This is a genomic window from Rhodopseudomonas sp. BR0M22, assembly GCF_010907035.1.
In the GTDB taxonomy this organism is placed as follows: domain Bacteria; phylum Pseudomonadota; class Alphaproteobacteria; order Rhizobiales; family Xanthobacteraceae; genus Rhodopseudomonas.
Window position 1 is genome coordinate 1 of sequence record NZ_QUMK01000049.1, and the last position, 42,972, is coordinate 42,972.

Consider the following 42,972-nt stretch of genomic DNA (forward strand, 5'->3'; position numbering starts at 1 on the left):
CGTACTCAGCGATCAGAAAACGCCACTTCTGGATGTAGTTTCTTTCAATCGTCCGATCGAAGCTGTTGTCGCGCATCGAAGCCTCCCTGATGGGTGGATTCGATCACCGAATTGTTGAACATGCACAGCAATGACGCGAGAGATTCGCTGCTACGCAGCCCCCGGTAGCTGATCCGGCCGGTACAAGGTGTCGATAGTCACTGTGCCGCGGGCGCGGGAGACGCAGGCGCACATTTTGCCGCTGTCGTGCTTCTGATGCTCGCTGAAGAACACGTCGCGGTGGTCGATCTCGCCATCGACCGCAGTGACGTCGACCGCGCAGACGCCGCATTCGCCGCGTTCGCAATCGGAAATCACGTCGAAACCGGCAGCGTTCAGAGCATCCAGCATCGAGCGATCGCGCGGCACCACGATCTCGCTGCCGGTGGCGGCGATGCGGACGCGGAATTCGCTGGTCGGCAGCCGGCCGCTGGAGCCGAAGGTTTCGAAACGCAGATCGCTCGCCGGGCGTCCGGCCTGATGCCAAGCGTGCCGCGCCGCCTCCAGCATCCGCAGCGGGCCACACAGCACCGCCACCGCGCCTTCGGGAAGCGCGCGGAAGGTGGTGTCGAGGTCGAGCCGGGCGCCTTCGTCGCTGGCATGGAGCCGCAGCCGGTCGCCAAGCAGGCTGCTCAGTTCGTCGTGGAGCGCGGCATCGCTGCGGGATTTCACCGCGTAGTGCATCGTCAGCTCAGCGCCGCGGCGGGCGAGCGCAGCGGCGATCCCCAGCATCGGTGTCACGCCGATGCCGCCGGCGATCAGCGCGTAGTGCTGACGGCTCCAATCGATCTCGAACAGCGAGGTCGGATGGGTGATGTCGATCCGCTGCCCTGGCTTCAGCGCCCACATCGCTTGCGATCCGCCGCGGCTGTCAGCGGCGAGCCGCACCGCGATCCGCAGCCGTCCTTGTTCCGGCGCACCGACCAGCGAGTAGCTGCGCTTGTCGGGCTTGCCATCGATCAGCACCGCGACGTTGATATGGCTACCGGGTGCGCAGGTCGTGACCGCCGTATCCGGCTCGAGCACGATCTCACGGATCGACGGCGTCAGGTCGCGGGTCGAAACGACGGTGCTGCTGGTCCACTGTTCGGCGAAGCGCATCGCGGCCTCCTGTCGGTGGGTGGTAGAGCGATTACTTGTCGGCGGCCTGCGTCACCAGCGTCAGCGCCGGCAACAGGTCGAGATGGGTGCGGCTTCGCAGCGCTAAGCGCAGGTTACGCACCGCAAGCCGGGCGTGTTCGCGCATCACCGCTTCGGCGCGCGCGCCTTCGCGGTTCTCGATTGCGTCGATCACGGCGCGGTGGTGATCCTGTGCGATCAGCAGGATTTGGTGTGCCTCCGGCAGTCCCGATTGCGCCATCACGAAAGCGCTCGGCGAGGCGAAGGGGAGGGCCGCGACACGGTCGATCTGGCGCATCACCGGCGCCGAGCCGCACAGCTCGTTGAGCAGCGCGTGAAACCGCGCGTTCAGCGCCACATAGGCCGAGAACGCGTCGACCGAGATCGGATCCTGCCGCACCAGGTCGTCGATATCGCCGAGGCATTGCTTCAGCGGTTCGAGCTGCCGGACGCTGGCGCCGCGCTCGGCGGCGAGCCGGGCGGCGAGGCCCTCCATGGTGCCGCGCAGTTCGATCGAGTCCAGGATGTCGCGTTCGGAAAACGCTTTCACCATGAAGCCGCCGGACGGGATCGCCTGCAGCAGGCCCTCGTCCTCCAGCCGCACCAGCGCCATCCGCACCGGCGTGCGCGACACCCCGGTGATATCGACCGCCTGCAGTTCGGAGATCCGTTCGCCGGCGCGGAGCTGCCCGGACAGCACCATGTCGCGCAGCGCAAGCTGCGCGCGCACGGTCTGCGACATCGAACGGTCGGCGGCCTTGTCGTTCATCGCTTACTCCGCCGCCTGCAGTTTCGGCGCGTTCTCCTGTGCCACCATGCGGTCGATCAGCTTGCGCGACCACATCGCGCCGGCGTCGATGTTCAGGTTGTAAAACACCCGATCGGGGTTCTCGAGCATCGCGCGCTGCTGCGCTTCGAGGATGATCTCGTCCTCGCGGAAGATGCCGGAGACGCCCTCGCGGATCTCGGTGGTGAGCCGCTGGTCGCTGAGCCGATAGTTACGCACGAACGCCCAGAAGTAGTGGCAGGTGGTGTCGGTCTCCGGCGTCATGGTGTTGAGCACGAAGCCGTTGACGCCCTGCGAGCGATCACCGTGCGGCGCGCCGCTGCCGGCCGGGGCCACGCCGACGTCGATCGTCACCGTGCCCGGCGCTTCGAACCGGATGATCTGCCAGCGATCCACCAGGCCCGGCTTGCCGAGCTGCGCGGCCCAGAACGGCGGCGGTTCGATGCCGTGCATCCAGCGCGTCACGGTCACCGTGCGGTCGCCATGGGTGACATCGAACGGTGCCTCGGCCACTGCCTCGTTGCCGATCGAGGAGCCGTGCACATAGGTCTCGTGAGTGAGGTCCATCAGATTGTCGACGACGAGGCGCCAGTCGCATTTGGCGTGGATGGTCTTGCCATCGCCGGCCCAGGCCGGATCGTCGTTCCAGTGCATGTCGGGAACGAGCGAAGGATCGGCCAGCACCGGATCGCCCATCCACAGCCAGACGAAGCGATGCCGCTCGACCACCGGATAGGACCGCACGCAGGCCGACGGATTGATCGTCTCCTGCGACGGCATGTAGGTGCAGCGGCCCTGCGGATTGAACTTCAGCCCGTGATAGCCGCAGACCACGGTGTCGCCCTCGAGCCGCCCTTTGGACAGCGGCACCAGACGATGCCAGCAGGCGTCCTCCAGCGCGGCGACGCTGCCGTCCGCCTTTCGATACATCACGACATGCTTGCCGCAGATCGTGCGGGGAAACAGCGCGTGCTTGATGTCGGCGTCCCACGCCGCCGCATACCAGGCGTTGAGCGGAAAGGCGGGCATCGTGGCCTCCCTGAGCATTATTGATTGAGTTCATACTGTATACAGGAAAGGTAGGATGACAAGGATGGACTGCAAAATATTCCTCGTATTGGCGATTGATGTATACATAAAACCGGTCGAGGAGCGCTGCTCGGCTGCGCTGGCGAGGCGGTAAAGGACTGAGCCAAAACGAAAATGGCCGGGACAAGCCCGGCCATGACGCAAATTCTGATGGGTCGATCGTGAAGCTGCCTGCGGGGAAGCAATGCAGCGGGCAGAACGTCTCGGGATTCCGGGCTCGCGCTACGCGCGCCCCGGAATGACGTAACGAGTAGTACGCTAACTTTTGTCATTCCGGGATGCGCCGCGCAGCGGCGCAGGCCCGGAATCCATACTCCTTCGACTCTCGATAGCCGGGGCGTCGCGACCTCGTGCCCAACGGCCGGGGCGGTGGTTATGGATTCCGGGGTCGCGCTATGCGTGCCCCGGAATGACGAACGAGATAGGCTTTACACTTCCCGCCGGCTCAAAAACGCCAGCCGTTCGAACAGGTGGACGTCCTGCTCGTTCTTCAGCAGCGCGCCGTGCAGCGGCGGGATCAGCTTGCGCGGGTCGCGTTCCTTGAGCTGCTCCGGCGTCATTTCCTCGTTGAGCAGAAGCTTCAGCCAGTCGAGCAGTTCGGAGGTCGACGGCTTCTTCTTCAGGCCGGGCACGTCGCGCACTTCGAAGAAGATCTTCAGCGCTTCTTCGACCAGGCGCTGCTTGATGCCTGGGAAGTGGACGTCGACGATCGCCTGCATGGTGTCGGCGTCCGGGAACTTGATGTAGTGGAAGAAGCAGCGGCGCAGGAACGCGTCCGGCAGTTCCTTTTCGTTGTTCGAGGTGATCACCACGATCGGGCGCTTGGCGGCCTTGATGGTTTCGCCGGTCTCGTAGACGTGGAATTCCATCCGGTCGAGTTCGAGCAACAGATCGTTCGGGAATTCGATGTCGGCCTTGTCGATCTCGTCGATCAGCAGCACCGGGCGCTGCTCGGCGGTGAACGCTTCCCACAGCTTGCCGCGCTTGATGTAGTTCTTGATGTCCGACACGCGCGGATCGCCGAGTTGGCTGTCGCGCAGGCGGCTGACCGCGTCGTATTCGTACAAGCCCTGCTGCGCCTTGGTGGTCGACTTGATGTGCCAGGTCAGCAGCGGCGCGTTCAGCGCCCGGGACACTTCCTCCGCCAGCACGGTCTTGCCGGTGCCGGGCTCGCCCTTCACCAGGAGCGGCCGTTCGAGCACGATCGCCGCATTGACGGCGATCTTGAGGTCGTCGGTCGCTACATAATCCTTGGTGCCGGTGAACTTCATGCGTTTCAGCCTCGTCTGATCCGGCGCGCGCGCCGTTGTTGTTGTTTGTTGATTGGTGGTGGCTAGAGAACAGGGAGCGGCCGCAGGCGGCGACCGCTGTCAGGCGATGTCGGTATCAGGCTCTGCGGATCATCGCCAGCAGCACCAGCACGATCACGGCGCCGATCGCGGAATTGATGATCGCGCGGAAAATTCCGACGCCGAGATTGACGCCGAGGAACGGCAGCAGCCAGCCCGCGACCACGGCGCCGACGATGCCGATCACCACGTTGCCGATCAGTCCGAATCCGCCGCCGCGAACGATCAGCCCCGCGAGCCAGCCGGCGATCGCGCCGACCAGAAGCCAGACCAGAATGGAATCGATTCCCATTGCGCTCCTCGTCCTTGTTCGTCTCGTCGCCGGGTTTATGCCCCGACAACAGGCGCGACTTTAGCGCGCATCGCGCGGGACAGGCTATCGTTTTCGCAGGATGCGGCAAGCCGAGGTTTCGTGCGCAAATTGTAGCTTGCGATCGGCCGGCGCGAGGGGGCGATGTCAGGACGCCGATGCGGTCGATGCCGGCTCCTGCCCCGGCTGCAGCGGGCCGGCATCGGCGACGAAAGCGGCCGGCGCGGCGCCGATGCAGCGGTCGCGGCCGCGCCGCTTGGCTTCGTACAACGCGATGTCGGCGTCGCGCAGCAGCAACGCAGAATCGAATGGCGCAGTGCCACAGGCGAAGCCGATGCTGACGGTGAGGCAACCCTGCGCCGAGGCGGGGTTGCGGACCGCGAGTGCACGCACCGCGCCGCGCAGGCTCTCGGCGAAGTTCTTCGCCGCATCGGCGTCCGCGTCGGGCAGCACGATGGTGAACTCCTCGCCGCCGTAACGCGCGGCAAAGCCGTGCATGCCAGTCACCAGATTACTGAACAGATTGCCGAGCTGGCGCAGCGCATCGTCGCCGCCCTGATGGCCGAAATGATCGTTGAAGCCCTTGAAGTCGTCGACGTCGATCATCAGCACCGCCAAGCTGGCGGCGGAGCCGATCGCACGGCCGATGAAGCCGTCGAGCGACCGGCGGTTGGGCAGGCCGGTGAGGCCGTCGGTCCGTGCTAATTCCGCCAAGCGGGCATTGAGCGCCTTGACCTCCTGCTCCATCAGCTTGCGCTGCGTGACGTCGCGCAGCGTGCCGACGACGCAATTGCCCGGGCCGTCGTCGGAACGGGTGTAGGCGAAGTTCGCTTCGAGCCAGACAAGATCGCCTTCGGCGCGTCGCATCCGAAACTCGGCGCACAATCCGGTCTGCGATTTCCGCAGTCGCTCGGCGACCGCCTGAAGGGCCGGCACGTCATCGACATGCACCATCTCGGTCCAAGAGCGGCCGATCAGTTGCTCCGGTTTCAGGCCGAGCACGGCCTCGACCGACATCGACACGAACCGCATGATCCCGCGCATATCGGTCAGCACGATCACGTCGCCCATATTGGCGTCGATCAGCCGGTAGTGCGCGTCGCGTTCGCGCAGCAGGTTTTGCACCTCCTGACGGCGGCGAAGCTGCGCCGCAAGCCCTGCCGCCAACAGCACGACGCAAGCCAGCATCGCCGTCGCCACCGTGGTGTCGGATCGCACCGCCTCACGCCAGCCGGCCAGCACGGAGTCCTTCGTCCGTGCCACCGTCACCACCAACGGATAGCGGCTGGACTCTCGATACGCGAGGTATTTGGCCAGACCATCGAACGGCGAAACGGTGAGGTAGAAGCCGTCGGAACTCTGGCGCAGCGCAGTCCGGAACAGAGCCGAGTCCGACATGTCGCGGCCGCTCTGCAGCGACGGCCATTGAATCAGCAGTCGGCCGTCGTTGTGCAACAGCGCGATGCTGCCGCCGGGGCCGAGATCGATCGTCTTGTAGAAGTCGCCGAAGTAATTGCTGGCGATAGTCGCCACCACGACGCCGGCAAAACGGCCGTCCTTGGTATCGAGCCGGCGGCTGACGGCGAACACGGACACCCCTGAGGTGCGAGACTGGAGCGGGCCGGTAATCAGCAGCTTCTGGTCGGGGTGATCGCGATGATAGCCGAAATAGCTGCGGTCCGCGTTGTTGAGCTGTGGCACCGGCATGACTGAGGCGTGGGTCACGTCGCCTGCGGCATCGACGATCGCCACGTCGGAAAGTTGCGGCAGATTGTCGACCAGCGCACGCAATCGCCGATTGAAGGATTCGCCCGGGTCCGGTCGCCACTTCAGGGACGAGACGATGCCCTCGAGCGCAACGTCTGCCCCCTGGAAGGTATGGGTCGCGTGCTCGGCAAGCGACTGCGCCAAGTTCCGCGTCTCGGTTTCATTTTGCGCCAGTGCGATCCGACGGGAATCGTACCCCTTCCACACCATCAGCCCGAGCACACATGCGCCCAGCGCCGTCACGAACAACGTGACGACCAGCGTCGCGGTGGAAACGCGGCCGATCCAGCTTCTGAGCAGGGCAAGGCGAGGGAACATCGACACGGCCATTCTTCGGGCGCCTGTGATTGCACCCCGGATACTTTACCGACTGATAATTCCGCCACTCGGATTTGACCGTATCGAGGCCTCAGAAGCGAGTTTTCAACAGACACCGCAGAGGTATTCCGTCTTGACGGGGCCGCAGGGTCGGGCAATCTGTCCGTTATGTTCCTTCAATTCTTCACGTCGCTGCGCGATGCGCAGGTTCCGGTCACGCTTCGCGAATATCTGACGCTGATGGAGGCGCTCGACGCCGACCTCGCCGATCAGAGCGTGGAGAATTTTTACTACCTGTCGCGCGCCGCGCTGGTGAAAGACGAGCGCAATCTCGACAAGTTCGACCGGGTGTTCGGGTCCACCTTCAAGGGCCTGGAAAACCTGCTCGATGCGATGGAGAAGGCCGAGATCCCGGCCGAATGGCTGAAGAAACTCGCCGAGAAATATCTCACCGAGGAAGAGAAGAAGCAGATCGAGGCGATGGGCTGGGACAAGCTCATGGAAACGCTGAAGAAGCGCCTCGAGGAGCAGAAGAAGCGCCACCAGGGCGGCAACAAATGGATCGGCACCGCCGGAACCTCGCCGTTCGGCGCCGAGGGCTACAATCCGGAAGGCGTGCGGATCGGTCAGGAGAAGAGCCGGCACCAGCGCGCCGTGAAGGTTTGGGACAAGCGCGAATTCAAGGATCTCGACGGCAATGTCGAACTCGGCATCCGCAACATCAAGGTCGCGCTGCGGCGTTTGCGCAAATTCGCCCGCACCGGCGCGCCCGACGAACTCGATCTCGACACCACGATCCGCGAGACCGCCAATCACGGCTATCTCGACGTGCACATGCGGCCCGAGCGCCGCAACGCCGTGAAGGTGCTGGTGTTCTTCGATATCGGCGGCTCGATGGACAGCCACATCGCTCAAGTCGAGGAATTGTTCTCGGCGGCCAAGAGCGAATTCAAGCACATGGAATATTTTTACTTCCACAATTGCCTGTACGAAGGCGTGTGGAAGCAGAACAAGCGCCGCTTCACCGATCGTACTCCGACCTGGGACGTGCTGCACAAGTTCCCGCACGATTACAAAGTCGTGTTCGTCGGTGATGCGTCGATGAGCCCTTACGAGATCATGGTGCCGGGCGGCTCGGTCGAGCACGTCAACGAAGAGGCCGGCCACGTCTGGCTGGAGCGGGTGCTGCAGACCTATCCGCACACGGTGTGGCTGAACCCGGTGGCGCAGCGGCATTGGGACTACTCGGAGAGCACCACCATCATCCGCCGGCTGTTCTCGCAGCGGATGTATCCGATCACGATCGAAGGGCTCGAAGGCGCGATGCGCGAGCTGGTGCGGTAGGACGAGATTGCGCCGTCATTCCGGGGCGCGAGCGCCAGCTCGCGAAGCCGGAGTTTCGCGGTGCTCTGAACTTCGAGATTCCGGGTTCGCGCTGCGTGCGGCCCGGAATGACGGACTAATTCAATCGATAAGAAACGAAAACAAGGAACGACCATGTCCCAGACCATCACCCGCGGCATCAAGACGATGCTCGACGAGGCCAATGCGTCGATCGAGACGCTGACCACGGCGGACGCGATCGCGTTGCACAAGTCCGGCGCCAGCGACGTGGTGATCGTCGACATCCGCGATCCGCGCGAGATCGAGCGCGACGGCAAGATCCCGGGCTCGTTCTCCTGCACCCGCGGCATGCTGGAATTCTGGATCGATCCGCAGAGCCCTTACGCCAAGCCGATCTTTCAGGAAGACAAGAAGTTCGTCTTCTATTGCGCCGGCGGTCTGCGCTCGGCGCTCGCCGCCAAGACCGCGCAGGACATGGGCCTGAAGCCGGTCGCGCATATCGAAGGCGGTTTCGGCGCCTGGCGCGATGCCGGCGGCCCGATCGAAGCCTGGGTGCCGAAGAAGAAGTGAGCGCGGCGCATTGGGCGTCGATCTCCGCTGTCGGATCGTCACACGCGGGCTTGACCCGCGTGTCCATCTCCTTCGTAAGATGATGGATCGCCGGGTCGAGCCCGGCGGTGACACTCAGACCAAAGGCGACGGCATCCCATGACAGCTCACACTGATCCCCTGGTCTCCACCGAATGGCTCGCCGCGCGGCTCGGCGATCCGAAGGTGAAGATCATCGACGCGAGCTTCAAGATGCCGGGCGTGCTGCCGCTGCCGGCCGAGGATTATCTCGCCGCGCACATTCCCGGCGCGGTGTTCTTCGACGTCGAGGCGGTGTCGGATCACACCAGCCCGCTACCGCACATGTATCCGACTGCGGAGCAGTTCGCGCGCGACGTCGAGGCGCTCGGCATCTCGTCGGGCGACACCGTCGTTGCCTATGATGCCGGCGGCTGGGCTGCGGCGCCGCGGGCATGGTGGATGTTCCTGTCGTTCGGCCATGCCGACATCCGCATTCTCGACGGCGGATTGAAGAAGTGGATGGCCGAGGGGCGGCCGACGGAGGCCGGCAAGCCGACGATCGTGCCGGGCCGCTTCAGCGCCGAGCTCGACCCGTCGTTCATCCGCAGCCGCGATCAGCTCGTTGCCAACCTCGACAGTTCCGCCGAGCAGGTGATCGATGCCCGCGGTGCGCCGCGGTTCGACGGCAGCGTTGCCGAGCCGCGGCCCGGCCTGCGCGCCGGCCACATCCCAGGCAGCCGCAATCTGCCCTACAACGAGCTGATCGATCCCGCGACCGGTACGATGAAGCCGCTCGACGAGATGCGGCACGCGTTCGAAAAGGCTGGGCTCGACCTTGGCCGGCCTGTGGTTACGACCTGCGGCTCGGGCGTGTCGGCCGCGGTGCTCACGCTGGCCCTCTATCGGCTGGGCGTGCGCGGTTCGGCGCTGTACGACGGCTCGTGGTCGGAATGGGGGCTGCAGGACGGCCCGCCGATCGCCACCGGCGCGGCGTAACCTCGAACAACTTCGCTTACAGACCGAAGCCGGGCTGTTGCTGCTGCGGCTGTTCGGTCCGCGGCACGCGGCGACGCGCTTCCTGGCGACGCTTCTTCAGCGGGCGCCGCGCGGTCGGCTTCGGCCGCGCTACCGGCAGCGGTGTCGCATCGAGCGGCGGCAGCGGCTGCTCGCCGAGCGATCCGGTCAGATCCGCACCCGCGTCGTCCGGTGCCACGGCGGTGGGGGAGGTCGGTGCCGCCGGTTGTTCGGCGGCGGCGGTCTTGGGCCGTTCGCGCGGGTCGCGGCGCGGCGTCGGGATCGGCCCGGTCAGTGGCGCGACCTCTGGCAGCAATTCGGCTGTGGAATCGGGAACGGGAGCCGCCGCCGGCGGTGTGGCGGGGGCAGCGGCGGTGGCCGTCGGGTCGATCGCGGCGGCCTGCAGCGGCGCCGGCGCGACCGGCTTGTCATTCGCTTCCGCCTTTTGGTTGTCGTCCTGCTTCGGCACGTCGGGAGCGATCGGCGTCGTCACGGTCTGCGCGGCTGAAGCCGGCGCCGCAGCCGTCGCGGCAGCGCCGGGCACCGTGGTCGGCTGTTGCGGCGGCAGCGAAGTTGACTGCGGTGCAGGCTCTGACGTGGACGACGGCTGTTCGGTCTGTGTCTGCGGAGCCGGTGCGGGCGCCGGTGTATCCGCGGCCGGCGGCTGCAGGGCTGCGGTGTGGGCTGGATCGATCAGGGTGGGGGCTGGCTTCTGAGTTCCGTCGTCCTCATGCGCAGCCGGACGATCGGCGACAGCAGGAGCGCTCGGTTGGTGGTCCGCGCTCGCGGGGGCGGGCGACGCCGGTGGATCGACCCGAAGCATGCTCAGACTCGGCGTCGGGCCCTCGGGCGCTCGTGCCAGCAAGGTGATCGACGGTGGCCGGACCGTGTGCACGTTGACGAACTGCTCGTGCGCCGCGCGGAGCAAGGCGGCGGCGCCAAGGCCGAACACCAGCAACGAAACCGCAAGCGTAATCGCCGCGAACAGGAACCGGAAACCGGGAAGCATCTCGGATTCATTCCGTCATCACGCTCGAACGCGACGACACTTTTCGACCAACACCAACGCGGCGACCACTGCGACATCCGATTCGCGACCAGCACAAAACGAGCAGCGAATCAGAGCCAACTCAGAATAGCGCAAAACGAGTCGCATCACGCCACGTTGAAGCCGCCGATTCATTCGCGGGCCAAGTCGAGGCCGACCGCCGTGGCCAGCGTGGTACATTTGTCGCAGTCGGCCGATTTCCGGCATCGCTGGGCCGGTGAAGTGCCGAGAATGTCGATTTTCGCCTGATTTTGCCGGCACTGTCTTGAATGCGCCGTGATCCTCCGGCATCCCGGCGCCGTTAACGGTCCGGTTGCCGTTCCGATTTACAAACGGGTTATGATGAACAAGCGCTTACTGACGTTGCTGGCGTCCGCTGCCGTGGTCGCCGCGGGAACCTCCGCTGCGCTCGCGCAGAGCTATCCCTCGACTCCCGGCGCCTATGTCGGGCAGGCCGGCGAGGACCGTCCCGGGCTGCCGAATTTCGACAGCATCGACGACGAGGAAGCACCGGTCGCCCGCAATTCCGGCACGCTGCCGCCACCCGGCCCGGTGACGTCGCCGGATGACCCGCGCTACGGCCGTCCGATGGGGGCGCCGACCTATTCCAACGCTGCGCCGCAGGGGCCGGTGATGTCGCCGGACGACCCTCGCTACGGCCGCCCGATGGGCGCTCCGGCGTATTCGAACGCGGCTCCGGCCGCCGCATCGCAAGGCCCGGTGATGTCGCCGGACGATCCGCGCTACGGCCAGCCGATGGGCCAGCCTTCGGTGATCTATTCTGACCGTGGTGACGGCATGCGTCCGCCCGCGGGTGTCGGCGGAGCCCAGGCCGGTGCCGGCGGGCCGCAGCTCGGCGCCGACGGCAGGCCGCTGCAGGTCTCCGCGCTGCCGCCGGAAGACCAGCCGGAAGCCGATCAGAGCGTGCAACTGCCGCCGAACCTGCGTCGGCAGGAGGTTGATTTCAAAACCAAGGAGCCGCCGGGCACCATCGTGGTCGATACTGCGAACACGCATCTGTACTACGTGCTCGGAAACGGCCGTGCGATGCGTTACGGCGTCCGCGTCGGCCGCGACGGGTTCACTTGGAACGGCGTGCAGAAGATCACCCGCAAGGCGGAGTGGCCGGATTGGCATCCGCCGACCGAGATGATCGAGCGTCAGCCTTACCTGCCGCGCTTCATGGCCGGCGGTCCGGGCAATCCGCTCGGCGCCCGCGCGATGTATCTGGGTTCTACCGTGTATCGCATCCACGGCACCAATCAGCCGTCGACGATCGGCAAATTCGTGTCGTCGGGCTGCATCGGCATGCTGAACGAGGACGTCGAGGATCTGTTCGATCGCGTCAAGGTCGGTACCCGTGTCGTGGTGCTGCCGGGCTCGCCGGCCAGGCCGACCGCGACCGCTCAGGCGCAATCCGCCACGAACGGACAGGCAATGCCTCAGCAACTTGCTCCGTTGCCGGGCGCACAACCGACCTCGGTGCAACCGTTGCCGGCTCCGGTCACCATCCGCTGACCTGATCGGTCGCTGATACAAAGATCTGGAACGAATACGACGCCCGCCGATGCCAGCCATCGGCGGGCGTTTTGTTGGCCGGTCGAAGGGTCGTCGGCGCGACGCGATCAGCCGCGTGGCGGCGGCATGTGACCGTGCTTGGCGCGCCAAGCGGGGCCGGGGCCGCGCATGTAGTGCAGTTCGGGGCGATATGGCGAGAACGCCTGGACGAAGAACTGGCGCCAGAACAGCCGGATTTCAGCCAGCAGGCTGTCGTCGCGCGCGCCTTGCGGCTGGTGTGCTGCTTCGCTGGTGGTGGTGAGGCTCGCCATCGTTCTGCCCCGCGATCCGCGCGCTCCGGCGCAACGGCTCGTCTTCGCTGCCGTCGATGACGAGTGTTGGTCGAGGTCGTTAAAATTGTCTTCGAATCGTTCGCGCCTCGTAAACGCACGAGAACAGGCTTAATTGCCACTTAACGCCGCGGTGCCTCGGGTTGCCCTTTGCGGGCCGCGCCGTTACATCAGCGACAACCGATTTTCCCCGCACGCACCGCGTTCAAGGACCACGATGGCTCGCCAGTTCGTCTATTTCATGCAGGGTCTGACCAAGGCCTATCCGACCCGCAAGGTGCTGGATAACGTTCATCTGTCGTTCTACCCGGACGCCAAGATCGGCGTGCTCGGCGTCAACGGCGCCGGTAAATCGACCCTGCTGAAGATCATGGCGGGGATCGACAAGGAATATACCGGCGAGGCCTGGGTCGCCGAGGGCGCCCGCGTCGGCTACCTCGAACAGGAGCCGCAGCTCGATCCGGCGCTGAACGTGCGCGAGAACGTCATGCTCGGCGTCGCCAAGCAGAAGGCGATCCTCGATCGCTACAACGAGCTGGCGATGAACTACTCCGAAGAGACCGCCGACGAGATGACGGCGCTGCAGGACCAGATCGAGTCCGCAGGGCTGTGGGATCTCGACAGCAAGGTCGATCAGGCGATGGACGCGCTGCGCTGTCCGCCGGACGACGCCGACGTCACCAAGCTGTCGGGCGGCGAGCGCCGCCGCGTCGCGCTGTGCCGCCTCTTGCTAGACCAGCCCGACCTGCTGCTGCTGGACGAACCGACCAACCACCTCGACGCCGAGTCGGTGTCGTGGCTGGAAAGCCACCTGCGCAACTATCCCGGCGCGATCCTGATCGTCACCCACGATCGCTACTTCCTCGACAACGTCACGAGCTGGATTCTCGAGCTCGACCGCGGCCGCGGCATTCCCTACGAGGGCAACTACTCGTCCTGGCTGGTGCAGAAGCAGAAGCGGCTGCTGCAGGAAGGCCGCGAGGATGCGGCCCATCAGAAGACGCTCGAGCGCGAGCAGGAGTGGATCGCCTCGTCGCCCAAGGCCCGGCAGGCCAAATCCAAGGCGCGCTATCAGCGCTACGAGGAACTGCTCGCCAAGGCGAGCGAGAAGCAGACCCAGACCGCGCAGATCATCATCCCGGTGGCCGAGCGGCTCGGCAACAATGTCGTCGACTTCGACGGCCTGACCAAGGGCTTCGGCGACAAGCTGCTGATCGACAATCTGACCTTCAAGCTGCCGCCGGGCGGCATCGTCGGCGTGATCGGCCCGAACGGCGCCGGCAAGACCACGCTGTTCCGGATGATCACCGGGCAGGAGAAGCCGGACCAAGGCACCATCACGGTCGGCGAGACCGTGCATCTCGGCTATGTCGACCAGTCGCGCGACAGCCTCGATGCCAAGAAGACGGTGTGGGAGGAGATTTCCGGCGGCAACGAGCTGATCCTGCTCGGCAAGAAGGAAGTCAACTCGCGCGGCTACTGCTCGGCGTTCAACTTCAAGGGCGGCGATCAGCAGAAGAAGGTCGGCTCGCTGTCGGGCGGTGAGCGCAACCGCGTCCACCTCGCTAAGATGCTGAAGTCCGGCGCCAACGTACTGCTGCTCGACGAACCGACCAACGACCTCGACGTCGATACGCTGCGCGCGCTCGAAGAGGCGCTGGAGGATTTCGCCGGCTGCGCCGTGATCATCAGCCACGACCGCTGGTTCCTCGACCGTATCGCCACCCACATCCTGGCGTTCGAAGACGACAGCCACGTCGAGTGGTTCGAAGGCAACTTCCAGGACTACGAGAAGGACAAGATGCGCCGTCTCGGCCAGGACGCCATCATCCCGCACCGGGCCAAGTACAAGAAGCTGACGCGCTGAGGCGCGTCAGCTCAGATTGATTACAAACCCCTCGATTTTGGCTGCGGCCGTAATCGAGGGGTTTTGATTCCGGTAGGCTCTACGTTTGAATCTGAGACGTTTCTTTCGGCCTCAGAGGTTTGTCAGCAGTCTGAGGACGTTCGCGCTGTTCGTTGACCGATCGCGTTAAGCCTGTCGTGGAAGGTGACGAGCGTTGCTCCGAAGTGGCTCGCTGTCGGCAGATGGACCGCATCGGGAGCACGGGCGAGCATCCGCTCAGTCTGGCCGCCTTGGGTCTTGGTATTTTCCGCCGAAAGCTACAGCTAATCTTCAAGCGAATACTTGGCTATCCCACCTTCTCACTCAGCCACATCTTGATCAACGACTGATACGGCACGTCGCGCTTGTTGGCGGCGACTTTGATCTGCTCCAGGAGCTCCGTCGGCAGTCTGATCGAGATGGATGTCGTTGACGGTTTCAAGTTTGGGAAAGTGACGCGCTCGGCTTTGCTCCAGTCGAGATAGTCGCTCGAATCGTGGGTCTCCCAGAATAGCCGTTCCTCAGCTTCCGATTTGAAGGAGGGGATGGGCTTAAGCTTTTTCATAACTGCTCCTGTCCCTTCGGCTCATGTCGCGCGCGGAGATGATACGTATCAAGGTCTCGTCGGCTCGCAGCGTAAAGGTGACGTGCAGCAGGCGTCCTGCCGTGGTGTGACCCAGAGCATGGAGCCGGCGTTCCGAGCCGCTGTGTTTGGTGTCTTCTTGCAGCAGAAGCGGTCGATGCATGAACACGCTTTCGGCTTCCAATTGGCCGACGTCGTGTTTTTCCGCGCTCTTGCGGAGATTGCCGTCGTCCCAATCAAAGCCGACGACGCGGCTCAGGTCGATCATCTGTATATGTCACAAATATACGATCGCTGGAGGATATTGCAAAATCCTTCCCGATCAATAGCTTTCCCCTCGCAGACTCGGGGGCGCAAGGGACGCTGAATGGCCGACTGGAATGCCGAGCAATACCTGAAATTCGAAGACGAGCGGACCCGGCCGGCGCGGGATTTGCTGGCGCAGGTGCCGATAACGGCGCCGCGCAAGGTCGCCGATATCGGCTGCGGGCCGGGCAATTCGACTGCGCTCCTCGTCGAGCGCTGGCCGGAGGCCGCGGTGATCGGCGTCGACACCTCCGCCGACATGCTGCGTCAGGCGAGGGAACGCTTACCGCAGCACAAGTTCATCGAGGCCAATGTGGCGCATTGGGCGCCTCCGGCCGGTACTGACGTGCTGTTCGCCAATGCGGTGTTTCAGTGGGTGCCCGATCACCTCAAGCACCTCAAGCGGCTGGTTGCCGGACTCGAATCCGGTGGCGTGCTCGCCGTGCAGATGCCCGACAATCTCGACGAGCCGTCGCATATCCTGATGCGCGAGGTCGCGCTGCAGGAGACCTGGCGCCATCAATTGTCGAAAGCCGCCGAGCTGCGCGACACGCTGCCGAAGCCGGGTGTGTATTACGACGCGTTGCGGCCGTTGTGCAGCCGGTTGGAGATCTGGCACACCGTCTACAACCATGTCCTCGACGGCCCTGAAGCGATCGTCGAATGGGTCAAGGGCACCGGGCTGCGGCCGTTCATCGACCCGCTGGAACTGCCGGAGCGCAAGAGCTATCTGGCGGCATATACCGCGCGGATCGCTGCGGCCTATCCGGCCCAGGCCGACGGCAAGGTCCTGCTCCGGTTCCCGCGGATCTTCCTCGTCGCCGTCAAATAGCCGGCTTGGCCGCAGATCCCGTGCGGCGGTTCGGCGGCATCTGCGTCGGCCGGCTTCGTGGTTTCGGCCGCCAACTGCGGTTAAACGCCGCTCCCCGGAGTCTCGACAGAATCGAAGGAAGTTCCCAAGTGACTGTTCGCCCTTTCACGCTGTTCGGAGCTTTCCTACATGTCGATGACACCCGAGACGCCGCTTCCGCCGAAAGGACTGGGGCTGCGGCCGATCCCCATGCTGATCTTCGGTTCGCGCTGGCTGCAATTGCCGCTGTATGTCGGCCTGATCGTCGCGCAGGGCATCTACGTCGTGCTGTTCCTGAAGGAGCTGTGGCATCTGTTCCAGCATTCCTTCGACTTCAGCGAGCAGCAGATCATGCTGGCGGTGCTGGGCCTGATCGATGTGGTGATGATCTCCAACCTTCTGGTGATGGTGATCGTCGGCGGCTACGAGACCTTCGTGTCGCGGCTCAACCTGCGCGGGCACCCCGACGAGCCGGAGTGGCTCAGCCACGTCAATGCCAGCGTGCTGAAGATCAAGCTGGCGATGGCGATCATCGGCATCTCCTCGATCCATCTGCTGCGCACTTTCATCGAAGCCGGCAACCTCGGCGCGGCCGGCAAGGTGGGCGGCTACACCGAGACCGGGGTGATGTGGCAGACCATTATCCACACCGTGTTCATTCTGTCGGCGATCGGTATCGCCTACGTCGACCGGATCTCCAATCTGGCGATCGAGGAAGCGAAAGCCCACGCGGAGCATTGATCCGGCGGGCACTCGCGGCGGTCCTGCTGGGCGCGACGGTGGCGGCCGCCGTGCTGTCCGGCGCGACCGCTGCGCGCGCCGCGGACGCCGGATTCACACGCTTCATTGCGTCGCTGTGGCCGGAGGCGCAACAGGCCGGCGTCTCGCGCGCGACGTTCGACGCGGTCACCGCCGGCCTCGAACCGGACTACAAGCTGCCCGACCTGATCCTGCCCGGCCGGCCGAAGACCGGCGCGCCGCGGCAGGCCGAGTTCGTCCAGGTGCCGGCCGATTACGTCAAGGAATCGCGAATCGAAGGCCTTGCCGCGCACGGCCGCAAGCTGCTCGACAAGTATCGGTCGACCCTGAACGGAATCGAACGACGGTTCGGCGTGCCGGGGCCGGTGGTACTGGCGATCTGGGGACGCGAAACCGATTACGGCCGCTACCGGCTGCCCTACGATGCGGTGCGGGTGCTGGCGACTCAGGCCTATGTCGGGCGCCGCAAGGAGCAGTACCGCGTCGAATTGATCGAGGCGATGAAGATCATCAGCGACGGCGTGGTGACGCGGCAGGGCATGCGCTCGTCCTGGGCTGGCGCCACCGGTCTGACCCAGTTCCTGCCGTCCGAATACTACAAGCACGGTGTCGATTTCGACGGCGACGGCAAGGTCGACATCTGGCATTCGGTGCCGGATGCGCTGGCCTCCGCGGCGCAGCAGCTCGTCAACAAGGGCTGGCAGGGCGGCGTGCGCTGGGCCTACGAGGTCAAGGCGCCGGAGCGTGCCGATTGCACCCAAGGTGTGCCGGAGGTGACCAAGCCGATCGGCCAGTGGCTGCGCGAGGGGTTTACGTTGGCGCGGCCGGCCAAGCTGAGCGCCGAGGAGCTGCGACAGCCCGCTTCGCTGTTGCAGCCGGAGGGAAGCTACGGTCCGGCGTTCCTGACCACGAAGAATTACTTCGTGATCAAGGAATACAATTTCTCCGATCTGTATGTGCTGTTCGTCGGCCATCTCGCCGACCGGATGACCGATCCGCGTCCGTTCGCGACGCCATGGTCGGCCTCGACGCAGCTTCGCACCAAGGACGTCGAAGCGATGCAGCGCGGGCTGGCGCGGCTCGGCTTGTATCAGGACAAGGTCGATGGCAAGGCGGGGATGCTGACCCGCGCCGCACTCGGCGCTTATCAGAAGCGCGCCGGTCTGAGGGTCGACTGCTGGCCGAGCGAAGTCGTGTTGCGATCGATCGAAGCGGCGCGCTGAGGGGCGAACAAAAATCAGGCGCAAACAAAAACCCGGCCGATCGCTCGGCCGGGTTTGGCATTCTGGTCGGCGCACGCCGTGCGCCGCGGCCGGATCAATCGCACACGCGAACGCGGCGCGAACGCCACACGCCGGCGTAGTCGTCCCAGAATCGCTCGCGTGCCCAGTGGCACGGCGGCTCTTCGACATAGACCGGGGCGGGCTCGGCGTAGGCGGGGCGGCTGTTGGCGAGCGCGCCACCGAGCAGCGCGCCGCCGATCAGGCCACCCGCGATGCCGGCGGCAATCCGACCGCCATCGGCCTTGGCAGGCGGGGCGATGCTGACCAGCGAACCGGCAACGGTCGCGGCCGCAAGCAGGACGGTAACAGTCTTCTTCATCTGAGAGGCTCTCCTGAGATCGCGCCGCGCCTGGCGCATTATGAACGAACCGGTACTCCCCGACCGCACAGCACCAAAAAAGCACAATGCCGTCAATTGTCGCAAATCGGCTGGCGGATCAGTGGCTCCGAAAAACGGTGTTTTTCGGGCCATTACCGCCGGCTCGCGACGTCAAGCGGGCCTTTAGGCTGCCGACTTTGTCGGAATCGGACAGCGAAAGGTTCAAGCTCAGTCGCAGACACGGATTCGACGGAGTCGCCAGCCGTAGCCGTCCCAGAATCGCTGACGCTGCCAGTAGCAACCGCCGTAATATCCAGGCGACACCACATAGGCCGGGGCAGGGCGGTAGCCGTAGACGTAGCGCGGGCCGTAACCATAGCCGTATCCGCCGCCATAGTAATAGCCGGGGCTGCCGTAATAGGGCGATGCAAGCGCACCGCCGATGAGCGCGCCGCCGATCAGACCGGCCGCGATTCCCGCGCCGAAACCGTCATGCGCCTGTGCCGGCGCGGTTGATCCAACCGCCGCAACCGCCAGTGTTGCGGCTGTAGCCAACGCCATCATCGACTTTCTCATGGCATCACCTTTCGATCGATCGCCGGACCAGATGGGGCGCGGGCGCGCCCCTGCCATGGTCCATACCGCATGGTTTCATCAATCGATTGAACGAACCATGAATACCGTCGCCGCAGTGCTGCCATCGTCCGGCCGGCCGTCGGTCATGGGTCACGGCGCTGGACCCTTGGCTTCAGCGAAAGCGTTGCCGGAGAGGGCGATGCACGCGGCGAAATTCGTGCGGATCGCAGCCGGAGAGGGCCGCGCTTGACGAACATCAAGCCGCCTCTTGCAGATTGGAATAGGTTGAAGTTGCACGTTTTCCTTTTGCTTCGGCGATTGCAACTCACTATTCGAAAGCTGCGACCTGCTGGATTGAGACCGATGATTGTTTGTTCTTGCAACGTCCTCAGCGACCACGATGTCCGTGCCACCATGCACACCGAAGGCGGCCCCGCGCGCAACCCGGGCGAGGTGCATCGCTGCCTCGGCTGCAGCCGCAAGTGCGGGCGCTGCATGCACACCATCAAGAACATCATGAACGAGGCGCTGTGCGGCGCTGATCATCGGCACACCAACGCCTGATCGTTCGGTCTTTGATCATTCGATTCCTTCGCCGTGGATCGAGACGTCACCGGGATTGCATTTCACCCGCAGTGTGATCTAGAATTATTCTAATTCTAAAGCGGCCGCGCCGGCGGTTCGCCGATTGCAGGAGTGACGGAACCACCATGAAGGGCGACGCCAAGGTCATCGAATATCTCAACCGCGGTCTTCGCAGCGAGCTGACCGCAATCAACCAGTATTGGCTGCACTATCGGCTGCTCGACAATTGGGGCTTGAAGGACCTCGCCAAGATCTGGCGCAAGGAGTCCATCGAGGAGATGGTCCACGCCGACAAGTTCACCGATCGGATCCTGTTCCTGGACGGCTTCCCGAACATGCAGGTGCTCGATCCGCTGCGGATCGGCCAGAACATGAAGGAAGTTCTCGAGTCCGATCTGCAGGCCGAGCTCGACGCTCGCGCGCTGTATCAGGAAGCGGCAACCTACTGCCACAGCGTCAAGGACTACGTGTCGCGCGACCTGTTCGAAGAGCTGATGAAGGACGAGGAAGGTCACATCGACTTCCTCGAGACCCAGCTCGATCTGGTCGGCCGCATCGGCATTGAGCTGTATCAGCAGCATCACATCGGCGAGGTCGATCACTGATCGCTCGCCCGGTCGTATTTTGACCGGCAGGGCCGCCCGCGGGCGGCCCTTTCGTTACGTCGTGCGGCGCGGCTCTTGCGCCGGCGACAGCGGGCAGTCGCGATAGGCTTCTTCGATTGCCTGGTCCGAACCGTCGACCCTAAAGACGGACGTACTGGTTCCCGCATTCAGCGACCTGATCCGCACCACGAGCTGGTTCGCACCTCGCAGATCGGTGACGAACTGCTGGAGTGCCGCTGGATCTTCGATCACGATCACCCGGTAACCCAGCAACACTCGCGACTCGACCGCGTCGCGACCGGGCTTGTCGTTGACGCGATAGCCCAAACTGGTGTTGCGGTCGCTGCCGATCCGGAAGTTGAAATTGATCTTGGCGATCGGCCGGTTCTCGAAGCAGGTGAGCTGCAGGCTCGCCACCGAGAAGCGCAGCGGATCGGTACTGTTCGACGCCTGAGCCGCGATCGTCACCGCGCCCGCCACCGGCTGTCCGGTGATCAGATCGGGACGCTGATCGATCAGCCAACTGCCGGACCGCACCGTGCCGTTGCTGACGCATCCGGCTAACGCCACGGCAATCACACCCAACGCTACACGCACCACAACCTCCCCCGGCCGCAGGATTAATCTGCAACCTATGCGTGCTGAGTGCAAGATTTCGTTCGGCGTGTAGAAAGCAACGGCCCGGCTTCGGGGGAAGCCGGGCCGTTGCGCGTCTTGATCGACAGGTGAGGCAGATTACGCCGCACGCACCGAGCTGAGGAACCGGGCCACCTCGGTCTTGAGCTGCGCGCTGTCGGTGGAGAGCGACTGCGCGGCTGCCAGCACCTGAGACGACGACATCCCGGTCTCCGCCGCGCCACGCTCGACGTCGGCGATGTTGGCGCTGACCTGCATGGTGCCCTGCGCTGCCTGCTGGACGTTACGCGAGATCTCCTGAGTGGCCGAGCCCTGCTGCTCGACCGCCGAGGCGATGGCCGACGAGATCTCCGACATCTGGCCGATGGTGGTGCCGATCTCCTTGATGGCCGAAACCGATTCCTCGGTCGCCGCCTGCATGCCGGAAATCTGCTGGCTGATTTCGTCGGTGGCCTTGGCGGTCTGCTCGGCGAGCGCCTTCACCTCGGCCGCGACCACGGCGAAGCCACGGCCGGCCTCGCCGGCGCGCGCCGCCTCGATCGTGGCGTTGAGCGCCAGAAGGTTGGTCTGGCCGGCGATGGTGTTGATCAGGTCGACGACGTCGCCGATCCGCTGCGCCGCGGTGGCGAGTTGATTGATGCGGTCGTTGGTCTTGTTGGCCTGCTGCACCGCAGAACTTGCGATCCGCGACGAGTCCTGTACCTGGCGGCTGATCTCGTGGATCGAGGACGCCATCTCTTCGGTGGCCGACGCCACCGACTGGACGTTGCTGGTGGCGACTTCGGACGCTCCGGCGACTGCCGCAGTGAGCTTCTCGGCATCCTCGGCGGTGTGCGCCAGCTTGCTGGCGGAGGCTTCGAGTTCGCTGGAGGCGCTCGACACCGCTTCGACGATGCGGCCGACCGCGCCCTCGAAGGCGTCGGCGAGCTTCTGCATCTCCTGCTTGCGCTGCCGTGCCGCGACTTCGTCCTGATGCGCCTTCTGCTCGGCCTCTTCGCGGGCGCGATGATCGGCGTTCTCGCGGATCACCACCACGGTCTTGGCGATGTCGCCGATCTCGTCGCCGCGGGCCGCGCCGGGGATTTCGACGTCGAGCTGGCCGCCCGCCATCTTACCGAGGGCACCGTTCAGCCGCATCAGCGGCCGGGAGATACCGAAGAAGGTGAATACCATCGAGATCACCAGCGAGATCATCACCACCATCCCGAGGGCGAAGTTGATCCGGTTGGCGCTGAACAACTCGTCGGCGGCCTGCTTCTTGGTGATCTTCGCCGCCTGCTCGGCGCGGTCGACCGCCTCGCGCATCAGGCCGAGCGCCTGCGTCGCCGTCGCTTGCGCCTGGACGATCAGTTGATCGCGCTTGGCCTTCTCGGTCTCGCCGGCGGCTCCGCTCTGCATCGCTCTGATCGCCTCGCCGGCCTGGACCATTGCGCCGTCGTACTGCGAAGCCAGCGTTCCGATCGATCGCAGCCGTTCCTTGTCCGCACCGTCGGAGATCTGGGCCACCGCGATTCCGATTTGGCGATCGACAGTCTCACGAGCGTTGCGCAGCGCGGCGATCGCGCCGTCGAGCTGTGCCGGCGTGGAGGCGAGTCGAAGCTCGGCCGCGGCGAGCTGCATCTGGCGAAGCGAGACGTTGGCTTCGAGGCCGTGATCGGCGACCATCTGCTGGGCATCGGCGCGCGCATTGACCGCGTTGATCGATCGTTCTGTCGTCAACTGATTGGCCGCCATCCCCAGCGACAGGGCGATACTGGTCAAGCTCGCGAGTCCGAGCTTCATTCCAATACTATTGAATCTCATGTCGAGAACCTTCGCGTTGATGCGGTCGGCCGAAGCACCGGAGAGACCGCGGCGAAATCGTGAATTGCGCGTCCGCGCATCGCGGCAGGACTACGCCGACCTCGTGAAACCACGGTTAACAGTCCACGTGCGAAAAGCTCTTGTGTGGCAAATAGTTACCTGCAATCAGCGAGATACGTCAGGTAGCCCGCCCTGAAGTGCCTTACGTAGTATTCCGGATGACGCCGAATTTGTATCCGGTTGCCTGCAATGCTCGCTGTTATCGCGCCACGCTCTCGCCATCGTGCATTCAGTGTTGGTTCAGCCACCGAGGCTGCATGATACCGCTCGACCTGGGTAACTAGGCAGTGGGACGACGCGGATGACCACCATCAAGCTGGGGAACGGGGTTGGGCTGGCCGCCGTGGCGATTGCAGCCGCCGCGGTGTTCGGCGGAGGCTCGGCGCAGGCCGCGGAGATTTCGCCGCAGGATCTGGCACTGATCGATCGGCTGACCTGGGGCGTCAACGGCTCCACCGTCGTGCAATTCCAGAAACTCGGCGCCGCGCGTTGGATCGATCAGCAACTTCATCCGAGGACTGACGGTGCGCTGCCGCAGCCGGCCGCCGTACAGATCGAGGCGATGTCCGACGCGAGCGGACTGACGCCGGCGGCGATCACAGCGTTTCAGGAGCAGGCCAAGGAGGCTAACCAGCTCACCGATCCGGAGGCGCGCAAGACCGCGAAACAGGCCTATCAGCAAGCGTTGAACGACCGAGCCAAGCAGGCCGCGAGCCGATCGATCCTGCGCGCGCTGTATGCGCCCGATCAGCTCCGCGAACGGATGACCTGGTTCTGGCTGAACCATTTCAACGTCCACCAGAGCAAGGCCGAGCTTCGCCTGCTGGTCGGCGATTATGAAGATCGCGCGATCCGCGCGCACGCTCTCGGCAAGTTCGGCGATCTTCTGCGCGCGACGCTGCGGCACCCGGCGATGCTGCGCTATCTCGACAATGCCGGCAACGCCAACGGCCATCTCAACGAGAACTACGCCCGCGAGATCATGGAGCTGCACACCATGGGTGTCGGCAGCGGCTATACCCAGGCCGACGTCGAGGCGCTGGCGAAAATCCTCACGGGCGTCGGCATCGACTATCGGCCTGAAGACCCCAAGCTGAAACCGGCGCTCGCCGGGCAGCTCGTGCGCGACGGCGCGTTCGAGTTCAATCCGGCGCGCCACGATTATTCCGACAAGGTCTTTCTCGGCCAGACTATTCGCGGCAGCGGCCTTGCCGAGGTCGATCAGGCGCTCGACCTGATCGCGCACAATCCGGCGACCGCCCAGCATGTTTCGCGCAAGATCGCCACTTACTTCGTGTCGGACGAGCCACCGCAGTCTCTGATCGACCGGATGGCGAAGGCGTTCATCGCGTCCGACGGCGACATCGCGCAGGTGCTCGCCGCGATGATCGGGGCGCCGGAGTTCTCCGCCTCGCTGAAAACCGCGGCGCGTTTCAAGGATCCGGTCGGCTACGTCTATTCGGCGGTGCGGCTCGCTTACGACGACAAGGTCGTGCTCAACACCTTGCCGATCCAGCGATGGCTCGGCCGGCTCGGTGAGGGGCTGTATGAGCGCCAGACGCCGGACGGCTACCCGCTGGTCGCGAGCGCCTGGAACGGCCCGGGCCAGATGATGCTGCGGTTCGAGATCGCGCGGCAGATCGGATCCGGCTCGGCCGGGCTGTTCAAGCCGGATCAGCCGGACGCCAAGGATCGGCCGGCGTTCCCGCTGCTGCAGAACGCGCTGTATTTCGAGGGACTGCGGCAGACGCTGAGCTCCACCACGCGCGGCGTGCTCGACCAGGCGATCTCGCCGCAGGATTGGAACACGCTGTATCTGTCCTCGCCCGAATTCATGGTTCGTCAACGCGCGGAGGCACCGCATGAACCGTCGTGATCTGCTGAAGGCCGTCGCCGCATTCGCACCCGCTGCGCTGACCACCACGATCGCCGGCCGGGTGTGGGCCGCGCCCGCGACCGACGCCAAGCTGCTCGTCGTATTTCTGCGCGGCGCTTACGACGCCGCCAACGTGGTGGTGCCGGTGTCGAGCAGCTTCTACTACGAGTCCCGGCCGAACCTGGCGATCGCGCGGCCCGATGCCGGCAACCCCAACGCTGCGGTGGCGCTCGATGCCGATTGGGGGCTGCATCCGTCGCTGCGCGACACCATCGCGCCGCTCTGGACGAAGCGGGAGATCGCGTTCGTTCCGTTCGCCGGCACCAGCGACGACACCACCCGTAGTCACTTCGAAACCCAGGACACGATCGAGCTCGGGCAGTCGACCGCCGGCCGGCGTGATTATCGCTCCGGCTTCATGAGCCGGCTCGCCGCCGAACTCACGCGGGTGAAGCCGATTGCCTTTACCGAACAGTTGCCGCTGATCTTTCGCGGACAAGCCGAGATTCCGAACATCGCGCTCGGCAATGTCGGCAAGCCCGGCGTCGACGACCGCCAGGCCGAACTGATCAAGCAGATGTACGCCAAGACCAAGCTGGCCTCGGCAGTGACCGAAGGCTTTCGCGTGCGCGACGAAGTGGTGAAGTCGATCGCCGACGAGATGACCGCTGCCAATCGCGGTGCGGTGTCGCCGCGCGGCTTCGAGTTGTCGGCGCGCCGGATCGGCCGGCTGATGCGCGAACAGTTCAACCTCGGTTTCGTCGATGTCGGCGGTTGGGACACCCACGTCAATCAGGGCGCGGCGACCGGCTATCTCGCCGACCGGCTCGGCGAGCTGGGCCGGGCGCTGGCCGGCTTCCGCGAGGAGATCGGGCCGACCGCCTGGCGCGACAGCGTGGTGGTGGTGATCTCCGAGTTCGGCCGGACGTTTCGCGAGAACGGCGATCACGGCACCGATCACGGTCATGGCAGCGTGTATTGGGTGCTCGGCGGCGGGCTCAATGGCGGCCGCATCGCCGGCGAACAGATCAAGGTCGCGCAGCCGGCGCTGTTTCAGAACCGCGACTATCCGGTGCTGACCGATTATCGCGCGCTGTTCGCCGGCCTGGTGCAGCGGATGTACGGGCTCGATGCGGCGGCGCTGCAGCGGATCTTCGCCGGGGTGCATCCAGCCGATCTCGGCCTCGTCTGATCAACGGTCTTGTGTGATCAGCGCTTGGCGACTTCCACCGCCGCTTCGTTGCGGCGCACGAAGGGCAGGGTGAACGGCGCATCGTAGAACAGACCGTAGGGCGCGCCGACCGGCTGCCATGCGGTGTTCGCGAGCGCGGCGATCAGTTGCTGTTCGCGCTCGCGCAAGTCGCGCCCGGTGCCGGAGAAGCGCAGCGTCGCGATCGTCTGTTCCGGCACGGTGACGATCTGCACCCGCGAATCGTCGGGCTTCGGCGCCGTGTCGGTGGTGTACGTCGCGGGCAGGAAGAACCGCATTCGCGTCATTCGTCCCTCTGTCGCGGTTTCGACCGGCGCGGTCATCGCGATCTTCGCTGGCCGCGCGACATCGACCGGAACGGTCATGGCGACCCGCTCGGACGCGTCCGAAGCGCCACGATTAGCACCGGCGATGTAGTTGAACAGCAAGGTGAACGCTTGGCTGTCCGCATGGCCGTTGCGTTCGAGATCGACTTCGGCGGCGACACGTGGCGCGTAGCGGCGGATTTCGATCGCTTCGGCCGGCCGGTCGAGCACCTTATAGGCGGGCTCTTCGTACAGCCGCAGGCCGACGATCCCCAGAACGGATTCGACGGCCAGAACCATGTAGTACCAGATCGCCGAGGCCATGCGGCTGTCTCCGCCGTGCGATGCGCTGTTCGGCGTCAGCTAATCATTGCACGGCGATCGGCAAGGGCGGGTCGGCAAGGGCAGATCGGCTTCGTATCATGACGCGGCAGGTGGCATTGAGACACCGGCCGCGCCGCGCGATCAGTCCTTGTGCTTGCGCTTCTTCTTTTTCTTGCCGCCGTCGCTGTTGGCGTCGTCGTCAGCGACCTCGGCCTCGATCTCTGCACTAGCGGCCTCGATCGCGGCAGCGACTTCGCGTTCGGCGGCTTCGCGGGCCGCCTGTTCCAGCGCTTCGGCAGCGATCCGCTCTTCAAGCTCGCGCGCCTCGCGGGCTCGCTGCGCCTTGTAGTCTTCGTAGGCGTCGAAGATCAGATGCAGCCAGGGCATCACCTGCTCGATCGAGGGCAGCGCACCGGGCGGGCCGGGCTCGCCCCGCGGACCCTGTTCGCCGCGCGGCCCTTGCTCACCCCGAAGACCTTGTTCGCCGCGAGCGCCTTGCTCGCCGCGCGGTCCTTGCGGGCCGATCGGACCAGGCTTGCCGTCGGGGCCGGGTTTGCCATCCGGTCCGGGTTTGCCGGCCGGTCCAGCCTTGCCGGCCGGTCCAGCCTTGCCGGGAACGCCGGGCTTGCCTTGCGGACCCGCCTTGCCTTGCGGACCGGCCTTGCCGACCGGACCAGGCTTGCCGCGCGGGCCTTCGGGGCCTGGGCGTCCCGGATGTCCCTGCGGTCCCGGTCGGCCCGGTTCGCCGGGACGTCCACGCGGACCTTGCGGTCCCGGAAGTCCGCGACGGGTGGTTTCAGCTTCAGCCACGCAACGCCCCCAAACGATTCCTGATGGCGTGACTTTACCAGAGCTTGCGTGACGGCTTCAATTCCGCGCGCTGCGCGGGTTGCAGGCAGCCACTGCGGCTCTATTCGGCGGCGTCGCTGCGCGCCACCTGCTCGCTCTGCGCCGGCTTGGTGGTTTGCGGCGGTGCAGGTTGTGGCGACGAGGTCGCCGGCGCGGCGGCAGGGCGCGTGGGCTGCTGCGGCGGCGTGCCGGCGGCGGCGGAGAACACCAGACCGTCGTCCTTGCGGCAGATGCCGTAGGTGCCGGCGCTGTTCGACGTCAGCGTGATCACCGGGTCGTTGCACTTGTCGCAGACCAGCGTGCCGGCGCCGTTGAGATGGCCGGGCAGGCGGTCCTGCTTGCTGAGCAGCGTGCATTGCTGGCCGAGCGGATCGATCGACACCTTGGCGCCGCAGGAGAAGCAGTAGCGCGTCTCCGAATGCTGCTTGCCCTGATCGATATTCGCCGGGATCTTGCTGGCGCAGACCGGGCAGTTGACCGCCACCGCGCGGGTGAATTGCGAGGCGCCCGGCATCCGCAGGAAGATGTTGCCGCTGGTCGAGCGGTGGGCGTGAAAGCGCTGGCCGCAATGCGGGCAGGTCGGCTTGGCGCTGTCGCCGGGCAGGCTGCCGACCTGGAATTCGACCTGCTTCTTGCAGGCCGGACAGTTCTCGGTCTCGGTCACCAGCTTGCGCTCGGGCGTGCGGCCGTCGGTGATCCGCGCTTCGATCTGCAAGGTGTCGCGCGCGGTCAGCATCTCGATCACGTCGAACGGCAGTTGCCGGCCGGTGATCTCGCCGATCTCGTGGGTGACGCCGATCAGATTGTCGATGCACTGCTCGATCTGCGCCAAGTACACGGCGGCGGGGATCGACTCGTCGCGGCCGCCCTTCACCGATTTGTGGATCTGGCTGATCGAGGTCTCGAGCTGGCGCGCCAGCACGTTGAGGTTGGCGGCCATGCGGGCTTCGGCGGCGCGCTGGCGCAGCGTCCACACCACCGCGAGCGTGGCGAGGCTGGCGCCGCAGATCGCCGATACCTGACCCCAGAACCAGATCCAGCCCGACTGCGTGCCGAGCGCAAAACCGAGCACGATCATGAACAGACCAGTGCAGGCGGCGATGGTCTCGACCGGATGGGCCGAAAACACTCTCATAAAGGCTTTGCGCAGCACCGCTGAATCCTCGGAAATAATCCTGGTCAACCTACCGCCAATTGCGCCGCGCTGAAAGCGGGGGCCCCTAAAATGACAGGGTTTTACCCACCGAACCGGCCTCGACGATGGTCGGTATCAGGCGGACGTCGCTGCATCTGAGTTGCATAAGTCTTGTCCCCGAACTGCGGATCTCTCCCCACGCGTCGGCTCTGCTGTCAGACGTATCGGCGGCGATGCTCATCGCGAAAGGCTGCAGATGCCGGCGTTGAACGGCTTACCGGTATTCCCTCATGGGTTGTGTCGACAAGAATCTCAACTATGATCCGGCGCGTGCATCTCCAACCGCACATGGAGAACAACCATGCGTAAAGCTCTGGTGTTCGGTGTGTTCGGCCTTGTCGCCGGTCTGCTTGGGGCGGCTTCGCCCGCCCGGGCGCAAGCGGACATTTCTCTGCCTTATCCGGCTCTCACGATCTTTTTCAGAACTGCCAATCTTGAGCCGCTGTCTCAAAGCCAATTCGTGCTGAACCTTGCGGCGCAAAGTTCAGCCAAGCAGCCGCAGGCCAACGTCAACCTGTTCGACGATTTCTATCTGATCAACGGCCAGTGGAGCGGTTCGCCCAATAACCTGATCGTCCACTTCAACGGCAATCTGCAGAACCTCGGACAGCGCGTGATCCCGACATGGGTCGGCGTCGCCCAATTTTCCAACCATGCTATCACCTACGACCTGCAGGCCGGCTTCCAGCAGGTCAAAGCGAAGTACGGCATTCCGAACGCCCAAGCGGCCAGCGTCGTGGTGTATCGCACGCTGAACACCGGATTGCTGGTCTACGATTATCGGATTCCGATCGCAGGCGGGCGTTGCCAGGAATATCTGTTCACGCCGGAAAACGGCGGGTTCCAACTCGGGATGCAGGGCGGCTGCTACATGTCGCTCGCCGGTGTTGGCCGAAGCCGCGCCGGACATCGCTGAGTTGGCCGACGACGGATGCGGCAGGGTCGCATCCGTCGCACCAATGCGGATCGCTTGCGGCGCGGGGCTTCACCGATCGTGTTCGAACCGCGCCGTATCGTTGTGAAGACGTGATCGGCTGACCGAGCTCAGGTCGGCCTCTCAGAAGCTTGCCCCGCGATTGTAGGCATCGACCAGCTGATTGTAGTCGCGCAGCAGGCGCGGCGGCGAGCCTTCCACCATCCATCCCGAGCCGGCGTTGCTAAGCATCATCTTCTCGCCGCTCGAATACGGCGTCTTGTCGCGCTGGCGGCGCATCAGTTGCTTGGCGGTGACGAGAAACGACTTGGCGTTCGACATGAACATCGAGCCGATCTTGGCGTTTCGCTCGCCCTCGGTGAAAGCCTCGTTCGCCGCGACGGTCTTGCCATAAGTGTCGATGGCTGCTGTCAGCGCCGCCAGATCTGGCTTGTCGGCCTCGGCCGCGCGGATCACACGCTTGGCGTCGATCATGGTGGCTTCGATCTGGTAGCGCGCCTTGCGGCCTTCGCTGCGTTCGATCGCCGCCAGTTTTTCGGCGGACTGACGGTCCTTGATGACCTCGACGCCGCCGCGCAACTTGCGGTCGGCATCCGCGAACGCATCCCAGGCGGCGACCAGACGGGGATGCAGGGCTTTGCCCTTCGCCATCTTGTCGTCCTTGTAGTTCTCCTGCGTGTAATAGTCGTCGGTTTCCTTCAGTAGCGGCTCGAGCTTGCCGACCGCGTCCGCATAGGCCGAAGCGGCGGCTTCGAGCTCGGGTTCGTGCGGCTCGATCGCGTTGGCCTTCTCGACGGCGGCACGGCAGTTCTTGGTGTCGTAGATCGTGTAGGTGCCGTAGACGATCCGTTCCTTGCCGGTCGGGCCTGTCTTGGCGGCCCAGGAGAAGTAGCGCGAGCGGGAATCGAACGCGCGCGCCGACAGCCGATTGAGGCAGCCGATATAGGCATTGAGCTTTTCGGTGAGCGCGTCTGACGCGTTCGGGGTTTCGGCGGCGAGCGCGGGTGCCACGACGACAAGACTCATCAGACTGCCGACGAGCAGTCGGACAGCGGATCGGCGGGTGGCATCCATTCGATTCTCCTTTTTATTGTATCGGTGCAGCGTCGCGGTTCGTTGTCGCCGCGAGCGATGCGCCGGTTCAGCACGAGCTGCAGTTCCGGTGTCGCCGTTGGCGGTTTCACCGTCGTGGCGCCGAATCGCGATAGCAGTGCTAGACCGGAATGACAAAGCCCGTAAGGGGCGAGCGACAAAGGAGAGCGGGATGCGTGGATTGCTGGGGACCGTGGTTGCCGTGCTGATCGGCGTCTTTGCACTGGGCGCGTCGGCCCAGGCGGACGAGGGACGGATCACGCTGACGATCTACAAAGGCGGCTGGGTGATCGGCGGTTCCGGCGGCTCGGGCACGTTGAACTTCCACGGCCGGCGCTATCCGCTGTCGATCGGCGGCTTGTCCTATGGTCTGGTGTTCGGCGGCTCGAAGGCGCAGCTGGCCGGCCGGGTCAGCAACATCCGCTCGCCGCGCGATGTCGCCGGCGTCTACGGCGCGGTCGGCGCGGGGGCTGCGATCGGCGTCGGCGCACGCGCCATCGTGCTGCGCAACGAGAAGGGCGCGGTGCTCGAACTGAGCGGCTCGCAGGTCGGCCTGATCGCCGACCTCGATCTGTCGGGCCTGGCGATCGGGTTCAAATAGTCCGGCCACGGCGCGCGCCCGAACGACTGCGCCGCGACGGAAGCTTGCGGCGCCCGGCGCGCGGGCCGCAAGGAACCGGCGCGCCGAACAGCTCGGCGAGCCGCGTATCCTGCAGCGCGATCGCGTCATAAAACGCGAACACCTCCGCGGCGCGCGGTGTGCCGATGATCTCATCGCGCCGCAATGCGCGCGCCGCCAGCCGGTCGAGACCGTCCGCGAGGCGGGCATCCTGCACCATCACGGCCGGGCCGGTCGCGGCGATGAAGTGATGCAGGCGCACGACGAAGCGGTCGGACGCGCTGGTGCCGTCGCCCCAGCGCCCGCAGATCAGGTCGATCTCCGCGCCGTGTTCGGCAATGTGGCCGACCGTCCACCACACCTGATAGGCCACGACGGCATCGGCCGTTTCGATCGTGCCCGAGACACGGCGGCTGATCTGGCCGCAGCAATCGCAGTGGCCGCTGACCTGATCGCCGTCCGGCGTCACCTGCAGCGTGGCCGGGACGGTGGCCGCGTCGAGCTCCGGACTACTCACGGCAATCGAGCCTGTCCTGAGCGAACGGCGCGGCGATCTGCTGCGCCGAAGCTACGCTGAACGACCGAGAACGACACCGCATCGACGCCTCTCGCTGCAACCGGGAGAACCGTTCCGCAATTTCTGATTGCAGAATGTTCCTGATATGTTCGTTTCCGTCAAGCGCCATCATCGGAACGAAAACTGAATACCGGCGGCGCCACGCCTGTCGGCCGCCCTTGCTTGCCTCTCCGGCTGTAGCTGGTTACAGCAAGCCCCAATCACGAGCAGGGCAGGACGCGTTCATGAGCAACAGGGTGATCATCGCCGGCGGCGGCATTGGCGGGCTTGCGGCGGCGTTGACGCTGCATCAGATCGGCGTGCCCTGCGTGGTCTATGAGGCGGCGCGCGAGATGCGCCCGCTCGGCGTCGGCATCAATCTGCAGCCGAACGCGGTGCGCGAACTGCTCGACCTCGGCATCACCGAAGCCGACCTCGATCGCGTCGGCCTGCCGGCGAAGGAATGGGCGCTGGTCGGCCTCAACGGCAACGACATCTATGCCGAGCCGCGCGGCAAGGCTGCCGGCTATCGCTGGCCGCAATATGCGGTGCATCGCGGCCGTTTCCACATGCTGCTGAACGACAAGGTGATCGAACGGCTCGGCGCCGATGCGGTGCAGCTCGGCCGCCGCGTGACTTCCTATCGCAAGACCGCGGACGGCGTCACCGCGACGTTGGAGCACGCCGATGGCGGCAGCTCGGAGGTGAGCGGCGCGCTGCTGATCGGCGCCGACGGCATTCACTCCGCGGTGCGGGCGCAGATGCATCCGAACCAGCCGCCGATCCATTGGGGCGGCGCGGTGATGTGGCGCGGCACGACATGGGGCAAGCCGACCCGCAGCGGCGCCTCATTCATAGGGCTCGGGACTCATCGCCACCGCGTGGTGATCTATCCGATCTCGCATCCGGATCCCGCGACCGGGCTGTCGATGCTGAACTGGATCGCCGAGGTCACGCTCGACAATGCCGACGGCTGGAAGCAGCAGGGCTGGTTCCGGCAGGTGCCGACCTCGGAGTTCGCGCATCATTTCGACGGCTGGGTGTGGGACTGGCTCGACGTGCCGGCGATGATCCGCGAGGCCGACTCCGCTTACGAGAATCCGATGATCGACCGCGATCCGGTGAGTACCTGGCGCGACGGCCCGGTGCTGCTGATCGGCGATGCGGCGCATGCGATGTATCCGACCGGCTCCAACGGCGGCACCCAGGCGATCGTCGACGCGCGCGAGCTCGGCGCCGCGATGGTGGCGCACGGTGCGACCGAAGCGGCGCTGGCGGCGTTCGACGCCAAGCTGTGCGGCCCGATCTCGCAGCTGATCCTGCGCAATCGCGGCGCCGGCCCGTTCGGCCTGCTCAACCTGGTCGACGAGCGCTGCGGCGGCACCTTCGACAATATCGACGACGTGATACCGCCGGCCGAGCGCGCCGCCTTCATGGCCGGCTACAAGGCCGCCGCCGGCTTCGCCATCGATCACCTCAACGCCGCGCCGCCGACGATTGCGCCCGGCGCGCGGGTGAAGGTGCCGGCGGCGGCGTGAGCTGCCGCGCGAACGGACTCAGCCTTCGCGCGCGTGATCGTCCGACGCGTGATCATCATTCGCCGCTGCTGGTGATGAGGTCATTGCGGCCGGCTGCGCCATCTTGCGCCGGACGCGGCTATTGATCCGAAACAGCGTGTGCACTTTGCCATCGGCGGTGGCGCAGCCGCCGCGCATGTTCGGAAGTATCAGGGTCGCTTCGCTCATCGCATCTCTCCATTCGCTGTGATGCGATACTAATCGCGACGACAATTGTCTGGTTCGCGTCAGCGTTTTGGTATGGTTAACCGATCGTTAACGCCCGCCGTCCCGAACCGCAGCGGCGCGCATCGCCGCGGCGACGTCCGGTGCGAGGACGTGCCGTGCCGACGCAGGACGAGTTGTCTCGGTTCTAGCTGCCCCAATTGATGATGCAGCCGTGGGTGTCCGGCGAACAGCGGCTGATCGAGTCGACGTGGAAGTACTCCGGCCCCTGCGTGCCGGTCACCGTCACCTTGGTGGCGAGATAGGGCCGCAGCTTCGGCTCGTCGTTGAACGGGCGGGCATCGATCGCGATGCGCTGCTCGCTGTCGTCGAACTGTTGCAGATAGTAGATCGGGGTTTCGCTCTTCGAGCCGATTGCGGCGAGCTTGGCGAACAGAAAACCATGCAAGGTTTGTACGTCGGATGCGGACATGACCAACGTTCCTCCAGGTTGTTAGTTCGCTGCCGAGCTTAGGCGTCCGCTCGCGCGCAGCATTGATCGGGCGCAATCTGAAGCTGAGTGCGCGCCGACATCGCGCCTGCGGTGGGTGTCGGGCGTAATCAGTTGTGCACTGTTTGATGCACATGCTGGTAAGATGGCGCGATCTTCACGATCGCGCGGCGCCGCAGCTTCCGAGCTATGCGCCCGTTGTCGTCACGACGAGGGGCGGGGGCGCGCCGCTTGGCGCAAAGTTGGTGGTTGGTCGCGATGGCTTGCGATCCATCGCGCATCGCCTGACGGCGCCGACCAGCGGCGATCTTTTGGCATCGGGACCCTTTTGCGAACCGAGTTTCAGTCTCGACACCGTCGATCCCTATGACGGGCTCGCCGGAACGATCAGAACCGATGCAACGCTACGTAATGTGCAAGGGGATATTATCGCGATCTATGATGTCAAAACCGGTGCCCAGACGATATCGCGGGCCCGAGCGGACGAACTTTGGGCAAAGACACGTGCTGCGCCGGATACGCCCGTCTTCGAACTGAATGTCGTCCGAGGAATTTCGCGAAAGCAGATTGTTCTGAGCATTTTCAGGTCGCGTTCCCGGGCGCGCCCGATGACCCGAGGGATCTGACATGTCGATCGAGATTTATGTGCTGTCGGACCAGAAGCTGAATTCGATGGCGGAATGGCAGAGCGCCATCGACGCAAAGGGGTTCCCGCTACGGCTGTCGACCGCGACCCCGTTTGCAAGCAGCCACGGCGCGTTGCCCGTCGTGCTTCGCGATCGGCCGTCGGCATTCGAGTGCGATCATTGGGACGCGAAGGTCCTGATGTCCGAGACGCCGAAGGTGACGTTCGAGCGGTCATGGCGATACGCGCTCGCGTTTCGCTGGGGCGGCGACATCGACGCCGGAGTGTCCGCCTATCTGGCCGCAGCCGCCTACGCCGAGGCGACGGTCGGCCTCGTGCTCGATTGCGCGGAGGGCAAGCTGATCTCGCCGGCCCGCGCCGCCGAGGTTGCCGCTGAGCTGGATAGGAGCCGGGCGTTGATCGAGGAGGCGGTTCGGCGGGCGCTTGAAGGCTTTCGAAAGCCGTGACAGGCGAGGGCGAGGATCTCGCGAGCGGCGTTGGCGAGGGGCGCGCAGCTCGCAGACGCGGCTCTGCCGATCCGGTCCACTCAGGCAAACCGGTATCAGCGCGGAGCGGATAGCTCGTCGGACGGCTTGAGCGGAGCGGACGTCGTGGTCCGGGGATGGCGTCGTGTCGATGCGGCCTGCGCCCGATCCGGCGCGCTGGGGTGATCCATGCGAGGCCCTGCGACCTTCGGCGATCGTGCGCTCAGATCAATGCTGCGGCCTGCGGCCTTGCTAGGCTGCCGCCGCTGTCTTGAACTGGAGGTTGTCATGATCGCGCGTCGTCGTCTCGCTGGTTTGGCTGTCGCGTTGCCCGCGCTCGCCGTAGCGGCGCTGGCGCCGCCGTCGTCCGCGCGCGCCGGGGACGGGCTCGAGCCGTATGCCCCGCTGCTGGTCGAGCTGCCGGGCTGGAAAGCCGGCAAGCTCGGCGGCCTGACGATGCAGGACGGCGGCAGCCGCATCGTGGTGGCGCAGCGCGGCTACGAGCGCGGCGAGATCCATGTCAGCGTCCAGCTGCTCGCCGGCGCGCCGGCCCAGAGCCGGCTGGCGGCCGGCGGCACCGGGATGAAGACCGAGGCCAGCCACGGCCCGGCCAACACCACCACGATCGACGGCTTCAAGGTGACGCGGACGTTCCAGGCCAGCGACAAGTCCGGCACGATCCTGATCGCGCTCGGCCCCGCCGCCGCGCTATCGCTGTCATTCAAGGGCCTCGGCGAGGACGAAGCCCTGGCGACGGCGAAAGGCTTCGACTGGACCGCGATGCGGGCGGCGGTGAAGTAGCGCGAGCGTAAGGCGGGTTAGCCGAAGGCGTAACCTGCCGGCGGTGCCTGAGATCGTATTGACACTGTGGATACAGAGCGCGATATTCTGCCCATGGCAAAGACGCGTGTCGCATCCGCAAAATCCGCTCGTCGTTCCGCTGCGGCCGCAGCGGGCGGCGCGACGTCCGACGCCAAGGGCAGCATCAATCTGCGGATCGAGACCGGCACTCGCCAGCTGATCGACGATGCGGCGGCGGTGCTGGGGAAGACGCGCACGGAGTTCATGGTGGAGAGCGCCCGTCGGCAGGCGGTCGATGTGTTGCTCGATCAGCGCTTATTCACGCTCGATCCCCAACGCTATGACGCCTTCATGCAGGCGCTCGACAATCCGCCCGCGCCGGGGCCGAAGCTCAAGGCGTTGCTGCGTCGGGTCCCGGCATGGCGGACATAGACGACGCGCCAGACCAGCCACGCTCCCGTCTGTCGGCTCCTGTTCCCCTGACGATTGCACATGATCTGTCCGCGTTCGATTGCGGCGAACCGGTGTTGAACGACTGGTTGCGCCAGCGGGCACTCAAGAACGAAAGCCGCTTCTCGCGCACCTACGTGGCGTGCGAAGGCAACAAGGTCGTCGGCTATTTCTGCGTTTCAGCGGGCGCGGTCGAGCGTGCGGCAGCGCCGGGCAAGGTCCGCCGCAACGCGCCCGACACGATCCCGGTGTCGGTGATCGGGCGACTGGCCGTCAGCCACTCCCATGCCGGAAGGGGGCTCGGCGCCGACCTGCTTTCGGACGCGCTGCGCCGGATCGCACTGGCATCGCAGAGCATCGGCATCGGCGCGGTTCTGGTTCACGCCAAGGACGATGCGGCCAAACGCTTCTATCTGCGCTGCGCCGAATTCATCGAGTATCCCGAAGACAGCCGGACGCTGTTCCTGCCGATCGAAACGGTAGTCGCAGCTTTGGGTGAGTAGCCCGCGTGAGCGCAGCGATACGCGGGGGTGAACGAACCTGAGAGTCCCGGGTATCGCTTCGCCCACCCAGGCTACGTTTGCTGCTGCGCCGTGATGCAGCCCGTGAGCCGGCCGAGACTGATCCCGCCGCGACACGATACGTCACGCGCATGCGATGCTCGCCCTGCGCGCTCTGGTACAGATGGTGAGCTGCAAGGAAAATAGTTGGCGAGGCGGAACTGCTTGACCCTTGCGGGATCATCATACGGATGGCGTCGCGCGACTGAGCGAAGCGTCATCGGCCATGTTCAAATAGGATGATCCGATGACTCCCGCCGAACTCTCCGAGATCTACTGCGGCTACATCGCCTGCCTGAACCGGCAGGATTGGCCGAAGCTGGACCAGTTCGTCGGCGAGGATGTGTCCTACAACGGCGAGCGGGTCGGGCTGACAGGCTATCGCGATATGCTGCAGCGGGATTTTCGCGTGATCCCTGACCTACACTTTGACATCCAGTGGCTGGTGTCCGAACCGCCGCGGGTTGCGAGCCGGCTGTGGTTCGACTGCACCCCATCGGGCGAGCTGTTCGGCCTTGCCGTCAATGGCAGACGAGTCCGCTTCGCCGAAAACGTGTTCTACGCGTTTTCCGACCGCCGCATCGTGGAAGTCTGGTCGATCATCGACAAAGCCGCCGTCGCAGCGCAGCTCTCGTGAGCCGATCGCGGCTGTAGGGCGGGCTAACCGAAGGCGTAACCCGCCGGGCGGCGGGCGGGCTTGTCGCGGTGAAGGGGCGGATTACGCTACGCCAATCCGCCCTACGGGCTGAGGTCGGCTGGGGTGTCAGGCGATGTGGATTCATCGTGCAGTGTTGGTAGCGTAATTCCAAACGAAGGATTGTATTTCTTAGCTTGTTCAAACGTGACAATTGGAATCCAGTATGATTTCTCATGATTTTTTCCGAAGGTATCGAAGATCGCGATTCTGATTTTTGCTTTTCCATTTCGGGGTGACGGAAAGCAGCCTCCCCAGCTTTCGGGTTGCTCAAAATAGATGACGCCGCTAATCGATTGGCCGACTCGAAGGTAAGTGTTGTTCGATTTTCCAGAAATTGAACTTCGTTGAAGGAGGAATGGGTAAAATTTGATGTTGTCTCCAATTTTTACTTGGAAATCCTCAATCGCCATAGCGGGTTGATGGAGCCAAAACCAAAACAGTCGATATCGAAACCAAATCCAGGTGAGCGGGCGTGCGTGCCAATGATATCCAAGTTTAATGTTGTCGATGCTGGTTGCCGCGGAGCCAATGTTCGAAATTCTTAGATATAGTGAAATTCCGGTTCGATGTGCGTCGAATCCGTTGTGTTTCTTGCCGGTGGGATATGTTGAACATAGCGTTGGCCCCTCCAGTAGGTCGATCCTGAGTCTTGGTCGTCGTCTCAACGCGGAAAAGAGTCCGGATGCCCAAGCGGCGAATAGAGTGCAAAGAAAGGTCATAACGCTGACAACGCCTTGGTTGTCGTTGAGCCATTTGACGAAATCGTTGGACATCTCGTTTCCCATCAGATCACTCGGTGTTTCGCTTGCTCAGAGCCTTACCCCTAAGAGCCGTATGGCGGGTTAGCCGAAGGCGCAACCCGCCGCGCGGCGGCTGGGCTTACGTCCGTGTGGTGGCGGGTTACGCTTCGCTAATCCGCCCTGCGGGTTGTCCAGCCCGCACGCGCCCTATTCGGTCCTACGTGCGAGCTTCTTCACCCTGACCGCGAATTCTCGGCCAAAGATGACGGCGCGAATAAGCCACTTGGGCATGCCGATGTGGGCCAGTGCTTCGACGCCGCCCGACTCGTACTGCGCCTCGAGTCGGTAATCGCTGAACTCATCGGAGTTCGCGTACCAACTGAGGGTCTTCTCGATTTCTTCGCGCAGTTTGTCTTGATCAGGCAGCCGCGCAATGAATGCTAGCTCTCGTCTGAAGCAGATGGCTTCAATTCGTGCGCGTTGATCTTCCTCATATGCTATTCCGTAGCGCTCGATCCGTGCATGAGTTGCTTCATGCACGATAGTCGATGCGATTTGCTCGGTCGTCGTGACAGGGTCAGCCAAGAAGCGTTCATCGAGCACGCACGCTTTGAGCGAGTGCACGTATTCGGCGAGGCCATGGAATGACAGGTTAACCCAGATGCGGTCGAGTTCTCTGACGACCCGAGCATGATCCAGCGGACTATGCTGCTTGATCAGATTCAGCGCTCGCTCGGCTTCATCGAATAGCTCGGAGTTTCGAATCCAGCCTCCGATCAAAACGCCATCAACTTGCCGCCATACCGATAGCGCAATTCCAAGTCTGTCGACAATGCGAGGTCGGAGGCGTTCGGGTCGTGCGTGTCGCATCGGCTTTCACAGCAATCGCTTCCGCTAAGCTCGATCGAACCTCCATCGTTGGCAAGTAAAAGCGGCCGGGCTTTCGCCCGGCCGCTTCGCTTCCGATGGATGCCCGGGTCGAGCCCGGGCATGACGTTTGTAGCTCGGTGAGCGCGCGCCGCCTTTACGACAGCGCCTTGTTGCTCTCTTTCACCTTGTCGGCGTCGAGATACACGCTGCTTCCCATCTCTTTGAACTTGGCGCTCATCTGGGCCATGCCGTCTTCGATGGTGCCGGAGATGGTCATGCCGGCGTGGCCGACCGGGTAGATGGCGGCTTTCTCGTTATCGCCAAGCCCCGCCGCGTAGTCGCGCACATCCTGGGTGATCTTCATCGAGCAGAATTTCGGGCCGCACATCGAGCAGAAATGCGCGACCTTGTGGGCGTCCTTCGGCAGGGTCTCGTCGTGGAAGGCTTGCGCCGTATCCGGGTCGAGGCCGAGGTTGAACTGGTCCTGCCAGCGGAATTCGAACCTCGCACGGGACAGCGCGTCGTCGCGCAGTTGCGCGGCGGGGTGGCCCTTGGCGAGGTCGGCGGCATGGGCGGCGATCTTGTAGGTGATCACGCCGGTCTTGACGTCGTTGCGGTCGGGCAGGCCGAGATGCTCCTTCGGCGTGACGTAGCACAGCATCGCGCAGCCGAACCAGCCGATCATCGCGGCGCCGATGCCGCTGGTGATGTGATCATAGCCCGGTGCGATGTCGGTGGTCAGCGGCCCGAGGGTGTAGAACGGCGCCTCGCCGCACTCCTTGAGCTGCTTGTCCATGTTGATCTTGATCTTGTGCATCGGCACGTGGCCGGGGCCTTCGATCATCACCTGGCAGCCCTTGTCCCACGCGATCTTGGTGAGCTCGCCGAGCGTCTCCAGTTCGGCGAACTGGGCGCGGTCGTTGGCGTCAGCGATCGAGCCCGGCCGCAGGCCGTCGCCGAGCGAAAACGACACGTCGTATTTGCGCATCAGGTCGCAGATCTCGTCGAAATGCGTGTAGAGGAAGCTCTCCTTGTGATGCGCCAGGCACCACTTCGCCATGATCGAGCCGCCGCGCGACACGATGCCGGTGACGCGGCTGGCGGTGAGGTGGATGTATTGCAGCCGCACGCCGGCGTGGATGGTGAAGTAGTCGACGCCCTGTTCGGCCTGCTCGATCAGCGTGTCCTTGTACAGCTCCCAGGTCAGCTTGGTCGGATCGCCTTCGCACTTCTCCAGCGCCTGGTAGATCGGCACGGTGCCGATCGGGACCGGCGAGTTGCGCAAAATCCATTCCCGGGTGGTGTGGATGTTGCGTCCCGTGGAGAGGTCCATCACGGTGTCGGCGCCCCAGCGGATCGCCCACACCATCTTGTCGACTTCCTCCTCGACCGACGATGTCACCGCCGAGTTGCCGATATTGGCGTTGATCTTGGTGAGGAAGTTGCGGCCGATGATCATCGGCTCGAGTTCGCCGTGATTGATATTGGCCGGGATGATCGCGCGGCCGCGCGCGATCTCGTCGCGGACGAATTCGGGCGTGATGAACGCCGGCACCGCGGCGCCGAACGATTCACCGTCCGCCAGCGTCGCTTCGGCACGTTCGAGCTGCTGCTTGCGGCCCAAATTCTCGCGCTCGGCGACGTAGATCATCTCCTTGGTGATGATGCCGCGGCGGGCGAATTCGTATTGCGTGATCGGCGCATCGCCAACGCCGCGCAGCGGCTGGTGATGCGCGGTGAAGGCTTTCGCGGCATGCGCGGCGCCGACATTGCCGTTGTCTTCCGGCTTGATTTCGCGGCCTTCATATTGCTCGACGCCGCCGCGCTCCATCACCCACTGCGTGCGCGGGCGCGGCAGGCCCTTGTTGACGTCGATGACCACGCTCGGATCGGTGTAGGGGCCACTCGTGTCGTACACCGGCAGGTTCGGCTCGCCTGCGCCTTCGCTCAGGATGATCTCGCGCAGCGGCACGCGCAGATCGGGCGCGCTGGCGGGCGTCGCGTAGATCTTCTTGGAGGAGGGCAGGGCGCCGGTGGTGACGGCAGCGCGGGTGGTCTCGGGATTGGAGCGGATATTCATGCCATCCTCCTTGTTATCGGTTGTTATTCGGGCCGCTTGGTTCGGTCGTGTTGTCGGTCGGAGTGGCGAGGGCACGGTGCGTGTCGCCCTCACCCCGACCCTCTCCCGCAAGCGGGAGAGGGAGGAGTCACCGGTCGGGTCGCGGCTGTGCCTCACGCACGGCCTGCTCCCTCTCCCGCGTGCGGGAGAGGGCTGGGGTGAGGGCGCCGCGCGTCGCAGCGGTCGCGTTCGTCGTCACGCCTTCTCGGCGACGAAATCGAGCCAGGCGCGGACGCGGGCGTCTGGATCGGGGTTTTGCGTCACATCGCTGACCACCGCGATCGAGTCGGCGCCGGCGGCAAAAATCTCTTCGGCCTGCTCCAGCTTGATGCCGCCGATCGCGACCAGCGGGATGTTGCCGACGCGCTTCTTCCATTCGGTGATCTTCGGAATGCCCTGCGGGGCAAACCGCATCGATTTCAGCGTGGTCGGGAAGATCGGGCCGAGCGCGATGTAGTCCGGCTCGGCGGCGAGCGCGGTTTCGAGTTCGGCGTCGTCGTGGGTGGAGAGGCCGAGGGTCAGCCCGGCGCTGCGGATCTCGGAGAGGTCCGCCTCGGCGAGGTCTTCCTGGCCGAGATGCAGATGCTGGGCGCCGGCGACGATCGCGGCGCGCCAGTAGTCGTTGATGATCAGCTTGACGCTGGTGTCCTTCACCGCCGCGAGCGCGTCGGTGACGAGCTGCAGCGCGGCGCCGTCGTCGAGGTCCTTGGCGCGAAGCTGCACGGTGCCGACGCCGAGCGCGGCGAGGCGTTTGACCCACGCGATGCTGTCGACGACGGGATAGAAACGGTCAGGATACGGCATGCCAGAACGGGGTCCCGATCACAGGGGTGGAGGGCGAAGCGAAATCGCGGGCGCCCATCAGCCCCGCTTCGTAACCAGTGCGGCCGGCTTCGACCGCGAGCTTGAAGCCGCGCGCCATCGCCACCGGGTCTTCAGCCTTGGCGATCGCGGTATTGAGCAGCACGGCGTCGTAGCCGAGCTCCATCGCTTCGGCGGCGTGGCTCGGCGCGCCGAGGCCGGCGTCGACCACCAGCGTGATATCCGGCAGCCGGTCGCGCAGCAGCTTCAGCGCGTCGCGACTGACGATGCCGCGCGCGCTGCCGATCGGCGCGGCCCACGGCATGATCACCCGGCAGCCGGCATCGACCAGCCGGAGCGCGACCGACAGATCCTCGGTGCAATAGGGAAACACCTCGAAGCCGTCCTTGATCAGGATTTGCGCGGCTTCGACCAGGCCGACCACGTCCGGCTGCAGCGTGTCGTTGTCGGCGATGACTTCGAGCTTGATCCAGTTCGTCCCGAACAATTCGCGCGCCAGCTTGGCGGTGGTGACCGCATCGCGCACGCCGCGGCAGCCGGCGGTGTTCGGTAGCACGGTGACGCCGAGTTCGCGGATCAGCGACCAGAACTGATCGCCGGCCTTGCCGCCCGCCGTCTCGCGCCGCAGCGACACCGTGACGATCTCGGCGCCCGACTCGCGGATCGAGTCCTGCATGATCGCCGGCGACGGATACAGCGCGCTGCCGATCAAGAGCCGGGAGCCGAATTCGCGGTCGTAGAATTTTACCATGTTGCCAGC

The 42,972-nt window shown here is 64.8% G+C and carries 47 protein-coding genes; 21 read left to right on the forward strand and 26 right to left on the reverse strand.

Annotated features, from left to right (window positions below):
* Positions 1–150 precede the first annotated feature (150 nt).
* From DY468_RS16140 to DY468_RS16165, 6 genes are all read right to left on the reverse strand, one after another.
* Complete coding sequence (locus tag DY468_RS16140) at positions 151–1,140, reverse strand: PDR/VanB family oxidoreductase (RefSeq protein ID WP_164605822.1); 990 nt, start codon at positions 1,138–1,140, stop codon at positions 151–153.
* A gap of 31 nt (positions 1,141–1,171) precedes the next feature.
* Positions 1,172–1,927 carry a GntR family transcriptional regulator gene (locus tag DY468_RS16145; RefSeq protein ID WP_164605823.1) on the reverse strand — a complete coding sequence of 252 codons (756 nt, stop codon included), beginning with the start codon at positions 1,925–1,927 and terminating at the stop codon, positions 1,172–1,174.
* Between the two features lie 3 nt (positions 1,928–1,930).
* Positions 1,931–2,974: an aromatic ring-hydroxylating dioxygenase subunit alpha gene (locus DY468_RS16150; protein WP_164605824.1), complete on the reverse strand. Its 1,044-nt coding sequence runs from the start codon at positions 2,972–2,974 to the stop codon at positions 1,931–1,933.
* A gap of 488 nt (positions 2,975–3,462) precedes the next feature.
* Positions 3,463–4,305 carry an AAA family ATPase gene (locus DY468_RS16155; RefSeq protein ID WP_164605825.1) on the reverse strand — a complete coding sequence of 281 codons (843 nt, stop codon included), beginning with the start codon at positions 4,303–4,305 and terminating at the stop codon, positions 3,463–3,465.
* A gap of 115 nt (positions 4,306–4,420) precedes the next feature.
* Positions 4,421–4,675, reverse strand: a complete 255-nt coding sequence (locus tag DY468_RS16160) for a GlsB/YeaQ/YmgE family stress response membrane protein (RefSeq protein WP_164605826.1) — start codon at positions 4,673–4,675, stop codon at positions 4,421–4,423.
* Between the two features lie 165 nt (positions 4,676–4,840).
* Positions 4,841–6,778: a diguanylate cyclase gene (locus DY468_RS16165; RefSeq protein WP_164605863.1), complete on the reverse strand. Its 1,938-nt coding sequence runs from the start codon at positions 6,776–6,778 to the stop codon at positions 4,841–4,843.
* A 168-nt stretch (positions 6,779–6,946) separates the two neighbouring features.
* Between DY468_RS16165 and DY468_RS16170 the strand changes: the two genes are divergently transcribed.
* The 3 genes from DY468_RS16170 to sseA all read left to right on the forward strand — a co-directional run bounded on the left by DY468_RS16170 (position 6,947) and on the right by sseA (position 9,688).
* The gene (locus tag DY468_RS16170) at positions 6,947–8,122 is read left to right on the forward strand and encodes a vWA domain-containing protein (RefSeq protein WP_164605827.1); all 1,176 of its coding nucleotides are present in this window, start codon (positions 6,947–6,949) and stop codon (positions 8,120–8,122) included.
* A gap of 153 nt (positions 8,123–8,275) precedes the next feature.
* Positions 8,276–8,692, forward strand: coding sequence for a rhodanese-like domain-containing protein (locus tag DY468_RS16175; RefSeq protein ID WP_164605828.1), 417 nt, complete (start codon positions 8,276–8,278; stop codon positions 8,690–8,692).
* 138 nt (positions 8,693–8,830) lie between these two features.
* On the forward strand, positions 8,831–9,688 hold the full coding sequence (gene sseA, locus DY468_RS16180; RefSeq protein WP_164605829.1) for a 3-mercaptopyruvate sulfurtransferase: 858 nt from the start codon (positions 8,831–8,833) through the stop codon (positions 9,686–9,688).
* 16 nt (positions 9,689–9,704) lie between these two features.
* On the opposite strand, the gene DY468_RS16185 is transcribed toward sseA, so the two are convergent.
* Complete coding sequence (locus DY468_RS16185; protein ID WP_349644290.1) at positions 9,705–10,658, reverse strand: hypothetical protein; 954 nt, start codon at positions 10,656–10,658, stop codon at positions 9,705–9,707.
* Positions 10,659–11,093: 435 nt separating this feature from the next.
* Here DY468_RS16185 and DY468_RS16190 point away from each other — a divergent pair, with 435 nt between their 5' ends.
* Complete coding sequence (locus DY468_RS16190) at positions 11,094–12,272, forward strand: L,D-transpeptidase (protein WP_164605830.1); 1,179 nt, start codon at positions 11,094–11,096, stop codon at positions 12,270–12,272.
* Between the two features lie 107 nt (positions 12,273–12,379).
* On the opposite strand, the gene DY468_RS16195 is transcribed toward DY468_RS16190, so the two are convergent.
* Positions 12,380–12,583: a hypothetical protein gene (locus tag DY468_RS16195; protein ID WP_164605831.1), complete on the reverse strand. Its 204-nt coding sequence runs from the start codon at positions 12,581–12,583 to the stop codon at positions 12,380–12,382.
* A 235-nt stretch (positions 12,584–12,818) separates the two neighbouring features.
* Between DY468_RS16195 and ettA the strand changes: the two genes are divergently transcribed.
* Positions 12,819–14,468, forward strand: coding sequence for an energy-dependent translational throttle protein EttA (gene ettA, locus DY468_RS16200; protein WP_164605832.1), 1,650 nt, complete (start codon positions 12,819–12,821; stop codon positions 14,466–14,468).
* A gap of 325 nt (positions 14,469–14,793) precedes the next feature.
* Here ettA and brnA read toward each other — a convergent pair whose 3' ends face one another.
* On the reverse strand, positions 14,794–15,051 hold the full coding sequence (gene brnA, locus DY468_RS16205; RefSeq protein ID WP_012497031.1) for a type II toxin-antitoxin system BrnA family antitoxin: 258 nt from the start codon (positions 15,049–15,051) through the stop codon (positions 14,794–14,796).
* A complete protein-coding gene (locus DY468_RS16210; RefSeq protein ID WP_164605833.1) occupies positions 15,038–15,337 on the reverse strand; it encodes a BrnT family toxin in 300 nt (99 codons plus the stop codon). The genes brnA and DY468_RS16210 overlap by 14 nt, the downstream gene beginning before the upstream one ends.
* 99 nt (positions 15,338–15,436) lie before the next feature.
* On the opposite strand from DY468_RS16210, the gene tam reads away from it, so the two are divergent.
* From tam to DY468_RS16225, 3 genes are all read left to right on the forward strand, one after another.
* The gene (gene tam / locus DY468_RS16215) at positions 15,437–16,207 is read left to right on the forward strand and encodes a trans-aconitate 2-methyltransferase (RefSeq protein ID WP_164605834.1); all 771 of its coding nucleotides are present in this window, start codon (positions 15,437–15,439) and stop codon (positions 16,205–16,207) included.
* A gap of 168 nt (positions 16,208–16,375) precedes the next feature.
* Complete coding sequence (locus tag DY468_RS16220) at positions 16,376–16,966, forward strand: TIGR00645 family protein (protein ID WP_164605835.1); 591 nt, start codon at positions 16,376–16,378, stop codon at positions 16,964–16,966.
* The gene (locus tag DY468_RS16225; protein ID WP_502706232.1) at positions 16,963–18,207 is read left to right on the forward strand and encodes a lytic murein transglycosylase; all 1,245 of its coding nucleotides are present in this window, start codon (positions 16,963–16,965) and stop codon (positions 18,205–18,207) included. The genes DY468_RS16220 and DY468_RS16225 overlap by 4 nt, the downstream gene beginning before the upstream one ends.
* Positions 18,208–18,301: 94 nt before the next feature.
* On the opposite strand, the gene DY468_RS16230 is transcribed toward DY468_RS16225, so the two are convergent.
* A complete protein-coding gene (locus DY468_RS16230; protein WP_164605836.1) occupies positions 18,302–18,586 on the reverse strand; it encodes a hypothetical protein in 285 nt (94 codons plus the stop codon).
* Positions 18,587–18,814: 228 nt separating this feature from the next.
* Positions 18,815–19,162, reverse strand: coding sequence for a hypothetical protein (locus DY468_RS16235; protein ID WP_164605837.1), 348 nt, complete (start codon positions 19,160–19,162; stop codon positions 18,815–18,817).
* A 363-nt stretch (positions 19,163–19,525) separates the two neighbouring features.
* Here DY468_RS16235 and DY468_RS16240 point away from each other — a divergent pair, with 363 nt between their 5' ends.
* Positions 19,526–19,726, forward strand: coding sequence for a (2Fe-2S)-binding protein (locus DY468_RS16240; RefSeq protein WP_164605838.1), 201 nt, complete (start codon positions 19,526–19,528; stop codon positions 19,724–19,726).
* 146 nt (positions 19,727–19,872) lie between these two features.
* The gene (gene bfr, locus DY468_RS16245) at positions 19,873–20,352 is read left to right on the forward strand and encodes a bacterioferritin (protein WP_164605839.1); all 480 of its coding nucleotides are present in this window, start codon (positions 19,873–19,875) and stop codon (positions 20,350–20,352) included.
* A 54-nt stretch (positions 20,353–20,406) separates the two neighbouring features.
* On the opposite strand, the gene DY468_RS16250 is transcribed toward bfr, so the two are convergent.
* Positions 20,407–21,003 carry a hypothetical protein gene (locus DY468_RS16250; protein WP_246701002.1) on the reverse strand — a complete coding sequence of 199 codons (597 nt, stop codon included), beginning with the start codon at positions 21,001–21,003 and terminating at the stop codon, positions 20,407–20,409.
* A gap of 84 nt (positions 21,004–21,087) precedes the next feature.
* Positions 21,088–22,791, reverse strand: coding sequence for a methyl-accepting chemotaxis protein (locus DY468_RS16255; RefSeq protein WP_164605841.1), 1,704 nt, complete (start codon positions 22,789–22,791; stop codon positions 21,088–21,090).
* 361 nt (positions 22,792–23,152) lie between these two features.
* Between DY468_RS16255 and DY468_RS16260 the strand changes: the two genes are divergently transcribed.
* Together DY468_RS16260 and DY468_RS16265 are read left to right on the forward strand one after the other, a co-directional pair.
* A complete protein-coding gene (locus DY468_RS16260; RefSeq protein WP_164605842.1) occupies positions 23,153–24,727 on the forward strand; it encodes a DUF1800 domain-containing protein in 1,575 nt (524 codons plus the stop codon).
* Positions 24,714–25,919, forward strand: coding sequence for a DUF1501 domain-containing protein (locus DY468_RS16265; protein WP_164605843.1), 1,206 nt, complete (start codon positions 24,714–24,716; stop codon positions 25,917–25,919). The genes DY468_RS16260 and DY468_RS16265 overlap by 14 nt, the downstream gene beginning before the upstream one ends.
* Positions 25,920–25,936: 17 nt before the next feature.
* On the opposite strand, the gene DY468_RS16270 is transcribed toward DY468_RS16265, so the two are convergent.
* The 3 genes from DY468_RS16270 to DY468_RS16280 form a co-directional block, all read right to left on the reverse strand.
* Entirely contained in the window at positions 25,937–26,566 is a 630-nt protein-coding gene (locus DY468_RS16270) for an SOUL family heme-binding protein (protein WP_164605844.1), read from the reverse strand.
* Positions 26,567–26,707: 141 nt separating this feature from the next.
* Positions 26,708–27,376 carry a collagen-like domain-containing protein gene (locus DY468_RS16275; RefSeq protein ID WP_164605845.1) on the reverse strand — a complete coding sequence of 223 codons (669 nt, stop codon included), beginning with the start codon at positions 27,374–27,376 and terminating at the stop codon, positions 26,708–26,710.
* Between the two features lie 100 nt (positions 27,377–27,476).
* On the reverse strand, positions 27,477–28,568 hold the full coding sequence (locus tag DY468_RS16280; RefSeq protein WP_164605846.1) for a zinc ribbon domain-containing protein: 1,092 nt from the start codon (positions 28,566–28,568) through the stop codon (positions 27,477–27,479).
* Positions 28,569–28,911: 343 nt separating this feature from the next.
* Here DY468_RS16280 and DY468_RS16285 point away from each other — a divergent pair, with 343 nt between their 5' ends.
* Positions 28,912–29,526 carry a hypothetical protein gene (locus tag DY468_RS16285; RefSeq protein ID WP_164605847.1) on the forward strand — a complete coding sequence of 205 codons (615 nt, stop codon included), beginning with the start codon at positions 28,912–28,914 and terminating at the stop codon, positions 29,524–29,526.
* A gap of 141 nt (positions 29,527–29,667) precedes the next feature.
* Here the strand turns inward: DY468_RS16285 and DY468_RS16290 are convergent, their stop codons facing one another.
* Positions 29,668–30,618, reverse strand: coding sequence for a YiiG family protein (locus tag DY468_RS16290; protein WP_164605848.1), 951 nt, complete (start codon positions 30,616–30,618; stop codon positions 29,668–29,670).
* A gap of 190 nt (positions 30,619–30,808) precedes the next feature.
* On the opposite strand from DY468_RS16290, the gene DY468_RS16295 reads away from it, so the two are divergent.
* Complete coding sequence (locus tag DY468_RS16295; protein WP_164605849.1) at positions 30,809–31,237, forward strand: hypothetical protein; 429 nt, start codon at positions 30,809–30,811, stop codon at positions 31,235–31,237.
* On the opposite strand, the gene DY468_RS16300 is transcribed toward DY468_RS16295, so the two are convergent.
* On the reverse strand, positions 31,230–31,724 hold the full coding sequence (locus DY468_RS16300) for a hypothetical protein (RefSeq protein ID WP_349644289.1): 495 nt from the start codon (positions 31,722–31,724) through the stop codon (positions 31,230–31,232). The genes DY468_RS16295 and DY468_RS16300 overlap by 8 nt on opposite strands.
* Before the next feature lie 332 nt (positions 31,725–32,056).
* Between DY468_RS16300 and DY468_RS16305 the strand changes: the two genes are divergently transcribed.
* A complete protein-coding gene (locus DY468_RS16305) occupies positions 32,057–33,349 on the forward strand; it encodes a flavin-dependent oxidoreductase (RefSeq protein ID WP_164605851.1) in 1,293 nt (430 codons plus the stop codon).
* An 18-nt stretch (positions 33,350–33,367) separates the two neighbouring features.
* Here the strand turns inward: DY468_RS16305 and DY468_RS16310 are convergent, their stop codons facing one another.
* Complete coding sequence (locus tag DY468_RS16310) at positions 33,368–33,556, reverse strand: hypothetical protein (RefSeq protein WP_164605852.1); 189 nt, start codon at positions 33,554–33,556, stop codon at positions 33,368–33,370.
* A gap of 184 nt (positions 33,557–33,740) precedes the next feature.
* Positions 33,741–34,025, reverse strand: a complete 285-nt coding sequence (locus tag DY468_RS16315; protein WP_164605853.1) for a hypothetical protein — start codon at positions 34,023–34,025, stop codon at positions 33,741–33,743.
* 146 nt (positions 34,026–34,171) lie between these two features.
* Between DY468_RS16315 and DY468_RS16320 the strand changes: the two genes are divergently transcribed.
* The 6 genes from DY468_RS16320 to DY468_RS16345 all read left to right on the forward strand — a co-directional run bounded on the left by DY468_RS16320 (position 34,172) and on the right by DY468_RS16345 (position 37,601).
* The gene (locus DY468_RS16320) at positions 34,172–34,669 is read left to right on the forward strand and encodes a hypothetical protein (RefSeq protein WP_164605854.1); all 498 of its coding nucleotides are present in this window, start codon (positions 34,172–34,174) and stop codon (positions 34,667–34,669) included.
* A gap of 46 nt (positions 34,670–34,715) precedes the next feature.
* Positions 34,716–35,135, forward strand: coding sequence for a hypothetical protein (locus tag DY468_RS16325; protein ID WP_246701003.1), 420 nt, complete (start codon positions 34,716–34,718; stop codon positions 35,133–35,135).
* 306 nt (positions 35,136–35,441) lie between these two features.
* The gene (locus tag DY468_RS16330) at positions 35,442–35,954 is read left to right on the forward strand and encodes a hypothetical protein (protein ID WP_164605856.1); all 513 of its coding nucleotides are present in this window, start codon (positions 35,442–35,444) and stop codon (positions 35,952–35,954) included.
* A 93-nt stretch (positions 35,955–36,047) separates the two neighbouring features.
* Positions 36,048–36,386, forward strand: coding sequence for a type II toxin-antitoxin system TacA family antitoxin (locus tag DY468_RS16335; protein ID WP_164605865.1), 339 nt, complete (start codon positions 36,048–36,050; stop codon positions 36,384–36,386).
* Positions 36,374–36,907, forward strand: a complete 534-nt coding sequence (locus tag DY468_RS16340) for a GNAT family N-acetyltransferase (RefSeq protein WP_164605857.1) — start codon at positions 36,374–36,376, stop codon at positions 36,905–36,907. The genes DY468_RS16335 and DY468_RS16340 overlap by 13 nt, the downstream gene beginning before the upstream one ends.
* 304 nt (positions 36,908–37,211) lie before the next feature.
* Positions 37,212–37,601: an ester cyclase gene (locus tag DY468_RS16345; protein ID WP_164605858.1), complete on the forward strand. Its 390-nt coding sequence runs from the start codon at positions 37,212–37,214 to the stop codon at positions 37,599–37,601.
* Between the two features lie 101 nt (positions 37,602–37,702).
* Here the strand turns inward: DY468_RS16345 and DY468_RS16350 are convergent, their stop codons facing one another.
* From DY468_RS16350 to DY468_RS16370, 5 genes are all read right to left on the reverse strand, one after another.
* A complete protein-coding gene (locus tag DY468_RS16350; RefSeq protein ID WP_164605859.1) occupies positions 37,703–38,434 on the reverse strand; it encodes a hypothetical protein in 732 nt (243 codons plus the stop codon).
* Positions 38,435–38,608: 174 nt separating this feature from the next.
* Positions 38,609–39,271 (reverse strand): hypothetical protein, encoded by a 663-nt coding sequence (locus DY468_RS16355; RefSeq protein ID WP_164605860.1) that lies wholly within the window; start codon positions 39,269–39,271, stop codon positions 38,609–38,611.
* A 154-nt stretch (positions 39,272–39,425) separates the two neighbouring features.
* On the reverse strand, positions 39,426–41,351 hold the full coding sequence (gene thiC, locus DY468_RS16360; RefSeq protein WP_164605861.1) for a phosphomethylpyrimidine synthase ThiC: 1,926 nt from the start codon (positions 41,349–41,351) through the stop codon (positions 39,426–39,428).
* A gap of 234 nt (positions 41,352–41,585) precedes the next feature.
* On the reverse strand, positions 41,586–42,194 hold the full coding sequence (locus DY468_RS16365) for a thiamine phosphate synthase (protein ID WP_164605862.1): 609 nt from the start codon (positions 42,192–42,194) through the stop codon (positions 41,586–41,588).
* On the reverse strand, positions 42,181–42,963 hold the full coding sequence (locus DY468_RS16370; protein ID WP_164605866.1) for a thiazole synthase: 783 nt from the start codon (positions 42,961–42,963) through the stop codon (positions 42,181–42,183). The genes DY468_RS16365 and DY468_RS16370 overlap by 14 nt, the downstream gene beginning before the upstream one ends.
* Positions 42,964–42,972 lie beyond the last annotated feature (9 nt).

Bases quoted from the DNA above. Each gene is read 5' to 3' on its own strand.
- DY468_RS16140 (WP_164605822.1), bottom strand. From the start codon at position 1,140: ATGCGCTTCGCCGAACAGTGGACCAGCAGCACCGTCGTTTCGACCCGC.
- DY468_RS16145 (WP_164605823.1), bottom strand. From the start codon at position 1,927: ATGAACGACAAGGCCGCCGACCGTTCGATGTCGCAGACCGTGCGCGCG.
- DY468_RS16150 (WP_164605824.1), bottom strand. From the start codon at position 2,974: ATGCCCGCCTTTCCGCTCAACGCCTGGTATGCGGCGGCGTGGGACGCC.
- DY468_RS16155 (WP_164605825.1), bottom strand. From the start codon at position 4,305: ATGAAGTTCACCGGCACCAAGGATTATGTAGCGACCGACGACCTCAAG.
- DY468_RS16160 (WP_164605826.1), bottom strand. From the start codon at position 4,675: ATGGGAATCGATTCCATTCTGGTCTGGCTTCTGGTCGGCGCGATCGCC.
- DY468_RS16165 (WP_164605863.1), bottom strand. From the start codon at position 6,778: ATGTTCCCTCGCCTTGCCCTGCTCAGAAGCTGGATCGGCCGCGTTTCC.
- DY468_RS16170 (WP_164605827.1), top strand. From the start codon at position 6,947: ATGTTCCTTCAATTCTTCACGTCGCTGCGCGATGCGCAGGTTCCGGTC.
- DY468_RS16175 (WP_164605828.1), top strand. From the start codon at position 8,276: ATGTCCCAGACCATCACCCGCGGCATCAAGACGATGCTCGACGAGGCC.
- sseA (WP_164605829.1), top strand. From the start codon at position 8,831: ATGACAGCTCACACTGATCCCCTGGTCTCCACCGAATGGCTCGCCGCG.
- DY468_RS16190 (WP_164605830.1), top strand. From the start codon at position 11,094: ATGATGAACAAGCGCTTACTGACGTTGCTGGCGTCCGCTGCCGTGGTC.
- DY468_RS16195 (WP_164605831.1), bottom strand. From the start codon at position 12,583: ATGGCGAGCCTCACCACCACCAGCGAAGCAGCACACCAGCCGCAAGGC.
- ettA (WP_164605832.1), top strand. From the start codon at position 12,819: ATGGCTCGCCAGTTCGTCTATTTCATGCAGGGTCTGACCAAGGCCTAT.
- brnA (WP_012497031.1), bottom strand. From the start codon at position 15,051: ATGAAAAAGCTTAAGCCCATCCCCTCCTTCAAATCGGAAGCTGAGGAA.
- DY468_RS16210 (WP_164605833.1), bottom strand. From the start codon at position 15,337: ATGATCGACCTGAGCCGCGTCGTCGGCTTTGATTGGGACGACGGCAAT.
- tam (WP_164605834.1), top strand. From the start codon at position 15,437: ATGGCCGACTGGAATGCCGAGCAATACCTGAAATTCGAAGACGAGCGG.
- DY468_RS16220 (WP_164605835.1), top strand. From the start codon at position 16,376: ATGTCGATGACACCCGAGACGCCGCTTCCGCCGAAAGGACTGGGGCTG.
- DY468_RS16230 (WP_164605836.1), bottom strand. From the start codon at position 18,586: ATGAAGAAGACTGTTACCGTCCTGCTTGCGGCCGCGACCGTTGCCGGT.
- DY468_RS16235 (WP_164605837.1), bottom strand. From the start codon at position 19,162: ATGAGAAAGTCGATGATGGCGTTGGCTACAGCCGCAACACTGGCGGTT.
- DY468_RS16240 (WP_164605838.1), top strand. From the start codon at position 19,526: ATGATTGTTTGTTCTTGCAACGTCCTCAGCGACCACGATGTCCGTGCC.
- bfr (WP_164605839.1), top strand. From the start codon at position 19,873: ATGAAGGGCGACGCCAAGGTCATCGAATATCTCAACCGCGGTCTTCGC.
- DY468_RS16255 (WP_164605841.1), bottom strand. From the start codon at position 22,791: ATGAGATTCAATAGTATTGGAATGAAGCTCGGACTCGCGAGCTTGACC.
- DY468_RS16260 (WP_164605842.1), top strand. From the start codon at position 23,153: ATGACCACCATCAAGCTGGGGAACGGGGTTGGGCTGGCCGCCGTGGCG.
- DY468_RS16265 (WP_164605843.1), top strand. From the start codon at position 24,714: ATGAACCGTCGTGATCTGCTGAAGGCCGTCGCCGCATTCGCACCCGCT.
- DY468_RS16270 (WP_164605844.1), bottom strand. From the start codon at position 26,566: ATGGCCTCGGCGATCTGGTACTACATGGTTCTGGCCGTCGAATCCGTT.
- DY468_RS16285 (WP_164605847.1), top strand. From the start codon at position 28,912: ATGCGTAAAGCTCTGGTGTTCGGTGTGTTCGGCCTTGTCGCCGGTCTG.
- DY468_RS16290 (WP_164605848.1), bottom strand. From the start codon at position 30,618: ATGGATGCCACCCGCCGATCCGCTGTCCGACTGCTCGTCGGCAGTCTG.
- DY468_RS16295 (WP_164605849.1), top strand. From the start codon at position 30,809: ATGCGTGGATTGCTGGGGACCGTGGTTGCCGTGCTGATCGGCGTCTTT.
- DY468_RS16305 (WP_164605851.1), top strand. From the start codon at position 32,057: ATGAGCAACAGGGTGATCATCGCCGGCGGCGGCATTGGCGGGCTTGCG.
- DY468_RS16310 (WP_164605852.1), bottom strand. From the start codon at position 33,556: ATGAGCGAAGCGACCCTGATACTTCCGAACATGCGCGGCGGCTGCGCC.
- DY468_RS16315 (WP_164605853.1), bottom strand. From the start codon at position 34,025: ATGTCCGCATCCGACGTACAAACCTTGCATGGTTTTCTGTTCGCCAAG.
- DY468_RS16320 (WP_164605854.1), top strand. From the start codon at position 34,172: ATGCACATGCTGGTAAGATGGCGCGATCTTCACGATCGCGCGGCGCCG.
- DY468_RS16325 (WP_246701003.1), top strand. From the start codon at position 34,716: ATGGCGGAATGGCAGAGCGCCATCGACGCAAAGGGGTTCCCGCTACGG.
- DY468_RS16330 (WP_164605856.1), top strand. From the start codon at position 35,442: ATGATCGCGCGTCGTCGTCTCGCTGGTTTGGCTGTCGCGTTGCCCGCG.
- DY468_RS16335 (WP_164605865.1), top strand. From the start codon at position 36,048: ATGGCAAAGACGCGTGTCGCATCCGCAAAATCCGCTCGTCGTTCCGCT.
- DY468_RS16340 (WP_164605857.1), top strand. From the start codon at position 36,374: ATGGCGGACATAGACGACGCGCCAGACCAGCCACGCTCCCGTCTGTCG.
- DY468_RS16345 (WP_164605858.1), top strand. From the start codon at position 37,212: ATGACTCCCGCCGAACTCTCCGAGATCTACTGCGGCTACATCGCCTGC.
- DY468_RS16350 (WP_164605859.1), bottom strand. From the start codon at position 38,434: ATGTCCAACGATTTCGTCAAATGGCTCAACGACAACCAAGGCGTTGTC.
- DY468_RS16355 (WP_164605860.1), bottom strand. From the start codon at position 39,271: ATGCGACACGCACGACCCGAACGCCTCCGACCTCGCATTGTCGACAGA.
- thiC (WP_164605861.1), bottom strand. From the start codon at position 41,351: ATGAATATCCGCTCCAATCCCGAGACCACCCGCGCTGCCGTCACCACC.
- DY468_RS16365 (WP_164605862.1), bottom strand. From the start codon at position 42,194: ATGCCGTATCCTGACCGTTTCTATCCCGTCGTCGACAGCATCGCGTGG.
- DY468_RS16370 (WP_164605866.1), bottom strand. From the start codon at position 42,963: ATGGTAAAATTCTACGACCGCGAATTCGGCTCCCGGCTCTTGATCGGC.